Source organism: Streptomyces physcomitrii (assembly GCF_012273655.1).
GTDB lineage: Bacteria > Actinomycetota > Actinomycetes > Streptomycetales > Streptomycetaceae > Streptomyces > Streptomyces physcomitrii.
Genome location: NZ_JAAWWP010000015.1, coordinates 1 through 56,918 on the forward strand (window position 1 = coordinate 1; position 56,918 = coordinate 56,918).

46 protein-coding genes (1 of these 46 running past the window's edge) are annotated in these 56,918 nt (G+C 74.5%); 20 read left to right on the plus strand and 26 right to left on the minus strand.

Translation table 11 applies throughout. The annotated features are described in order from the left end of the window. Positions 1 to 386: 386 nt before the first annotated feature. Together HFV08_RS22110 and ptsP are read left to right on the plus strand one after the other, a co-directional pair. Entirely contained in the window at positions 387 to 836 is a 450-nt protein-coding gene (locus HFV08_RS22110; protein ID WP_168541709.1) for a PTS sugar transporter subunit IIA, read from the plus strand. Between the two features lie 95 nt (positions 837 to 931). After that, the gene (ptsP, locus tag HFV08_RS22115) at positions 932 to 2,602 is read left to right on the plus strand and encodes a phosphoenolpyruvate--protein phosphotransferase (RefSeq protein WP_168541711.1); all 1,671 of its coding nucleotides are present in this window, start codon (positions 932 to 934) and stop codon (positions 2,600 to 2,602) included. Between the two features lie 103 nt (positions 2,603 to 2,705). On the opposite strand, the gene HFV08_RS22120 is transcribed toward ptsP, so the two are convergent. After that, complete coding sequence (locus HFV08_RS22120; RefSeq protein ID WP_168541713.1) at positions 2,706 to 3,596, minus strand: DUF8829 domain-containing protein; 891 nt, start codon at positions 3,594 to 3,596, stop codon at positions 2,706 to 2,708. A 96-nt stretch (positions 3,597 to 3,692) separates the two neighbouring features. Then, positions 3,693 to 5,666, minus strand: coding sequence for an acetoacetate--CoA ligase (locus HFV08_RS22125; protein WP_168541715.1), 1,974 nt, complete (start codon positions 5,664 to 5,666; stop codon positions 3,693 to 3,695). Positions 5,667 to 5,963: 297 nt separating this feature from the next. On the opposite strand from HFV08_RS22125, the gene HFV08_RS22130 reads away from it, so the two are divergent. Further along, positions 5,964 to 8,312 (plus strand): glycoside hydrolase family 31 protein, encoded by a 2,349-nt coding sequence (locus tag HFV08_RS22130; RefSeq protein ID WP_168541717.1) that lies wholly within the window; start codon positions 5,964 to 5,966, stop codon positions 8,310 to 8,312. A 38-nt stretch (positions 8,313 to 8,350) separates the two neighbouring features. Here the strand turns inward: HFV08_RS22130 and HFV08_RS22135 are convergent, their stop codons facing one another. Further along, positions 8,351 to 8,887, minus strand: a complete 537-nt coding sequence (locus HFV08_RS22135; RefSeq protein WP_168541719.1) for an NUDIX domain-containing protein — start codon at positions 8,885 to 8,887, stop codon at positions 8,351 to 8,353. Positions 8,888 to 8,956: 69 nt separating this feature from the next. Between HFV08_RS22135 and HFV08_RS22140 the strand changes: the two genes are divergently transcribed. Next, complete coding sequence (locus HFV08_RS22140; protein WP_168541721.1) at positions 8,957 to 9,784, plus strand: M15 family metallopeptidase; 828 nt, start codon at positions 8,957 to 8,959, stop codon at positions 9,782 to 9,784. 9 nt (positions 9,785 to 9,793) lie between these two features. On the opposite strand, the gene HFV08_RS22145 is transcribed toward HFV08_RS22140, so the two are convergent. The 5 genes from HFV08_RS22145 to HFV08_RS22165 are packed head-to-tail and all read right to left on the minus strand — an operon-like array spanning position 9,794 to position 17,625. After that, positions 9,794 to 10,399, minus strand: a complete 606-nt coding sequence (locus HFV08_RS22145; RefSeq protein WP_040255162.1) for a GTP-binding protein — start codon at positions 10,397 to 10,399, stop codon at positions 9,794 to 9,796. Further along, positions 10,396 to 14,037, minus strand: a complete 3,642-nt coding sequence (locus HFV08_RS22150; protein WP_168541723.1) for a hydantoinase B/oxoprolinase family protein — start codon at positions 14,035 to 14,037, stop codon at positions 10,396 to 10,398. Before HFV08_RS22150 ends, HFV08_RS22145 begins: the two co-directional genes overlap by 4 nt. 24 nt (positions 14,038 to 14,061) lie before the next feature. After that, on the minus strand, positions 14,062 to 14,457 hold the full coding sequence (locus HFV08_RS22155) for a DUF742 domain-containing protein (RefSeq protein ID WP_040255161.1): 396 nt from the start codon (positions 14,455 to 14,457) through the stop codon (positions 14,062 to 14,064). 10 nt (positions 14,458 to 14,467) lie between these two features. Beyond that, on the minus strand, positions 14,468 to 14,896 hold the full coding sequence (locus tag HFV08_RS22160; protein WP_040255159.1) for a roadblock/LC7 domain-containing protein: 429 nt from the start codon (positions 14,894 to 14,896) through the stop codon (positions 14,468 to 14,470). Beyond that, positions 14,893 to 17,625 (minus strand): nitrate- and nitrite sensing domain-containing protein, encoded by a 2,733-nt coding sequence (locus HFV08_RS22165; protein WP_168541725.1) that lies wholly within the window; start codon positions 17,623 to 17,625, stop codon positions 14,893 to 14,895. The genes HFV08_RS22160 and HFV08_RS22165 overlap by 4 nt, the downstream gene beginning before the upstream one ends. 420 nt (positions 17,626 to 18,045) lie before the next feature. On the opposite strand from HFV08_RS22165, the gene HFV08_RS22170 reads away from it, so the two are divergent. Further along, positions 18,046 to 18,534 (plus strand): hypothetical protein, encoded by a 489-nt coding sequence (locus HFV08_RS22170; protein ID WP_168541727.1) that lies wholly within the window; start codon positions 18,046 to 18,048, stop codon positions 18,532 to 18,534. Positions 18,535 to 18,799: 265 nt separating this feature from the next. On the opposite strand, the gene HFV08_RS22175 is transcribed toward HFV08_RS22170, so the two are convergent. From HFV08_RS22175 to HFV08_RS22190, 4 genes are all read right to left on the minus strand, one after another. Continuing rightward, complete coding sequence (locus tag HFV08_RS22175; protein ID WP_168541729.1) at positions 18,800 to 23,440, minus strand: hypothetical protein; 4,641 nt, start codon at positions 23,438 to 23,440, stop codon at positions 18,800 to 18,802. A gap of 106 nt (positions 23,441 to 23,546) precedes the next feature. Further along, on the minus strand, positions 23,547 to 24,428 hold the full coding sequence (locus HFV08_RS22180; protein ID WP_168541731.1) for a hypothetical protein: 882 nt from the start codon (positions 24,426 to 24,428) through the stop codon (positions 23,547 to 23,549). Between the two features lie 160 nt (positions 24,429 to 24,588). Beyond that, positions 24,589 to 26,106 carry a hypothetical protein gene (locus HFV08_RS22185; protein ID WP_040255152.1) on the minus strand — a complete coding sequence of 506 codons (1,518 nt, stop codon included), beginning with the start codon at positions 26,104 to 26,106 and terminating at the stop codon, positions 24,589 to 24,591. Between the two features lie 146 nt (positions 26,107 to 26,252). Further along, on the minus strand, positions 26,253 to 26,975 hold the full coding sequence (locus tag HFV08_RS22190) for a GntR family transcriptional regulator (protein ID WP_312885782.1): 723 nt from the start codon (positions 26,973 to 26,975) through the stop codon (positions 26,253 to 26,255). A 235-nt stretch (positions 26,976 to 27,210) separates the two neighbouring features. Between HFV08_RS22190 and HFV08_RS22195 the strand changes: the two genes are divergently transcribed. Genes HFV08_RS22195 through HFV08_RS22215 form a run of 5 tightly spaced genes read left to right on the plus strand, consistent with a single transcriptional unit; the run spans position 27,211 to position 31,612 of the window. Further along, the gene (locus HFV08_RS22195; protein WP_168541732.1) at positions 27,211 to 28,530 is read left to right on the plus strand and encodes an MFS transporter; all 1,320 of its coding nucleotides are present in this window, start codon (positions 27,211 to 27,213) and stop codon (positions 28,528 to 28,530) included. Next, entirely contained in the window at positions 28,527 to 29,336 is an 810-nt protein-coding gene (locus tag HFV08_RS22200) for a putative hydro-lyase (protein WP_168541734.1), read from the plus strand. Before HFV08_RS22195 ends, HFV08_RS22200 begins: the two co-directional genes overlap by 4 nt. A 22-nt stretch (positions 29,337 to 29,358) precedes the next feature. Continuing rightward, entirely contained in the window at positions 29,359 to 30,117 is a 759-nt protein-coding gene (locus tag HFV08_RS22205) for a LamB/YcsF family protein (RefSeq protein WP_168541931.1), read from the plus strand. After that, entirely contained in the window at positions 30,114 to 30,746 is a 633-nt protein-coding gene (locus HFV08_RS22210) for a 5-oxoprolinase subunit B family protein (protein WP_168541736.1), read from the plus strand. The genes HFV08_RS22205 and HFV08_RS22210 overlap by 4 nt, the downstream gene beginning before the upstream one ends. Beyond that, positions 30,743 to 31,612, plus strand: a complete 870-nt coding sequence (locus HFV08_RS22215; protein WP_168541738.1) for a 5-oxoprolinase subunit C family protein — start codon at positions 30,743 to 30,745, stop codon at positions 31,610 to 31,612. The genes HFV08_RS22210 and HFV08_RS22215 overlap by 4 nt, the downstream gene beginning before the upstream one ends. Positions 31,613 to 32,097: 485 nt before the next feature. Here the strand turns inward: HFV08_RS22215 and HFV08_RS22220 are convergent, their stop codons facing one another. The 4 genes from HFV08_RS22220 to HFV08_RS22235 all read right to left on the minus strand — a co-directional run bounded on the left by HFV08_RS22220 (position 32,098) and on the right by HFV08_RS22235 (position 36,930). Continuing rightward, positions 32,098 to 33,381: a glycosyltransferase gene (locus tag HFV08_RS22220; RefSeq protein WP_168541740.1), complete on the minus strand. Its 1,284-nt coding sequence runs from the start codon at positions 33,379 to 33,381 to the stop codon at positions 32,098 to 32,100. Beyond that, on the minus strand, positions 33,378 to 34,502 hold the full coding sequence (locus HFV08_RS22225) for a glycosyltransferase family 4 protein (RefSeq protein ID WP_168541742.1): 1,125 nt from the start codon (positions 34,500 to 34,502) through the stop codon (positions 33,378 to 33,380). The genes HFV08_RS22220 and HFV08_RS22225 overlap by 4 nt, the downstream gene beginning before the upstream one ends. A 370-nt stretch (positions 34,503 to 34,872) precedes the next feature. After that, positions 34,873 to 36,291: a HEAT repeat domain-containing protein gene (locus tag HFV08_RS22230; RefSeq protein WP_168541744.1), complete on the minus strand. Its 1,419-nt coding sequence runs from the start codon at positions 36,289 to 36,291 to the stop codon at positions 34,873 to 34,875. A gap of 300 nt (positions 36,292 to 36,591) precedes the next feature. Then, a complete protein-coding gene (locus tag HFV08_RS22235; RefSeq protein WP_246341952.1) occupies positions 36,592 to 36,930 on the minus strand; it encodes an ankyrin repeat domain-containing protein in 339 nt (112 codons plus the stop codon). 452 nt (positions 36,931 to 37,382) lie between these two features. Between HFV08_RS22235 and HFV08_RS22240 the strand changes: the two genes are divergently transcribed. Beyond that, positions 37,383 to 37,577 carry a hypothetical protein gene (locus tag HFV08_RS22240; protein WP_168541748.1) on the plus strand — a complete coding sequence of 65 codons (195 nt, stop codon included), beginning with the start codon at positions 37,383 to 37,385 and terminating at the stop codon, positions 37,575 to 37,577. A gap of 73 nt (positions 37,578 to 37,650) precedes the next feature. Next, positions 37,651 to 39,489 carry a hypothetical protein gene (locus HFV08_RS22245; protein ID WP_312885783.1) on the plus strand — a complete coding sequence of 613 codons (1,839 nt, stop codon included), beginning with the start codon at positions 37,651 to 37,653 and terminating at the stop codon, positions 39,487 to 39,489. Positions 39,490 to 39,580: 91 nt separating this feature from the next. On the opposite strand, the gene HFV08_RS22250 is transcribed toward HFV08_RS22245, so the two are convergent. Next, positions 39,581 to 41,080 (minus strand): SCO1417 family PLP biosynthesis transcription factor, encoded by a 1,500-nt coding sequence (locus HFV08_RS22250; RefSeq protein ID WP_168541750.1) that lies wholly within the window; start codon positions 41,078 to 41,080, stop codon positions 39,581 to 39,583. 113 nt (positions 41,081 to 41,193) lie between these two features. On the opposite strand from HFV08_RS22250, the gene yczE reads away from it, so the two are divergent. From yczE to HFV08_RS22265, 3 genes are all read left to right on the plus strand, one after another. Beyond that, complete coding sequence (yczE, locus tag HFV08_RS22255; RefSeq protein ID WP_446696846.1) at positions 41,194 to 41,949, plus strand: membrane protein YczE; 756 nt, start codon at positions 41,194 to 41,196, stop codon at positions 41,947 to 41,949. Next, positions 41,946 to 42,713 (plus strand): glycerophosphodiester phosphodiesterase family protein, encoded by a 768-nt coding sequence (locus HFV08_RS22260; RefSeq protein WP_168541752.1) that lies wholly within the window; start codon positions 41,946 to 41,948, stop codon positions 42,711 to 42,713. Before yczE ends, HFV08_RS22260 begins: the two co-directional genes overlap by 4 nt. A 383-nt stretch (positions 42,714 to 43,096) precedes the next feature. Beyond that, a complete protein-coding gene (locus HFV08_RS22265) occupies positions 43,097 to 43,471 on the plus strand; it encodes an RNA polymerase-binding protein RbpA (RefSeq protein ID WP_030677841.1) in 375 nt (124 codons plus the stop codon). A gap of 244 nt (positions 43,472 to 43,715) precedes the next feature. Here HFV08_RS22265 and fxsA read toward each other — a convergent pair whose 3' ends face one another. From fxsA to HFV08_RS22285, 4 genes are all read right to left on the minus strand, one after another. Continuing rightward, positions 43,716 to 44,288 (minus strand): FxsA family membrane protein, encoded by a 573-nt coding sequence (fxsA, locus tag HFV08_RS22270; RefSeq protein ID WP_168541754.1) that lies wholly within the window; start codon positions 44,286 to 44,288, stop codon positions 43,716 to 43,718. Positions 44,289 to 44,460: 172 nt separating this feature from the next. Continuing rightward, positions 44,461 to 45,285, minus strand: a complete 825-nt coding sequence (locus HFV08_RS22275; RefSeq protein WP_168541756.1) for a polyprenol monophosphomannose synthase — start codon at positions 45,283 to 45,285, stop codon at positions 44,461 to 44,463. A gap of 539 nt (positions 45,286 to 45,824) precedes the next feature. Further along, a complete protein-coding gene (locus tag HFV08_RS22280; RefSeq protein ID WP_168541758.1) occupies positions 45,825 to 47,465 on the minus strand; it encodes an amidohydrolase in 1,641 nt (546 codons plus the stop codon). Between the two features lie 66 nt (positions 47,466 to 47,531). Further along, on the minus strand, positions 47,532 to 47,972 hold the full coding sequence (locus HFV08_RS22285) for an Lrp/AsnC family transcriptional regulator (RefSeq protein ID WP_168541759.1): 441 nt from the start codon (positions 47,970 to 47,972) through the stop codon (positions 47,532 to 47,534). A 321-nt stretch (positions 47,973 to 48,293) separates the two neighbouring features. On the opposite strand from HFV08_RS22285, the gene HFV08_RS22290 reads away from it, so the two are divergent. Beyond that, positions 48,294 to 48,719, plus strand: coding sequence for a hypothetical protein (locus HFV08_RS22290; protein WP_168541760.1), 426 nt, complete (start codon positions 48,294 to 48,296; stop codon positions 48,717 to 48,719). A 368-nt stretch (positions 48,720 to 49,087) separates the two neighbouring features. Next, positions 49,088 to 49,330: a hypothetical protein gene (locus tag HFV08_RS31840; RefSeq protein ID WP_168541761.1), complete on the plus strand. Its 243-nt coding sequence runs from the start codon at positions 49,088 to 49,090 to the stop codon at positions 49,328 to 49,330. Here HFV08_RS31840 and HFV08_RS22300 read toward each other — a convergent pair. The 4 genes from HFV08_RS22300 to HFV08_RS22315 all read right to left on the minus strand — a co-directional run bounded on the left by HFV08_RS22300 (position 49,293) and on the right by HFV08_RS22315 (position 53,013). Next, on the minus strand, positions 49,293 to 50,465 hold the full coding sequence (locus tag HFV08_RS22300; protein ID WP_168541763.1) for an acyl-CoA dehydrogenase family protein: 1,173 nt from the start codon (positions 50,463 to 50,465) through the stop codon (positions 49,293 to 49,295). The two genes, HFV08_RS31840 and HFV08_RS22300, sit on opposite strands and share 38 nt — an antisense overlap. 203 nt (positions 50,466 to 50,668) lie before the next feature. Then, on the minus strand, positions 50,669 to 51,367 hold the full coding sequence (locus HFV08_RS22305) for a TetR/AcrR family transcriptional regulator (protein WP_168541765.1): 699 nt from the start codon (positions 51,365 to 51,367) through the stop codon (positions 50,669 to 50,671). A gap of 134 nt (positions 51,368 to 51,501) precedes the next feature. Beyond that, complete coding sequence (locus HFV08_RS22310) at positions 51,502 to 51,648, minus strand: SCO1431 family membrane protein (protein ID WP_168541767.1); 147 nt, start codon at positions 51,646 to 51,648, stop codon at positions 51,502 to 51,504. Between the two features lie 120 nt (positions 51,649 to 51,768). Further along, positions 51,769 to 53,013, minus strand: coding sequence for an ROK family protein (locus tag HFV08_RS22315; protein ID WP_168541769.1), 1,245 nt, complete (start codon positions 53,011 to 53,013; stop codon positions 51,769 to 51,771). 217 nt (positions 53,014 to 53,230) lie between these two features. Here HFV08_RS22315 and HFV08_RS22320 point away from each other — a divergent pair, with 217 nt between their 5' ends. Then, a complete protein-coding gene (locus tag HFV08_RS22320; protein WP_168541771.1) occupies positions 53,231 to 53,788 on the plus strand; it encodes an ATP-binding protein in 558 nt (185 codons plus the stop codon). A gap of 157 nt (positions 53,789 to 53,945) precedes the next feature. On the opposite strand, the gene HFV08_RS22325 is transcribed toward HFV08_RS22320, so the two are convergent. Further along, the gene (locus tag HFV08_RS22325) at positions 53,946 to 55,295 is read right to left on the minus strand and encodes a C39 family peptidase (protein ID WP_168541773.1); all 1,350 of its coding nucleotides are present in this window, start codon (positions 55,293 to 55,295) and stop codon (positions 53,946 to 53,948) included. Positions 55,296 to 55,556: 261 nt separating this feature from the next. On the opposite strand from HFV08_RS22325, the gene HFV08_RS22330 reads away from it, so the two are divergent. Beyond that, entirely contained in the window at positions 55,557 to 56,183 is a 627-nt protein-coding gene (locus tag HFV08_RS22330) for a uridine kinase family protein (RefSeq protein ID WP_168541774.1), read from the plus strand. Between the two features lie 445 nt (positions 56,184 to 56,628). Beyond that, positions 56,629 to 56,918: the 5' end (the start) of an AAA family ATPase gene (locus HFV08_RS22335; protein WP_168541776.1), read on the plus strand. The gene runs 1,588 nt beyond the window's last position; only the first 290 of its 1,878 coding nucleotides appear in the window; its start codon is at positions 56,629 to 56,631; its stop codon lies beyond the right edge, outside the window.

The window sequence follows — 56,918 nt, forward strand, 5'->3', positions numbered from 1 at the left end:
GGTATCAACATATCTGGCGTTGACTTTTGGCACGCTGTTGAGTTCTCAAGGAACGGACACTTCCTTCGTACTCACCCCGACCATTCAGCCGAGGCTTTCCTCCGGGCGTTTCCCTTCGGTGTTTCCAGACTCTATCAGTGTTTTTTCTGCTCTCTGACCAGAGGTTCTGCGGGCATGCAGATACTCAAATCGGAGACGAAGTCTGACGAGTTGGGACTGCCGAGAAGTGGTGGAGATCGACTTGATTGCCGCTCTGTTCCGCTCTCAGGCAGGAGTAAGACTCTACAGGCCTGCGTTCAGGGCGTGCAAATCGCCGGCCTGATGCGGGCGGACGACCGGCGGGTAAGTATGGGTCCGAACCGTCTTCTTCCGGAAGGCTCTGTCCCATGATCGACGTGACATCACCGGTGACCGGGAAGGCGATCGGGCTGGCCGCGGTGCCGGACCCGGTGTTCTCCGGGTCCATGGTCGGCCCGGGCACGGCGATCGATCCCGGCCGGGGCGCGACCGAGGCGGTGTCCCCGGTCGAGGGCATCGTCGTCTCGCTGCACCCGCACGCCTTCGTCGTGGTGGACGAGGGCGGCCACGGGGTTCTGACGCATCTGGGCATCGACACGGTCCAGTTGAAGGGGCAGGGTTTCGAGCTGCTGGTCTCCAAGGGGGACACGGTGCGGCGGGGGCAGCCCCTGGTCCGCTGGGACCCGGCGGCGGTGGAGGCCGGCGGCAAGTCGCCGATCTGCCCCGTCGTGGCCCTGGACGCGATGCCCGAGGCGCTGTCGGATCTGGTGGAGTCCGGCGACGTACGTGTGGGTGACAGTCTTTTCGGCTGGGTCTGAGAGATTGCGACAGCAGCCCAGGTGCCCGGGCAGGGGTCGCCGCGTGCACAGTGCGGGGCCCCGGCCCGGGCCGGCAGACAACCGGGACAGGTGAGATGGAAGCAACGCTGCAGGGAGTCGGGGTCAGTCACGGAGTCGCGATCGGCGAGATCCGGCACATGGGCACCGCCGTGCTCGAACCCCCTGCCAGACAGATCCGTCCCGAGGACGCCGGGCGCGAGCAGGGACGCGCGCGCAAGGCGGTACAGGCGGTGTCGGCGGATCTGCTCGCGCGGGGCAATCTGGCGGGCGGCGAGGCACAGGCCGTACTGGAGGCCCAGGCCCTGATGGCCGACGACCCGGAGCTGAAGGCCGATGTGGAGCGGCGTATCGCGGTCGGCAGTACGGCCGAGCGTGCCGTGTACGACGCCTTCGCCTCGTACCGCGCGCTGCTCGCCGGGGCCGGTGAGTACCTGGCCGGGCGGGTGGCCGATCTCGACGATGTGCGCAACCGCATCGTGGCCCGGCTGCTCGGGGTGCCCATGCCGGGGGTGCCGGACAGCGACCAGCCCTATGTGCTGATTGCCCGGGACCTCGCCCCGGCCGACACCGCGCTCCTCGACCCGGCGCTCGTGCTCGGTTTCGTGACCGAGGAGGGCGGGCCCACCAGCCACAGCGCGATCCTCGCCCGTTCGCTGGGCGTGCCCGCGGTGGTGGCGCTGCCCGGGGCGGTGGAGCTGGCCGAGGGGACGGTGGTCGCGGTGGACGGCAGTACGGGTGAGGTGTTCGTCGAGCCGACCGGGCAGGAGCGGGCGGAGATGACGCGGGCCGCCGCCGAACGCCGTGCCGCGCTCGCCGCCTCGACCGGTCCCGGTGCCACCTCGGACGGGCACAAGGTGCCGCTGCTCGCGAACATCGGCGGCCCCGGTGAGGTGGCCGCGGCGCTGGAGGCGGGTGCCGAGGGCGTCGGGCTGTTCCGTACGGAGTTCCTCTTCCTGGAGGAGGGGAGCAGGGCGCCCTCGGAGGAGCGGCAGTTCGCGGTGTACCGGGAGGTTCTGGAGGCCTTTCCCGAGGGGCGGGTGGTGGTGCGGGTGCTGGACGCGGGCGCCGACAAGCCGCTTGCCTTCCTCTCCCCCGCCGACGAGCCGAACCCGGCGCTCGGGGTGCGCGGGCTGCGGGCGCTGCTCGACCACCCGGAGGTGCTCCGGACGCAGTTGGGCGCGCTGGCCCGGGCCGCGGAGGGGCTGCCGGTGTATCTGGAGGTGATGGCGCCCATGGTGGCGGACCGGCGGGACGCGCGGGAGTTCGCCGCGGCCTGCCGGGAGGCGGGGCTGCACGCCAAGTTCGGGGCGATGGTGGAGATTCCGGCCGCCGCGGTGCGGGCGCGGTCGATCCTCCAGGAAGTCGAGTTCCTCTCCCTGGGCACCAACGACCTCGCGCAGTACACCTTCGCCGCGGACCGGCAGCTGGGTGCGGTCTCCCGGTTGCAGGACCCCTGGGGGCCCGCGCTGCTCGACCTGGTCGCGATGGCCGCCGAGGCGGCCCGGGCCGAGGGCAAGAGCTGCGGTGTCTGCGGGGAGGCGGCGGCGGATCCACTGCTCGCCTGTGTGCTGACCGGTCTGGGTGTCACCTCCTTGTCGATGGCGCCGTCCGCGCTGCCCTTCGTGCGCACGGCGCTGGCCAGGTTCACGCTGGCCCAGTGCGAGCGCGCGGCCTCCGCGGCCCGGGCCGCCGACAGCGCCGAGGAGGCGCGGCAGGCGGCGCGCGGGGTTCTTTCCGGGGAGTAGCGGAATCTCTTCCGGGGAGAAGTCGCCCGTCTTCTACGGGAGTTGGCGGCCGGGGATGCGGGCGTACACGCGCGGGGCGGCCCCGGGGGCCGCCCCGCCGGATTCAGTTCAGATGGCCGCCCGGCGGTCGCTGGGGGCCGAGGTCCGGGGGTGTGCCGTACTCGACGCCGGATTCCGGGGCGATGAGTTCGCCGGTCTCGGCGTCGGTGCAGTAGGCGTCGAAGACCTCCGCGGCGGTGAGCGGCCGGAGCTGCTCCTCGCGCAGCCGCCAGCCGTGCACGCGGTCCGGTTCGCCGTCCTCGGTGGTGCGGACGACGAGGCCGCCGGGGCAGGAGTGGGCGAGGGCGGCGGCCAGCACCGTGGTGAACTCCAGGGCCTCGCCGGGGTCGACGGCGCGCGGCCCGCCCGGTGGCGCCGCGGCGTGCAGGGGCGCCGTGAGGCTGCCGTGCGGGGTCAGGGCGCTGCACACCAGGTGGTGGCTGCCCGGGCCCAGGGCGTCGAGCACCTGGCCGAGCAGGGCGTGGGCGCGGTCGAAGGCGCTCCGCCCGATGTCCTCGCCGCAGGCGGCGCAGTCCCCGGCGGTGGTGAGCAGGGCCGCCGCGTACTCCCAGGTGGCCTGGCGCAGGGCCTCGTCGAGGAGGTCCTCGGCGATCTCGCGCAGGGGCTGGCCCTCGTACCGTACGGCGGGGGCGCTGGTGGCGAGTTCGGCGGTGAAGCGGGCGCGGCTGCCCGGGGTGTCGGGTTCCAGGCCGGAGGCGGCGCAGAACTCGGCGTACTCGCCGGGGTCGAAGAGGGCGAGGGTGGTCTGGCGGCCCCGCGCCCTGCGGTCGGTGAGCAGGGTCTGGAGGTGCTGGAGATAGCGCTCGTGGTCGTCGAAGGTGAAGCTGCGGTAGCGGCGCATGGCGGCGAAGTCCCGCGCGTCGGTGAGCAGTCCGACGGTGCCGGCGATCTCGCGGCGCAGGACGTGGTGGGTCCCGCTGGTGGCGCTGGTCATGTGTCCCCCTGTGTGCACGGTTGATCGGTACTCACTCACCGTAGGCAGGGGCACTGACAGCGGGTCCGGACACCGGTCCCGCGCCGCGGTCGACGGTCAGTCCTGGGCGCGCTCGCGGGCCAGGTCCTCGTAGAAGGCGAGGAGTTCGACGTTGTCCACCGAGCCGGGGTTGACCGCCTTGGTGAGCGGGGTGCCCTGGAGGAGGCGCTTGACCGGGACTTCGAGGCGCTTGCCGGTCAGGGTGTGCGGGACGGCGGCGACCTCGATGACCTCGTCGGGGACGTGCCGCGGGGAGAGCTGTTCGCGGATGACCTGCTTGATGCGGCCGAGCAGGGCCTCGTCGAGCCGGGCGCCGGGGGCGAGGTGGACGAAGAGCGGCATCCAGTAGCCGCCGTCGGGCTGTTCGATGCCGAGGACGAGGGATTCGCGGATCTCGGGGAGGCGTTCGACGGCCTCGTAGATGTCGGCGGAGCCCATTCGTACGCCCTGGCGGTTGAGGGTGGAGTCGGAGCGGCCGTGGATGACGACGGAGCCGCGGGAGGTGACGGTGATCCAGTCGCCGTGGCGCCAGACGCCGGGGTAGGTGTCGAAGTAGCTGTCGTGGTAGCGGGTGCCGTCCGGGTCGTTCCAGAAGTGCAGCGGCATGGAGGGCATCGGGTTGGTGACCACGAGTTCGCCGACCTCGTCGGTGAGCGGCTTGCCCTCGGGGTCCCAGGACTGGAGGTCGGTGCCGAGGCCGGGGGCCTGGAGTTCGCCGATGTGCACGGGCAGGGTGGGCACGCCGCCCGCGAAGCAGGAGCAGACGTCGGTGCCGCCGCTGACCGAGGCGGTCCACAGGTCCTCGCGGACCTCCTCGTGCAGCCAGCGGAAGCCGTCGGGCGGCAGCGGGGAGCCGGTGGTGGCGACGCAGCGGACCCGGGAGAGGTCGAAGTCGCGGCCGGGGTGGACCTCGGCCTTGCGGCAGGCCATCACATAGGCGGCGGAGGTGCCGAAGAGGGTGGCCTCGGTGCGCTCGGCGATGCGCCACTGGGCGCCGGTGTCGGGGTACCCGGGGCTGCCGTCGTACAGCACGAGGGTGGTGCCCGCGAGGAGGCCGGAGACGAGGAAGTTCCACATCATCCAGCCGGTGGAGGTGTACCAGAAGAAGCGGTCGCCGGGGCCGAGGTCGCAGTGCAGGCCGAGCTGCTTGAGGTGCTCGATCAGGATGCCGCCCTGGGACTGCACGATGGCCTTGGGCAGGCCGGTGGTGCCGGAGGAGTACAGCACCCACAGCGGGTGGTCGAAGGGCACCGGCTCGAAGACGGGTTCGGTGTCGGCGGCGGTGAGGCCGGCCCAGTCGAGGGTGCCCTCGGGGGCCTCGGTGCCGAGCAGCGGGATGTGCACCACGGCGCGCAGGGTGGGGAGTTCGGCGCGCAGTTCGGCGACGGTCTCCCGGCGGTCGTGCTCCTTGCCGCCGTAGCGGTAGCCGTCGACGGCGAACAGGACCACGGGCTCGACCTGCTGGAAGCGGTCCAGGACGCTGCGGGCGCCGAAGTCGGGGGCGCAGGAGGTCCACACCGCGCCGACGGCCGCGGTGGCGAGGAAGGCGACCACGGCCTGCGGGATGTTCGGGAGGTAGCCGCTGACCCGGTCCCCGGGGCGGACGCCGAGGGCGCGGAGCTCGGCGCCGAGCGAGCCGACCTGGCGGCGCAGCTCGGACCAGCTGACGGGCACCGGCTGCTGCGACTCGTCCACCGCGAGCAGCGCGGGCTCCTCGCCGCGCGAGTCGGCGGCGCGCAGGGCGTGTTCGGCGTAGTTCAGGCGGCCGCCGGTGAACCACTGGGCGCCGGGCATCGCGCGCTCGCCGAGGACCTGGGTGTACGGGGTGGTGAACCGGACGTCGAACCACTCGACGACCGCCCCCCAGAAGGTGTCCAGGTGCTCGACGGACCAGCGGTGCAGGGCCGGGTAGCCGCCGTCGGCGGGCGCGCCGTGGTGCTCGGCGGCCCAGGCCTGGAACCGGGTGATCTGGGCGCTGTCGATGAATTCCTGGCTCGGGTTCCAGAGCGGCGCGGGCTGCGCTGCGGACATGGTGCGGCTCCCGTTGTCTACGCGTCGTGGGCGTCCGCGCGCGGGCGCGGTGTGCGCGCGACGCGGCGGCGGGCCGCTTCCCGGGTTCCGGCCGGGGGTGCGCCGGGCACGCCGGACGCGGCACCCGGCCCGATCCGCGGGGAGAGGCCCACGTGGACGATGCCATGTGCGCGGGCCGGGCACCAGAGCAGCTCGCGGGCGGCCGGTGGGCTCCGGCGGCAGCGGGTGGCGGTACGCATGGTGAACGGCGATTGAACAGCTCACGCCCGGGGCCGTGTCGATGGCAGGGTGATCACCATGAACGGTCGCGACCTGGTGCGTTCGGCGAAGGCGGTGGGTGCCCTGGGGGCTGCCCAGGGGATGCGTGCCGTGCGTGCCGCATGGCGCAACCGGCGGGCGGACGCGGCCGCGCTGCCCTCCCGCGCGGGTGAGCGGGCCCGGGTGCCGGGACTGCTCACCGGGGCCGAGCCGGGGCCCGGCGGGGGTGTGCTGCGCTTCGAGCGGGCCGAGCTGCGGATCACGGTGACCACCGGCGGTGCCGTCTTCTGGGGCTGGGACGGCGCGGGCCCCGAGCCCTCGTACGCGCTGGCCGGTGCGCCGCCCCCGCCGGATCCGCGGGCCCGCCTGGAGCCGGACAAGGAGGGCGGCTGGCGGGTGGTCTCGGAGCGGGCCACGGTCGCCGTCTCGCGGCACGGGGCCGTGCAGGTGCGGACGCCCGGCGGGGTGGTGCTGCGGCACGATCTGCCGCCGCGGTGGTGGGAGGTGGCCCCGGGTGAGCCGGCGCGGTGGGTGCAGCGCACCGAACTGCCCGCGGACGCGCGGTTCTTCGGGCTCGGCGGGCGGTCCTCGGGGCCCCGGCTGCGGGCCGGTGCGTACCGGCTGTGGAACACCGATCCCGGGGGCTCCTTCGGCACCGGCGACGATCCGCTCTCGCTGACCATGCCGGTGCTGATGGTGGTGGCGGACGCCGGTACCCACCTGGTCTTCCACGACTCCTCCTGGGACGGCTCGGTGAGCCTGCGGGAGGGCGAGGAGGGGGCGGGTTCGGGCCACGACAGGGCGGCGGGCAGCGAGCTGCGGATGGACGGCGGCCCGCTGCGCTGCTGGGTGCTGGTCGGGGCCCCGGCGCGGATCCTCGGCACCTGGACCGCGCTGACCGGGAAGCCCGCCGTACCGCCGTCCTGGGCGCTCGGCCACCACCACGCGCGCTGGGGCTTCGGCAGCGAGGAGGAGGTGCGGCGGGTGGCCGAGGGGTACCGGGAGCACGGTCTCGCCCTCGACGCGCTGCATCTGGACATCGACCACCTCGACGCCCACCGGGTGTTCACGGTGGACACCGAGCGCTTCCCCAAGCTGCCCCAGCTCGCCGCCGAACTGCTCGGCGAGGGGGTGCGCCTGGTCTCGATCGTCGATCCCGGGGTACGGGCGGATCCGGCCGAGGAGGTCTACGCGAGCGGCTCGGCGGCCGGGGTCTTCGTCCGCGACGCCCGGGGTCGGGAGGTGCGCGGAGTCGTCTGGCCGGGCGAGACGCGGTACCCGGACTTCACCGACCCGCGGGTGCGCGAGTGGTGGGGCGCGCGCTACGAGGAGCGCCTCGGCCGCGGCTTCGCCGGTTTCTGGCACGACATGAACGAGCCGGTCTCCTTCGCCGCCTTCGGCGAGGCGACGCTGCCGCGCTCGGCCCGGCACGCGCTCGACGGCCGGGGCGGGGACCACCGCGAGGCCCACAACCTCTACGCGCTGTGCATGGCCCGCGCCGCCTACGAGGGCCTTCGCGCCCTGCGCCCCGGGGAGCGGCCCTTCCTCTTCTCCCGCTCCGGCTGGGCGGGCCTGCAGCGCTACGGGGGCACCTGGTCCGGCGATGTGGCCACCGGCTGGGAGGGGCTGCGGGCCTCGCTCTCGCTGGTCCTCGGGCTCGGCCTGTGCGGGGTGCCGTACTCCGGTCCCGATGTGGGCGGCTTCGACGGGCACCCCTCGCCCGAGCTGTATCTGCGGTGGTTCCAGCTGGGGGCGTATCTGCCGCTGTTCCGCACCCACTCGGCGCTGACGGCCGGGCGCCGGGAGCCCTGGGAGTTCGGCGCGGAGGTGCTCGGGCACGCGCGCGAGCTGCTGGCCGAACGCCGCAGGCTGCGGCCGTACTTCATGACCCTCGCCCAGCTCGCCCACCGGGCCGGGGCGCCCTATGTGCGTCCGCTGTGGTGGTCCGCCCCCGAGGACCGGGCGCTGCGCGACTGCGAGGACGCCTTCCTGCTCGGCGACGCGCTCGTGGTCGCGCCGGTGCTCCAGGAGGGCGCCCGGCGGCTGCGGGTGCGGCTGCCGCGCGGGCGCTGGTACGACACGGCGACCGGCCGCTGCCATCGGGGCCCCGCGGGAATCGAGGTCGAGGCGCCGCTGTCGCGGATCCCGGTGTTCGCGCGGGCCGGGGCGGTGATACCCGTGCTCGGCCCCGACGGCGGGACGGCGCTGGAGGTCTGGGCGCCGGGCGAGGGGCGTTCGGGCAGCGGCCTGCTCGTGCCGGACACCGGGGACGGCTGGGCGGAGCCGCCGGTGGAGCGCTTCACCTCGCGGCAGCGGGACGGGCGGGTGACGGTGACCCGGGACAGCGGCGAGGACCCCGGGTATCCGGTGCTGGTACGGGGGCTCTGAGGCCCGGCGCCCCGGTCCGTCCGGGGCGGGCGCCGGGCTCAGCCGTAGCGGCCCTCGAACCAGGCGCGGGCGGCCAGCGTGTGCAGCGGGAAGCCGAGTTCCTGCGGGCGCCGCAGCAGCCCGCGGCCCTCGGTCTCCTCGGTGGCGTCGAAGTGGGTGAGCGCTCCGGCGGGCCGCGGCGGGAGGAGGCCGAAGAGGAGCAGGTGCCCGTCGGCCGCGCTCATCACGTCGGCGAGGCGCACATCGCGGGCCGCGGCGTCGATGCCCGTCTCCTCGCGCAGTTCGCGCACCACGGCGAGCCGCCAGTCCTCGCGGTGGTCGACATAGCCGCCGGGCAGCGCGGTGGTGCCGCGGGCGGGCGCGATGGCGCGGGTGATGACGACCAGTCCGGTGCCCCGGGTGTCGTAGGCGGGCTGGAGGGCCACGGCCACCGGCAGCGGATTGCCGTAGACGGTGGTGCGGCAGGCGGCGCAGGTGCGGGGCCAGCCGGATGTCCCGTGCGGGTAGGGCGTCCCGCAGCCGGAGCAGTGCGAGTACGGCACGGGGGTGATGGTTCGGTCCTCGGATACGGGCACGCGCGGACTGTATCCGATCACCCGTCGGGCGTCTTCCGCCGAGGTCCGCGGCGGGTGGAGGCTGGGGCCATGACCTCAACTTCCGCTGCCGGCCGCCCTGTTCGGCGTCCCGGCGCAGCCGCCCCGCACCGGCTGCTCATCCTGCTCGCGGCCCTGCTCCTGCTCCTCGGGCTGGGGGTCCCGGCCGCCACCGCGCGCCCCGGCCCCTCCGCTCCGCGCGGCTTCGTGGAGCTGTCCGCGGTCGACCCGACGATCCGCCAGGAGATCCGCTATCCGAGCCGGCACAACTTCCTCGGGGTGCCCGTGGACGGCTACCGCAGGCCGGTGTGCCTGCTCACCCGGCCCGCCGCCACGGCCCTGCACCGGGCCCAGCGCGCCCTGCTGCGGCACGGCTACTCGCTCAAGGTCTACGACTGCTACCGGCCGCAGCGCGCCGTCGACCACTTCGTGCGCTGGGCGAAGGATCTGACGGACGAGCGGATGAAGGCCGAGTTCTATCCGCGGGTGGACAAGTCCCACCTGTTCGCGGACGGTTACATCGCGGAGAAGTCCGGGCACAGCCGGGGCTCCACGCTGGACGTGACCCTGGTGCGGCTGCCCGCGCCGCCGACCCGCCCCTATGTGCCGGGCGAGCCGCTGACCCCCTGCTACGGGCCGAAGGAGCAGCGGTTCCCGGACAACTCCGTCGACATGGGCACCGGCTTCGACTGCTTCGACACCCTCGCGCACACCGACGACCCGCGCGTCACGGGCAGGCAGCGTACGAACCGGGACCTGCTGCGCGGCGCGCTGGAGGCGCAGGGCTTCACCAACCTCCCCGAGGAGTGGTGGCACTTCACGCTCGCCGGGGAGCCCTTCCCCGACACCTACTTCGACTTCCCGGTGGACCGCCTCTGAGGGGCGGGCTCAGGTCGAGGCGGGCACCCGCCCGGCGGCGGCCACCGCCATGGCGTGCTCCACCACGTCGATGAGGACGTGCTTGACGGTCTCGCGCTCCCGGGCGTCGCAGAGCACCACCGGGACCGAGGCGTCCAGGTCCAGGGCCTGGCGCACGGTCTCGGCGGGGTAGCGGTCGGCGCCGTCGAAGCAGTTGACGCCGACCACGAAGGGGATCGCGCGCCGCTCGAAGTAGTCGACGGCGGCGAAGCAGTCCTCCAGGCGGCGGGTGTCGGCGAGGACGACCGCGCCGAGGGCGCCGGTGGCCAGCTCGTCCCAGAGGAACCAGAAGCGGTCCTGGCCGGGCGTGCCGAAGAGGTAGAGGACCAGGTCCTCGCGGAGCGTGATGCGGCCGAAGTCCATCGCCACGGTGGTGGTGTTCTTGGTCTCGACCCCGCGGGTGTCGTCCACCGGCCGCCCGGCCTCGCTGAGCAACTCCTCGGTCCGCAGCGGCTTTATCTCGCTCACCGCTCCGACCAGGGTCGTCTTGCCCACGCCGAAGCCGCCCGCGACCAGGATCTTGAGCGTGACGGGCTCAACCGGGGTCGTGCCTCGCTCAGGGCGCCCGAAGATCATCGGTTTTCTTCTCCTGATTCGGTTGATTCGGTGTCGTCTGATTCGGTGTCGTCCGGCGGCGGGCCGTATCCGCCGCCGCCGGGGGTCTCGATGACGAGGACGTCGCCGGGGCGGACGTCCGCGCTGTCGCTGCCCGCGAGGGCGAGGACGCTGCCGTCCGCGCGCTCGATCCGGTTGGAGCCGAGCGCGCCCGGACGGCCGCCCGCCATTCCGTACGGGGGCACCCGCCGGTGCTGGGACAGGGTGGAGACGGTCATCTCCTCCTCGAAGCGCAGCCGCCGGACGGTGCCGTCGCCGCCGCGCCAGCGGCCCGCTCCCCCGCTGCCCCCGCGCACCGCGAACTCCTCCAGGGTCACGGGCAGCCGCCACTCCAGGATCTCCGGGTCGGTGAGCCGGGAGTTGGTCATATGGGTCTGCACGGCGGGTGCGCCGTCGAAGCCCTCGCCCGCGCCGGAGCCGGAGGCCAGGGTCTCGTAGTACTGGTGGCGGGCGTTGCCGAAGGTGACGTTGTTCATCGTCCCCGAGCCCTCGGCCTGCACCCCGAGGGCGGCGTAGAGCGCGCCGGTGACCGACTGCGAGGTCTCGACGTTCCCGGCGACCACGGCCGCCGGAGGCTCCGGGGAGAGCATCGAGGCGGGGGGTACGACGAGGGTCAGCGGGCGCAGGCAGCCGTCGTTGAGCGGGATGTCGTCGTCGACCAGGGTGCGGAAGACGTAGAGGACGGCGGCGTTGACCACCGCGTACGGGGCGTTGAAGTTGCTGCCGAGCTGGGCGGTGGTGCCGGTGAAGTCGAGGGTGGCGGTGCGGGCGGCGCGGTCGGTCGTGACGCGGACCCGGATGACGGCGCCGGAGTCGGTCTCGTAGGCGCAGGAGCCGTCGCTCAGGGTGTCGACGACCCGGCGCACCGCCTCCTCCGCGTTGTCCTGGACGTGCCGCATATAGGCCTGCACCACGTCGAGTCCGAAGGTGCCGATCATGCGGGCGACCTCGTCGGCACCCTTCTGGTTGGCGGCGATCTGGGCGCGCAGGTCGGCGATGTTGGTGTCCGGGTTGCGCGAGGGGTGGCGGGCCGAGGTGAGCAGCTCCCGGGTCTCCCGTTCGCGGAAGCGGCCCGCCTCGACGAGCAGCCAGTTGTCGAAGAGGACGCCCTCCTCCTCGATGGTACGGCTGTCCGCGGGCATCGAGCCCGGGGCGATGCCGCCGATCTCGGCGTGGTGCCCGCGGGAGGCGACATGGAAGAGGATCTCCTCGCCCGCGGCGTCGAAGACCGGGGAGACCACGGTGACATCGGGCAGGTGGGTGCCGCCGTGGAAGGGGTCGTTGACGGCGTAGGCGTCGCCCTTGCGCATCTTCGTGCCGCGGCGGCGGATGCACTCGGTGACGCTGGTGCCCATGGAGCCGAGGTGGACGGGAATGTGCGGGGCGTTGGCGACGAGGTTGCCCTCGGGGTCGAAGAGGGCGCAGGAGAAGTCGAGGCGCTCCTTGATGTTGACGGACTGCGCGGTGGACTCCAGCCGGGCGCCCATCTGCTCGGCGATCGACATGAAGAGGTTGTTGAAGACCTCCAGGAGCACCGGGTCGGCCGCGGCGGAGGCCCCGGGCGGGGCGGCCTCGCCCTCGCGTTCCATGAGCAGGCGCCCCTCCGCGCCGAGCACCGCCCGCCAGCCCTCGTCGACCACGGTGGTCGAGCCGCTCTCGGCGAGCAGCGCGGGCCCCTCGACCGGCTCCCCCTCGGCCAGCGCCTCCCGCCGGTACAGCGGCACCCGGCGCCACCGACCGCCGGTGTACATCCGTACCTCGCCGGTGCGCGCGGGGCCCTCGGCGGGCTCGGTGAGGCGGCCGAGGTCGGGGGGTTCGCTGAGTCCGGTGGCCTCCACGGACAGCGCCTCGACCACCAGGGGACGGTCCAGGGTGAAGGAGTAGGTGGCGCGGTGCCGGTCGGCGAAGTCCCGTGCCATCGCGGCCGGTTCGCCGAGCGGGACGCCGAGGGCGGTGTCGGTGCCGTCGTAGCGCAGGTGGGCGGTGCACTCGGTGCGGATGCGGTCCTCGAGGACCTGTTCGGCGCGGAGTTCGGCGCGGGCGGCCCCGGTGAGTTCGCAGGCGGTGGCGCGTACCGCCGCCATGCCCGCCTCGTCGAGGGCCGCCTCCACCGAGCGCTCGCGCATCGCGGTGGTGTCCGCGAGGCCGATGCCGAGGGCGGAGAGCACCCCGGCCATCGGCGGGACGAGGACGGTGCGGATGCCGAGCGCGTCGGCGACCTTGCAGGCGTGCTGGCCGCCCGCCCCGCCGAAGGTGGTGAGGGCGTAGCGGGTGACGTCGTGGCCCTTCTGCACCGAGATCCGCTTGACGGCGCCCGCGATATTCTCGACCGCGATCCGCAGGAAGCCCTCGGCGACCTCCTCGGGGCCCCGGTCGTCGCCGGTCCGCTCCCGGATCTCGGCGGCCAGCGCCGCGAACCGCTCGCGTACCCGCGCCTCGTCCAGCGGCAGGTCGCCTTCGGGGCCGAAGACGGCCGGGAAGTGCGCGGCCTGGATGCGGCCGAGCAGCAGATTGGCGTCGGTGACGGTGAGCGGTCCGCCGCCCCGGTACGAGGCGGGGCCCGGGTCGGCGCCCGCGGAGCCGGGGCCCACCCGGTAGCGGCTGCCGTCGAAGTGCAGGACGGAGCCGCCGCCCGCGGCGACCGTGTGGATGTCCAGCATCGGGGCGCGCAATCGGACCCCGGCGATCTGCGTGGTGAAGACCCGCTCGTAGGCGCCCGCGAAGTGCGAGACATCGGTGGAGGTGCCGCCCATGTCGAAGCCGATGACCTTGTCGAAGCCCGCGCGCTGGGACATCCGGGCCATGCCGACGATGCCGCCCGCGGGCCCGGACAGGATGGCGTCCTTGCCGCGGAACTGCCCCGCCTCGGTCAGCCCGCCGTTGGACTGCATGAACATCAGCCGTACGCCCGGGAGTTCGGCGGCGACCTGGTCCACGTAGCGGCGCAGCACCGGGGAGAGGTAGGCGTCGACCACCGCGGTGTCGCCGCGCGGGATCAGCTTCATCAGCGGGCTGACCTCGCTGGAGAGCGAGATCTGCGGGAAGCCGATACGGGCGGCCAGCTCGCCCACGGCCTGTTCGTGCGCGGGGTGCTGGTGGCTGTGCAGGCAGACCACGGCGAGGGCGCGGATACCGTCCGCGTAGGCCTCGCGGAGCGGGCCTTCGAGGGCGTCGAGGTCGGGGGGCCTGAGCACGGTGCCGTCGGCGGCGAGGCGCTCGTCGACCTCGACGACCCGGGAGTGCAGCAGCTCGGGCAGGACGATCTCGCGGGCGAAGATGCGGGGGCGGTTCTGGTAGGCGATGCGCAGGGCGTCGCGGAAGCCGCGGGTGATCACCAGGAGGGTGGGGGCGCCGGCGCGTTCCAGGAGCGCGTTGGTGGCGACCGTGGTGCCCATCCGCACGGCGTCGATCCGGGCCCCGGCGATGCTCTTCTCCCCTGCCCGGCGCAGGAGTTCGCCGATGCCTTCGACGGCCGCGTCGGCGTAGCGGGAGGGGTTGTCGGAGAGGAGCTTGTGGGTCAGCAGCGCGCCGTCGGGGCGGCGCGCCACGATGTCCGTGAAGGTGCCTCCCCGGTCAACCCAGAACTGCCAGCCCGCCACGTCGTACTCCCGCTTCCACGCTGCTCACAGCGCCCTCAGGCCGTCGATCACGTCGCGCAGAATACTCTCGTCGGGCAGCTCGGCCGGGGGCACCGGGCGCGTCACATGGACCAGTTCCGCGGTCACCAGATCGCCGATGAGTACGCGCACGACGCCGATCGGCAGATCCAGCTCGGCGGCGAGTTCGGCGACCGACTGCGGCGTGTCGCGGCACAGCGCCACGATGTCGACGTGCTCCGGCGACAGCGTCTGGTCGGCCCCCGGGTCGTGGGCGCGGGACTCCGCGACCACCACGGCGATCAGATCCAGGCGGTGCTGGGCCGGACTGGTGGTGCGGCCCCGCGTCATGGCGTAGGGACGCACCACCGGTCCGGCGTCGGCGTCGAAGAAGTGGGCACTTTCCTGACCGTCAGCGCTCATGCCGTTCCGCTTACCCGCCCGAGCGGGGCGCGGTACCCAGGTGTACGCCCACTCTCTTGACCAGGAGGGTCATCTCGTAGGCCACCTGGCCGACATCCGAGCTCGCGTCGGAGAGCACGGCGAGGCAGCTGCCGTCGCCCGCCGCCGTCACGAAGAGGAAGGCGTCGTCGAGTTCGACCACGGTCTGGCGGACGCTGCCCGCCTCGAAGTGGCGGCCGACGCCCTTGGCGAGGCTGTGGAAACCGGAGGCGACGGCGGCGAGGTGCTCGCTGTCCTCCCGGGTCAGGTCCTGGGAGACGCCGGTGGGCAGGCCGTCACCGGACAGCACGAGCGCCTTGCGGATGCTGGCCACCCGCTGCACCAGGTCGTCGAGCAGCCAGTTCAGCTCCCCGGAGCCTCCCGGTGCCGGCAGGTGCCCGGCGGCGTTCGGTGTGGTCATCGACCGTCCCCCTCAGGTGTCGTTCGCGGTCCAGTGTCCTCGGTGGCGCCCTGGTCGGCGGTGTTCTCGTCGCGGCCGCGCTGCCAGCCCCGCTGGAGGGAGGCCATCCGGCTGCGTACTTCGTCGGCGTCCCGGTCGGTGCCGTCCTGCTGCGGCGCGGGCGGGGCGCCCTGCCGGTCGGTGCGGCGGGCGGGGCCGTCCTTCAGCTGCGGCGCCAGATTGGCCTGGCGCACCCGCTTCGGCAGTCCGCCGGGCCCGGCCAGCGGCGCGGCGGGCGGTACGGGGCCCTCGGCCGCGGGCGGTCCGGAGCGGTAGGCCTCCCCGGCCTGCCGGATGCTGCTCTCCCGCGGTGCCGCCGGGTGCTGGGGTGCGCCGCCGCCCGGCCCTGCGGGGCCGCGCTGCTCCGGGGCCCTGCCGCGGGCGGGCGGCTGCTCGCCCGGGGGCTCCTCGACGGGGCGGCCGTGCGAGCTGACCAGCTTGGGCGCGGTGCGCTTGGGCAGCGGGCGCAGTGCCTCGGGCTGTTCCTGGCCGGTCGGCCGGGTCTCCTCGCGGGCGTCGCGGGCCTGCTGGTGCTGCTCGGGCGGCAGCGGGGCGACCGGGCGCCGGGGGCGGAAGAGACTGCCGCGCTCGCTGTCCTCGTCGAGGAGCGCGCCCGGGAACTCGGCGAGGTCGTCGGTGCCCACGGGCGCCTCCAACTCGGTCGGCCCCTCCAGGACGACGGGCCTGCCGCCGCCGGTGCCGCCGGGGAACGTGAGTGCGTTGTCGCGTGCGGACGGCCCGGCGGACTGCGCGGGGACGCGGACGCCGCCGGTGTCCTCCTCGCGGCCCTCGGGGTCCTGGGCCTCGGTGAGCAGCGCGTCCGGGATGAAGACGACCGCGGTGGTGCCGCCGTACGGCGAGGGCTGCAGGGAGACGCGGACGTTCTGGCGCTGGGCGAGGCGGCTGACCACGAACAGGCCGAGCCGGTCGGTGTCGGACAGCTCGAACTCGGGGGTCTCCGCCAGCCGCAGGTTGGCGTCCAGCAGGGCGTCGGCGGCCATGCCGAGTCCCCGGTCGTGGATCTCCAGGGTGAAGCCGTTGGCCACCCGGTCGCCGTGCACCTGCACCGTGGTGTGCGGGGGCGAGAACACCGTGGCGTTCTCCAGGAGTTCGGCGACGAGGTGGGTGATGTCGGCGACGGCCGGGCCGGTGACGGCCATCCGGGGCAGCCGCCGGACCTCGATGCGCTCGTAGTCCTCGACCTCGGCGACCGCGGCGCGGACCACGTCCATCAGCCGCACCGGCTTGCGCCACTGCCGGGAGGGCGCCGCGCCGGAGAGGATGACCAGGCCCTCCGCGTGCCGGCGCATGCGGGTGGTGAGGTGGTCGAGGCGGAAGAGGTCGGCGAGTTCGTCGGTGTCCTCGGTCCTGCGCTCCATGGTGTCCAGCAGGGTGAGCTGCCGGTGCAGCAGCACCTGGCTGCGGCGGGCGAGGTTGACGAAGACCTCGGAGACGCCCTGGCGCAGCTCGGCCTGCTTGACCGCGGCCTCCACGGCCGCCCGCTGCAGGGAGTTGAGCGCCTGGCCGACCTGTCCGATCTCGTCCTTCGGGTAGTCCAGCTGCGGCGCCTCGGTCTCCACGTCCACGCGTTCACCGGCGGCGAGCCGGCGCATCACGGCGGGCAGCCGGACGCCCGAGGACTCGTGCGCGTCCTGCCGCAGCCGGCGCAGGTCGCGGACCAGGGCGCGGCCGATGCGTACCGACATGAAGAGCGAGAAGACGACCGCGAGCAGTCCGAGCACACCGGCGATCACCGCCTGGGTGATGACCCGGGAGGTGGCCGGGCCCAGGCTGTCGTCGAAGTGGTAGTAGGTCCCGATGCCCTCTTCGAGCATCCGGTCCAGGGCCTTGTCGGCGGTGGCGTCCCAGCGGTCGCTGGTGATCGCGCTCGGGGTGCCGGGCGAGGAGTCGCTGACCGCCTGCTCCGCGCTGCGCAGCGCCGAGGTCTCGCCGCCGCGCCAGAACTGCTCGTACGGGGCGGCCTGGGCGTCGGGCAGCAGCGGGAGGTTGACCTGGTAGAGGAGTTCGCGCTGCGCGACCAGGTCGGAGACCTTGCGGATCTCCTGGCGGTCCAGGTGGCGGGCGACGAGCGCCGAGCCGAGCAGGGCGTCCTCCTGGGCGAAGAGCTCGCGGGCCACCGAGACGCCGACCAGGGCGCGCCCCTTCTTGTCCACCTCGGCGTTGTCGAGGTGGGCGAGGCTGTCGAGGAGTTCGTGGCAGGAGGTGATCAGTTCGCTGTACTGGTCGAGCACGGTGGAGCGGGTGGCGGAGCCGTCGGCGACGGTGGCGCGCAGCGAGGGGATCTCCTGGAAGGAGTCCAGGACCTCGTCGAGGCTGCGGCGGGACTCGGTGCTGATGTCGTCCCGGACGTCGGAGCCGTCCACGGCGCGCTGCAGGGCGTCGATGGTCCGGTCGGTGGCGGCGCGGGTGGCCTTCAGCTTCTTCTGGGCGCCGGAGGCTCGCGGGTCGGCCAGGTAGACCATGGTCTGGCGGCGCTCCTGCTGGAGCACCACGACGTTGTTCTGGACCGGGAGGCCCACCTTGTTCAGGACGTCGTTGATACCGACGAGCTGCCGGGCCTCCTGCCAGGTGATGACGGTGGCGAAGGCCCAGATCGCGGTGAGGAAGAGCAGGGGCACAAGGAGCAACGCCACGATCTTCCGGCGGATCGACTTCCCGCGAAAGCCCATGGCCTCCCCTTGAAAGGCGCCCGCCGCGAGGGGGGCGCTTTGTGGTCAACGCGTGTGGTCAGGAAACGGCGCGAGCCTACTACTGACGGGGGAACATCTCGAAGGGATGTCCGGAGGCCTTCACTCCGCCTGCACGCCGCCTCGTCCGCAGTTGTCCGCTCATTGGGGGAGATCACCTACCGCACCGTGGCGGATCAACTCCCAAACCATCCGGCCGGGCGCAACGGTGAATTGACCTGAATCTTGCGCTCGGCGGGAATCTTCTGCGCGTCTGGATCGTCCTTGGTTACGGCGACACGGTGCGAAAATGACTCACTTGGGCAGAGTGGTGGACGTCCGGCTTGAGACAGCGCGAACCGGGCAGCCACTTGGTAACCGGAATGACAGCATCCGGAACAGCCGGTGGGGAGTGACGGGTTGATGAGCACAGCAGAGCGGCACCGGGAAGCGGCCTCACCGGCGGCCTTCGACGGGCGGTACGCACGGGCCGGGGAGTACGCGGGGGATGCCGCGGAAGCGGGCCGCCCGCTGTGGGCCGACGACCCGGTGGGGCGCCGCCGGATGCCCGACGCGGTCCGCAACGCCGCGGTGCGGGCGGTGCTGATCGTGGCCCTGACCCTGGTCCAGGCCGTGATCGCCTTCTTCTGCACCCTCGCCGGATCCTGGCTCGCCTTCCCGATGGTGCTCAGCAGCGTCGGCAGTACGGTCGTCGCCACCTGGGGCGTCCTGGACGTCTGGGTCACCCGGCAGGTGTGGAACCAGCGCAACGGCGTGGTCTCCGCCCCGAACAGCACGGCCCGCCAGCGGCGCCGGGAGCGCCGCAGAGCGCGCCGGGAGGCACGGGCGGCCGAGCGCTCGGCGGGCGGCTCACCACGGCGCGGCGCCGCCGGGCAGCTCTCGCACCCCTGAGCGGCGGTTCCCCGCGCCCGCCGTCGGGATCCGGACGAATGACGGCGACCGGCCCCGGCACGCCTCCCGGCGCACTTCGGCCATCACCGGACGCGCCGGAGCCGCCCTCCCCGTTCGCACCGCGGGCGCGGCTGTACGCGGGCGCGGTTGTACCCGGGCGCGGTTGTGCGCAGGCGGGCGGTTGTACGTGGGGGCGATCGACCGCGGGCCGGCCGTCTGTGCGTCAACCGCCCGTGCGTGAACCACTTTTGGGTGGCCCGCGGCGTCAACCGCCCGCGGGCCGCCGGTACATGCGTGTCGCGGTGATCTCCCCGTGCACGGTCTCCCCCGCCGACTGCTGCGGCAGCCCGGGCCGCAGATGCTCCTCGACCCGGATGTACTTCAGCCCCGCGCGCAGGTCCGCGTCGTTGCGCAGCCGGATCACCAGCGGGAACTCGGCCAGTGCCGTGGTGTCGAACAGGCCCGTGGTGTAGAGGAGTTGCACCCCGAGCGCGTCCGCGACCGCCCGCTGCAGCTCCAGGAGGTACGTGGCATTGGCCCGCCCGATCGGGTTGTCCAGGAAGAGGGTGCCCGCGTGCCGGTGCCGGTCGCGGCCCCGGTCGTTGGAGCGCAGCGCGGCCATCGTGCAGTAGAGGGCGATGGCGGCGGTGAGCAGCTGGCCGCCGGAGAAGACGTCGCCCATCTGCCCGACCGGCACGCGTTCGGCGCGCAGCACCGCGTCCGGCTTGAGGATCTCCACGGAGACCCCGCGCGGTTCCAGCGCGGCGCGCACCCCGCGCAGCAGCAGCGACATCCCGTCCCGGCGCAGATCGGAGTTCTTGCGCACGGCGGCCCTGGTCGCCTCGTCGATGACCTCGCCGAGGCGTTCGGTCAGGGTGGCCTGGTCGGGCTCCTCGAAGCGGATGCGCAGGAACTCCTGGCCGGACCACTCGCCGAGGCCCTCGGGCAGCCGGGAGAGCCGCTGCGCCGAACGGAGCGTGGCGAGCGCCGACTCGACCAGTCCGCGCAGCCGGTCCACGATGCTGTCCCGATTGCGCTCCAGCTGCTCCAGTTCGTCGGTGAGCACCCGCAGCCGGGGCGCGAAGGCCTCGGCCCACTTGGCGGCGTGCTCCGGCAGCGCGGCGGCGGGCAGTTCGCGGATCTGCTGCCGGGCCGGGGTGCGCACCTGCTCGTAGCGGGTGGAGTTGGCGTGCCGGACCAGGATGTCGGAGGCCTCGCGGACGGCGGACTCGGCGGCGGAGAGGTCGGTGGCGCAGCCGCGCAGTGAACGCCGGGCCTCGGCCGCGGCGTGCCGGGCCTCCTCCAGACCGCCGCCGAAGGCCTCGGGCGTGCTCTCGCCCTCAGCCTCCTGGCTCTCCCCCGGGTCCCGCAGCAGGTCGCGCAGGAGGGCCCCGGTCTCCTCGAAGCCGCCGACCGCCTCCTGGGCGCCGCGGTGCTCGTGCAGCAGGGCGGTGTGCGCCTCCCGGGCCAGCTCCCACGCCTCGGTGTCCGCGGCGAGTTCGGCGGTGGCGGCCCGCAGCAGGGACTGCGCCTGCTCGGTGTCGGCGGGGACCCGGTCCTCGGGGAGTTCGGTGTGCGCGTCCCCGGCCTCGGGGGCCTGCCGCTCGGCCTCCCCGCGCAGCCTGCCGAGCTGCTCGCTCGCGGCGGAGGCCCGGGTCTCCAGGAGCTGGACGTGTTCCTCGGCGCGGGCGGCGGCCGCCTGCCGGGAGGGCCCGTCGGCGCCGTCCGGCGACTGGAGCAACTGCCCGGCCCGGGTACGGACCTTGTTGCTGAGGCGTTCCAGCTCCGCGAGGGCGGCGCTGTCGTCGCTCTCGGCGCGGGCCTGCTCGGCGCGGAGATCGGCGCCGACGCCGACCTTCTCGTAGAGCTGGGAGGCGGCGCGGTGGGCCTCGCGCAGCGCGGGCAGGGCGACGGCCGGGCGGTCGGTGTCCGGGGCGGCGGGCTCGGGCAGCTCGTCGGGGACACCGGCGATCTCGGCGCGCTCGGCGCGCAGGGTGCGGGCCGTGCGGCGGGAGTCGTCGGCGGCCCGCTGCGCGGCGCGGCGGTCCTCGTCGGCGGCCCTGGCCCGCTCCAGGAGCCGCTGGGCCCGCTCCTGGGACTCGGCGGCCTCGTCGGCGAGTTCGCGCAGCCGCACCTGCCAGCCTGCGCGCTCGCGGAGCCGGAAGGCGAGTCCGGCCAGCGCGTCGGCGGCGCGGCGGGCGCGCTGGGCCGCCTCCTGGCGCACCTCGCGCTCGCGGGCGGCCTCGGCCGCGGTCTCCTCGGTCTCGGCGCGCACCGGCCGGGTCTCGTCCAGGGCGCTCTGGCTCTCCTCGGCGAACTCCCGGGCGCGCTCGGCCGCTTCGGCGAGTTCGGCGAGCCGGCCCTCGGGGCAGCCCGCACGCCAGGAGGCGAGGCGGGCGGCGAGGTCGCGGTCGAGGGCGAGGCGTCCGGCCAGCGCCCGGATCTCCTCGTCGCGGCGGGTGGCGCGCTCGCGCAGGGCCTGCCGTTCCTCGTCGGCGGCGCTCTCGTCGTGCATGGCCGGGTTCGGCGCGACGAGGAAGACCTCCGGGGACTCCCCGGGCCGGGCGGGGGCGAGCAGGGCCGCGGCGGTGCCGACCGCGACCGTGGAGCGGGGCAGCAGGGCCGCCTCGGCGAGTGCCTCGCGGGCCCGGGCGTGGGTGGCCGGGTCGGTGATGACGACGCCGTCGACGAGTTCGGGCCGGGCGGCGAGCACCCGCCCGTGGTCGGCGGGGTCGACGGACTGGGCGAGGTAGCGCCAGCCGGGCAGCGCCGGGATGCCGTGCTCGCCGAGGAACTCGACGGTGGCGAGGACGTCCGGACCCGGCGGCAGCAGCCCGCCGTCGCCGAGCGCGGCGAGGATGCGGGCGTCGTCGGCCGCGGCGGTGCGCAGGTCGAAGAGCTGGCGTTCGGCCGCGGCGATCCCGACGGCGAAGAGGGCGCGCAGCTCCTCGGCGCAGCGGTCCAGGGCCTCGGCGTCGAGCCCCTGCGGGGCGGGTCCCTGCGCGGGTTCCGCGGTCTCGTCCCCGGTACGCGGTCCGGGCACGGCGGCGCGGGCGGGCGCCCCCGGCAGTCCGAGGAGTTCGGCGAGCCGCTCCTCGCCCGCGAGGGACTCGGCGGTACGCAGCTGGGTCTCGTACGCGGCCCGGGCGGCGCGGTCGGCGTCGGCGGCGCGGGCGGCGGTCAGCTCGGCGCGGCTCTCCTCGGCGGCGGCCTCCTTGGCGCGCTCCGCGGACTGCCGGGCGGCCTCGCGTGCGGTGTCCCAGGCGGCGACGGCGTCCTTCTCGGCGTCGCTGGCGGCGAGCGCGGCGCGCGCCGGGTCGGCGTCCGGGGCGAGCCCGTCCAGCCAGCCGGCCCGTACCGCCTCGGCGGTCTCCTGCTCGACCTCGTCCAGGCGCTGGCGCAGATGCCCGGACTCGCTGCGGGCGCGCTGGGCCTCGGTGGCGGCGGCGGTCGCCTCCCGGTGGGCGCTCTCCCCCTCGGCCTGGAGCGCCGCCGAGCGCTCCTCGCCCTCGGCGGCGAGCTGTTCGGCCTCCTCGGCGGCGGCGTGCAGGGCGCGTACCAGCTCGGCGGCGGCAGCGGCGCGGGCGGCGAGGGCGGGTGCCGCGTCGCGTTCGGCCTCCTGGATCGCGGCGGCGACCCGGGCGGAGCGGTCGGCGGCGGCGCGGTGCCGGAGCACGACCTCGGCGGCCTGCCAGGCGGCGTGCAGGGTACGGGCCTCGGCCAGCTCCCGCTTCTGGGCGGCGGCCTTCTTCTCGGCACCGGCGAGGGCCAGACTGGCGTGCCGGTAGGCGAGTTCGGCGGCGATCAGCGCGCTGCGGCCGCGGGCCCGCTCGGCCTCGGTGACCTGCTGGGCGGCGTCGGTGACCTGCCCGGCGAGGGCGGCGGTGCGGGCGCGTTCCCGGGCGGCGCGGGCGCCGAGGCGCCGGGCCAGCTGGCGGGTGCGGCGCTCGGCGCCCGCGTGGATCTCGCGGGTACGGGCCCGGGTCCCGGCGGCCTCGACGATCCGGCCGAGGAGTTCCACCGAGCCCGCGGTGAAGTCGCGTTCGGCGATCAGCTCGGCGCGGCGGCCGAGCTTGTGCGCGAAGCCGCCGACCAGGTCGGCGAGTCCGTCGGTGTCCCGGGTGTCGGTGACCGCGCGCAGCAGCAGGTCGGTGAAGTCGGAGTCCTTCTTCACCGCGAAGAGCCCGGCGGCCTCGCCCTCGTCGGCGTTCATCTCGCGCTGGTAGCGGAAGAGTTCGGGGTCGAGCCCGAGGTCGGAGAGGTGCTCGGTCCAGCGCTCATGGATCTCCTCCCAGTGGATCTCCAGATGCGGGTAGGCCTTGCCCGCGTCGGTGAGCGCGTCCCGGAAGCCCTTCATGGTGCGCCGTCTGCCGCGCGCGCCGGAGGCGCCCTCGGCCGGGGCGGGCACGGTGGTGGCCTCGGCGACCGGCAGGCTGTCCAGGCTCAGCCCGGGTCCGGGCCGGAAGGAGTACCAGGCCTCGGCGAATTTGCGGGGGTCGCCGGAGACCTGGCGGCCGCGCCACTCGCTGGTCTTGCCGACCACCACGCACTCGCCGGTCAGGGTGTGCTGCCACTCCAGGGCGACATGCCCGCAGTCCTCGGCGAGCAGGAACTTGCGCAGCACCCCGGAGCTGGCACCGCCGAGGGTGTTGCGGTGGCCGGGCAGCATCACCGAGAAGATCAGCTTGAGCAGGACGGACTTGCCGCCGCCGTTCTCCAGGAAGAGCACCCCGGCGGGGGCGGGCCTGCGCGGCGGCCCGGTGGGCTCCTCCTCGAAGAACTCGGCCTGGGTGGGCGCGGGTTCGGGGACCGGCTCGCCGACCGAGCGCAGGTCGAGCACGGTGTCGGCGTAGCGGGCGCCTGCCGGTCCGATCGAGTAGAGGCGGATCCGGGACAGCTCGTACATGGCGGCGGACTCTCGTGGTGAAGGGGCCGGTCCCAGGTGGCCGGGGCCCGGCTGGTCGGAGGGGCAGGAGGGCGGCGGGGCGGGTGCGGATCGGCGGGGCGGACGGTCAGGAGTGGAAGGGCAGTCCGGCGTCGGCGGCGAGTTCCTGGTCCTCCTGTGCCGCGGGCAGCAGGCTGGCGGTGCCGTCGGTGACGGGCACCACGCCGAGTTCGAGGAGTTCGGCCATGGCCGCGCTGCCCGCCATGTCCCGGACCTGGAGCTGGTAGCGGGCCGTGGTGCGGAAGGTGCCGCCCGACTCGTCCCCGGTGCGCTGGAGGAACCCGGACTCGGTGAGGAAGGCGACCGCCTTGGCGATGATGCCGGTGGTCGAACCGGCCGGCCGCCGCGCGTCCTTGGTGGCCCCGGTGGCGCTGCGCCGCGACCAGACCCGCCAGGCGGCCTCGAGACCGGGGGCGTCGGAGGCCGGGTCGGTGTTCTCGCCCTGCTCCTCGGCGCGTTCCTGGAGGCGCAGGCAGGCCTGGCGTACGAAGGCGTCCACGCCGTTGACGCTGACCCGGCCGATGTAGCCGTCGTCGGCGAGGTCCTCGGGCCGCGGGAAGGACATCGCGGCGACCGCGAGATGGGCGAGTCCGTGCAGGAAGCGGTCGGTGGCGTCGGCGGCGGTGCGCCGGGAGTAGTCGCCCATGCGGACCGCGAAGACGGAGTCCTCGGCGGCGGTCACGGCCATTCCGGCGCGCGGGGAGACCTCCAGGACCACCAGGCCGAGGCCGGTGGCGACCGCGTCGGCGAGGCGGGCGAAGGGCGGGTCCTCGCGGTAGCGCCGGAGCAGGTCGGTGTACTCCCGCTCGCGGGCGGGCTGGAGCCGCGGCTGGAGACCGAAGGAGACGAGCCGGGCCGCGTCGGCGGCGTCGGCGGGGGTGAGCGCCGCCGGGGTCCCCGGCGGCGCCGCGCTCTCGCTCCACGCGGGCTGCTCTGCGTGGTCGCTCACCACTGCTCCTCCTTGCTGCGGCGGACCGCGGTGACACGGGGGCCGGGGGCACGGCCGGTGGTACGGGGGCGGGTGGTGGGCGCGGGGGCGGAGCACGGGTGCCCGCCCGGGCCGGGCCGGGCGGGCGTACGTCCCGAAGTGCGGTGCGGCGGGCGGGTGTTCACGCGGCCTCCGTGCGGTCGGCGGCCATCCCGGCGGCGTCCAGGAGCGCGGTGCCGACGATCAGGTCGGCGCCGCCGAACTCCTCGTCCTCCAGCGGGGTCCCGTCGTCCACGGCGAAGAGCAGCTTCTGCTCGCCCTGCCGGTAGGCGGTGCCGACGGCGGGGCTTGCGGCGTGCACCGCGAGCAGGGCGACCAGATAGGGCAGTTCGGTGTCGCCGCCGGAGCGGCGCCGGGCCTCGGCGAGCAGTCCGCTCAGCCGCCGCGGGGCGTCGGCGGGCAGGTCGAGCAGTTCGGCGGCCTCGGCGAGCTGCTCCTCGCTGAAGCGGCTGTCGTCCGGGGTGGCGATCAGATCGGGCTCGGGCATCTCGGCGCCGAGGTGCTCGCGCTCCTGGGGCGGGGTGAGCAGGGTCTCGACGAGGTCGCCGATCCGTACGCTGTGCGGGCTCCGCAGTCCGGTGCCGCGGGCGAAGAAGACATCGCTCACCCGGCTCGCCCGCTCCACCGGCAGTGGAAGCAGCGGGGCGAGCAGCTGCCCGTACAGATCGAGTCCGGAGCGGGCGGCGGGGGCGGCGAAGGCCTGCCGGTCCTGCTCGGCGCGGAAGAGCGGTCCGGCCTCCAGGAGCCGGGACTGGAGCTGGGTGTGGCGGCGGATGCAGTCCTTGACGATGTCGACCAGCTCGGCGGCGCGGCGCTTCTGGTCGGGTTCCTCGGACTCGTCGCGGGCCTTGCGGATGTTGGTGAGGATCGCGTTCTCGTGGCGGTACCGGTCGGCGACGTGGTCGAGGGCCTCGGCGATCATGTCGGGCACGGTGGTGAGCCAGTCGACCGCGCGGACGTTGCGCCGGGTGGCCTCAAGTGCGCGGCGCAGGGTCTCCGCGTACTGCACGGTGCGGTACCTGGCCTGCTCGGCGGCGAGTTGGGCGTCCGCGAGCCTGCCCCTGCTGATCAGCACCTCCAGCTTGACCTCGGCGGCGATCTGGGCGCTGGTGACATCCGTGTCCAGGGCGCCGACCAGGACGTTGACGGCCTCGTCGGTGGTGCGCAGATAGACGCTGCCGCCGGTACCGGGGACCTCCTCGACGAGTTTGAAGTCGTAGTCGCGGCGGACGTAGGAGCCGTCGGGGGCGAAGGTGCCGTAGACGGCCCGGAAGCCGCGGTCCACGCTGCCGACGTTGATCAGGTTCTCCAGGACCCACTGGGCCACCCGCTGGTGCTCGGCGGCGGGGCGGCCCGGGGCCTGGGCGGCGACCCGGGGCAGCAGTCTGGCCACTATCTGGTCGTGGTCGGCACCGGTGTCGAAGTCCATGTTGAGGGTGACCAGGTCGATGGCGGCGAGCGCCACCTCGGCCATCGCGTACCCCGAGTACTCCCCGGCGAGATTCGCCTTGCGGGCGTCCAGGTCGTGCAGCGGGGCGGTGCAGGCGAGCGCGCGCAGCCGCCGGGCGAGCCCCTCGTCGGCGGCGGGGCCGGGAGCGGGCCGTGCGGCGGCGGAGTCCGTGCGGGCGGGCGAAGTCACGGTGGACAGCGTAGGTCCTCGGTCCGACAACGGCCGAAACGGCGCAGCTGGGAGGGGGCGCGGGGCGGTTGGGGCTGCGGGGTGCGGTTCTCGCGGTACGGGCGCGGGGAGGCGTCGCGTACGGGCGCGGGCGCGGGCTGCGGGGTTCAGGACCCGCCCGGCTCGGTGTCCGCCATCCGCTGCCCGTAGACGTCCAGCAGTTCGCGCAGCGAGTCGTCGAGGTAGCCGACGAGCAGCTCCTCGGCCTGCCGGATCTCCCCGGCCTCGAGGACCTTGAGGAGGTGGGCGTTGCGGGCGAGATAGGGCTCGTGCAGGCGCCGGGGGTCGGCCACCACATGGAAGGCCAGGCGCAGTTCGGCCAGGACCCCGCGCATCAGTTCGTCGGTGCGCTCGCTGCCCGCGAGGGCGACGAGTTCGCGGTGGAAGTGGATGTTCGCGGTGGAGACCGCGCTCCAGCGGCCGGCGTGCGCGGCCCGCCGACCCTCGATGACGGTCTGGGCCACCGTGTGCAGCGGGCGGGGGCGCTCGCCGAGGGAGCGGACGACCGCGCACTCGACCAGCTGCCGGGTGCGGTAGATGTCCTCGACGTCGGCGGTGCTGAGCATCCGGACGAACACCCCGCGGTTCAGCCGGTGTTCGAGCAGCCGCTCATGGGTGAGCAGCCGGAAGGCCTCGCGCAGGGTGTTGCGGGAGACGCCGAGGGCGCCGCCGATGCTCTCCTCGGAGAGCCGGGTGCCGGGTGTGAAGTAGCCCTCGCTGATGCGGGACTTGAGGATGTCGGCGACCCGCTCCGCGGTGCTGGTGCGGCCGAGCAGGGCGCGGTCGCCCGCCAGTTCCGGCAGCCCGGCCGGGCCGTCCGTCGCCCTCACGGTTCCTCGCTCTCCGGTGGCCGCCCGCGTCCGCTCGCCCTCGTACGGCGGCCGCTCGCCACGCACCGGAATTCTGCACCGGGACGAGAGAACAAGACAACAGGGGTATTGAGGGATCGTTCAACGATCCTCTAACTTGTCGGCGGGGGAACGGAGCAACCGGCACGGGGCAGCGGGCCCACCGCCCGCGAGTCCGGCTGCTCGCACCACACCCGTCCGACACCACGAGGTGCCCATGAGCACAACCCCGCCACCCGGCCCGACGACCACGAAGAACGCCGCAGGGCAGCAGACCCCGGCGGAGGAGGGCGGCGCCCTCGGCTGGTTCCGCGACCTCGGACCCCGCGGGCAGCGCGCCTTCGGCGGCGCTTTCGGCGGCTATGCCCTGGATTCCTACGACTACTTCACGCTGCCGCTGAGCATGGTCGCGCTCTCCGCCTACTTCAGCCTGGACAGCGGGCAGACCGGGCTGTTCACCACGGTCACCCTGGTCGTCTCCGCGGTGGGCGGCGCCGTCGCGGGCGTACTGGCCGACCGCATCGGCCGGGTGCGGGCCCTGCTGCTCACCGTCATCACCTACGCCGTCTTCACGGTGGCCTGCGGTTTCGCCCCCAACTACGAGACGCTCCTGGTCTTCCGCGCGCTCCAGGGCCTCGGCTTCGGCGGCGAGTGGGCGGTCGGCGCCATCCTGGTCGCCGAGTACTCCTCGCCCCGGCACCGGGGCCGCGCGCTCGGCGCCGTGCAGAGCGCCTGGGCGGTCGGCTGGGCACTGGCCGCGCTCGTCTACACCCTGGTCTTCGCCTTCCTCGACGGCGATCTGGCCTGGCGGGTGATGTTCTGGACCGGGGCCCTGCCCGCGCTGCTCGTCCTCTGGGTGCGGCGCAGCGTGCACGACGCCCCCGAGGCGGAGGCCCGGCGCAAGGAGAACGTCCGCCCCGGCTCCTTCCTGGCGATCTTCCGACCCGGTGCGGCGGGGCGGCCGGGGCTGCTGCGCACCACCCTCTTCGCGGTGCTCCTGTCGACCGGTGTGCAGGGCGGCTACTACACCCTGGCCACCTGGCTGCCGACCTACCTCAAGAACGAGCGGGAGCTGTCGGTGGTGGGCACCGGCGGCTATCTGACCTTCCTGATCTCCGGCGCCTTCCTCGGCTATCTGACCGGCGGCTACCTCACCGACGTCCTCGGCCGCAAACGCAATATCGCCCTCTTCGCCTTCCTCTCCGCGGTCAGCGTGCTGGCGTACACCAACGTCCCCGAGGGCGCCGACACCCTGCTCCTGTTCCTCGGATTCCCGCTCGGCTTCTGCATGTCGGCCATCTTCAGCGGCTTCGGCTCCTTCCTCAGCGAGCTGTACCCGACCGAGGTACGGGGCGCGGGCCAGGGCTTCACCTACAACTCGGGCCGGGCGGTGGGCGCCGTCTTCCCGACCCTGGTCGGCTTCCTCGCCGACAGCTGGGGCGTGGGCGGCGCGCTCGTCTTCGGCGCGGTGGGCTACGGACTCGCCGCCCTCGCCCTGCTCGGACTGCCCGAGACCCGCGGAAGGGAACTGCTGTGAGCCACGCGCCCGTTCACCCCACCGGGCCGCCGGCCGCGCTCGGTCCCGCCGAGGCGCGGCGGCGCTTCCGCGCCGGCCTCGGCGGACCGACCGCGGGCTGGGCCCCGGGCCACACCCAGGCCAATCTGATCGCGGTGCCCGCCGACTGGGCCTACGAGATGCTGCTCTTCTGCCAGCGCAATCCGGGCCCCTGCCCGCTGCTCGACGTCACCGACGAGGGCTCCTGGACCACCCCCCTCGCGCCGGACGCCGATCTGCGGACCGACCTGCCCGGCTACCGGGTCTGGGAGCACGGCGAACTCGTCGGCGAACCGGACCAGGTGCGCGAGCTGTGGCGCGAGGACCTGGTCGCCTTCCTCATCGGCTGCAGTTTCACCTTCGAGTCCGCGCTGACCGCCGCCGGGGTGCCGCTGCGCCACCTCGAACAGGGCCGCAACGTACCGATGTACGTGACCGACCGCCCCTGCCGCCCGGCGGGGAGGCTGCACGGGCCGATGGTGGTCTCGATGCGGCCGATACCGCCGCGGCATCTGTCGGCGGCGATCAGTGAGACGGCCGTGATGCCCGCGGTGCACGGGGCCCCGGTGCACTGCGGCGACCCCTCCGTGCTCGGCATCGACGACCTCGGGGCCCCGGACTTCGGGGAGGCGGTGGACCCGCACCCCGGCGACATCCCCGTCTTCTGGGCCTGCGGAGTCACCCCGCAGGCCGTACTCACCGCCTCCCGGCCGCCGTTCGCGCTCACCCACGCGCCGGGGCAGATGTTCCTCACCGATGTCCGCGACGAGCAGTACCGCGTCGCCTGAGAAGGAGGCCGCCGCCATGCCCCTGACCGCCATCGACCTCAACGCCGACCTCGGCGAGGGCTTCGGCCGCTGGCACCTGACCGAGGACGAGGCGCTGCTCACCGTGGTGACCAGCGCCAACATCGCCTGCGGCTTCCACGCGGGCGACGCCGCCACCATGCGGCGGGTCTGCGCGCTCGCCGCCGAGCGGGGCGTACGCATCGGCGCCCAGGTCTCCTACCGCGATCTGGCGGGCTTCGGGCGCCGCGCCATGGACGTCCCCGGGCCCGAGCTGACCGCCGAAGTCGCCTACCAGATAGGCGCCTTGGAGGTCTTCGCCCGGGCCGCGGGCAGCCGGGTCGCCTATGTGAAGCCGCACGGCGCGCTCTACAACCGGGCGGTGCACGACGAGGAGCAGGCCGCCGCGGTGGTCGACGGGATCCTCCTGGCGGGCGGCGCGCTGCCGGTCCTCGGGCTGCCGGGCTCACGGCTCCTGGAGTACGCGGCGAAGGCGGGCCTGCGCGCGGTGCCGGAGGCCTTCGCCGACCGGGCGTACACCGAGCGGGGCACCCTCGTCCCGCGCGGCACCGAGGGCGCCGTGGTCACCGCCGCCGAGGAGGTGCTCGCCCGCTCCCTCGGGCTCGCGCGGGACGGCCGGGTCACCGCGCTCGGGGGCCGCGAGATGACGGTGGCGGCACGGTCCCTGTGCCTGCACGGGGACACCGCGGGCGCCGTGGAGCTGGCCCGGCGGGTGCGGCGGGGCCTGGAGTCGGCGGGCCTGCGGGTGAAGGCCTTCGTATGAGATGCCTCCCGGCCGGTGCGCACGCCCTCCTGGTCGAGCTGGACGACGGGGAGCAGGCGGCCGCCCTGCACGCCGAACTCCTGCGCCGCCGCGGCGCGGGCGAGCTGCGCGCCACCGAGATCGTGCCCGCCGCCCGCACCGTCCTGCTCGACGGCCTCGACGACCCGGCCGCGCTCGCCGCCCGGCTGCCCGGGTGGCAACCGCCCCCGGTGGCGGCCGCGGACGGCGCGCTCACCGAGATCCCGGTGCGCTACGACGGACCCGACCTGCCCGAGGTCGCCGCGCACTGGGGCCTCACCCCGCGGGCCGCGGCACTGCTGCACGCGAAGACCGTCTTCCGCGTCGCCTTCTGCGGCTTCGCCCCCGGCTTCGGGTATCTCACCGGCCTGCCCGAGCGGTACGCGGTGCCGCGCCGCGCCGATCCGCGCACCGCGGTCCCGGCCGGGGCGGTGGGCCTCGCGGGCCCGTACACCGGTGTCTACCCGCGCTCCTCCCCCGGCGGCTGGCAGTTGATCGGTACGGCGGAGTGCGTGCTGTGGGACGCGCAGCGCTCCCCGGCCGCGCTGCTCGCCCCGGGCATGCGGGTCCGCTTCGTCCCCCGGTACCTGCCGCCCGGGGAGGAGCGATGAGCGACCGCGCGCTCTCGGTGGTCCGGGCGGGCGCGCTCACCACCGTGCAGGACCGCGGCCGCGCCGGGCACGCCCACCTCGGGGTGCCGCGCTCCGGCGCCCTGGACGCCCCGGCCGCCGCGCTGGCCAACCGCCTGGTCGGCAACCCGGCCGGGGCCGCCGTCCTGGAGACCACCCTCGACGGCTGCGCGCTGCGGCCGCGCGGGACGGTGCTCGCCGCGGTCACCGGCGCGCCCTGCCCGGTACGGGTGGACGGCAGACCGGTGGCCTGGGGCGCCCCGGTGCGGGTGCCCGCGGGCGCGCTGCTCGACCTCGGCCGGGTGACGGCGGGGGTGCGCAGCTATGTCTCCTTCGCGGGCGGCGTCGCGGTGGACCCGGTGCTTGCCAGCCGCTCCACCGATCTGCTCTCCGGGCTCGGCCCGGCGCCACTGACCGACGGCGCCGTACTGCCCCTCGGCCCGGCCGGGACCGCGCCCCCGCCGCGCGGATTCGCGGCGCAGCCCGCGCCGCCCGCCGAACTCCTCCTGCGGGCGAGGCCGGGACCGCGCGCCGACTGGTTCACCCCGGCCGCGCTCGCCCTCCTCGGACGCGCCCGCTACCGAGTCTCGGCGGCGAGCAACCGCATCGGCCTGCGCACCGAGGGACCCCCGCTCCGGCGCGCCCTGACCGGTGAACTCCCCAGCGAGGGGCTGGTCCTGGGCGCGGTGCAGGTGCCGCCGGACGGCAGACCCGTGGTCTTCCTGGCCGACCACCCCACCACCGGCGGCTACCCGGTGGCCGCCGTCGTCGACACCGCGGACCTGGCCGCGGCGGCCCAGGCGGTGCCGGGGACTCCGGTGCGCTTCCTGATGGCTCAGGGTGCTTGAACTCCCGCTGTCCAGCGGGGACTTCACGCGGCTCCGGCGGGCCCGGGGACTCGCTCGCCCATGGAGCGGGCGGGTCCTCGGGGGCCCGGTCACTCATGAACCTGGCGGGTCCCCGGGTCCCCGGGTCCCCGTCGCCCACGAACCGGCCGAGCCCGGCGGCCCGTTGGCCCGTCGGCCCGTCGGCCCGTGGGCCTGCGGTTCCGGGGCCCGCTCACCGATGAACCGGGCGGCCCTGTCACACTTTCGCGCCGCCATCCGTCAGTGCAGTGCAGGACCGCGGTTCCGCCGCCCAATCCCCCGGGGCGGCGGGGCCGCATCTGTGCGTCCCGGGCGCCACCGGGGTACGCACGGCCGGGCGAGGCGGGCGACGGAGAAGGCCCTCCTCGCTCCGCGCCGCTCCCGTTGCTCGCGGGCTGCCCGGACCACCCGTCTCGGACGTCGCCGCCCACCGCCCTGGACGTCGCTGCACCGGGACCTGAACTGCCTCATCCGGCAGCGGAGTCGGGCACGGACAGCGCCGAGTCCGCCGCAGACCCAGCGGATTCCGGCACCCGCGCAGCCGAGTCGGCCGCAGACCGGGCGGAGTCGGCCGCAGACTTAGGGGAGCCGGCCGCCCCCGCGGTGGCCACCGTCCCCACCCGGACCGCCGCCTCATGGGCGCGCAGGAAGCCCTCGACCGCCGCCGGCCAGCCGAAGCGGGCGGCACGGGCCCGCGCCGCCTGCCTGCGCGCGGGCTCCGGGCGGCCGAGGAGTTCCCGTACCGCCGCGGCGAAGGCCTCGCCGTGGTCGGCGGCGGTGGTGCCCGCCGGGCCGAGGACCTCGCCGAGCGCGGAGGAGGCGCTGGCCACCACCGGGGTGCCGCAGGCCAGCGCCTCCAGGGCGGCGAGGCCGAAGGTCTCGGCGGGCCCGGGCGCCAGGCAGAGGTCCGCGGTGGCCTGGAGGGCGCCGAGCCGGGCGCGGTCCTCGACGTGTCCGAGGAAGGTGACCGGCAGCCGCTGCTCGGCCGCGCGCTGGGCCAGCCGCCCGCGCAGCGGACCGTCCCCGGCGACCGCCAGGACCACCCGCTCCCCGCGGGCCCGCAGGGCGGCCACGGTCTCCAGGGCGGTCCAGGGCCGCTTCTCCACCGAGAGGCGCGCGCACATGGCGAGCAGGAGTTCCCCGTCCGGGGCGAGGCGGGCGCGCAGGGCGGGGTCCGCGAGACCGGGGTGCCGGTCGGCGAGGTCGACACCGAGCGGCGCCCGTACGACATTGCGCGCGCCGATCCGCAGGAACTCCCGCTCGGCCCACTCGGTCGTACAGACCACCCGTGAATAGGCCCTGGCGGTACGGAGGTTGAGGAAGTCCGCGGTACGGCGGGCGCCCTCTTCGCCGAGGCCCCAGGTGCGCAGCACGCCGTGCGCGGTCTCGTGGGAGACCATCATGGCCGGGACGCGGGCGCGGCGGGCCCACTCCCCGGTCCAGCGCAGGGTGGTGCGGTCGGACACCTCCAGGCGGTCGGGGGCCAGTTCGGCGAGCAGTTGCCGCAGCCGGGGCCGGTCGAGCAGCACCCGGTAGCCACCGGTGCCCGGGAGCACCGGTCCCGGCAGGGTGATCAGGCGGCCCTGGCCGGTGTGCCGGTCCGAGGCGCGCTCGCCGGGCACGATCAGGACCGGTTCGTGGCCCGCGGCCAGGTAGCCCGCGCCGAGTTCACGCAGGGCGGTGCGCAGTCCGCCGGAGGCGGGGGCGACGAAGTTCGCGATCCGGACGATGCGCAGAGGGCCGCCGCTCATGCCGCCACCGCCGTGCGCTCGCGCAGGACCTCGCCGTAGTGGCCGAGGAGTTCGTCGCCGACGGCGGCCCAGGTGCGGCCCTCGACGGCGGCCCGGCCCGCGGCGCCCTGCCGGGCCCGCAGCGTCGGGTCGGCGGCGAGCAGGGCCACCGCCTCCTTGAGCGCTCCGGGATCTCTCGGCGGGACGAGGAATCCGGTACGGCCGTGGTCGACCAGGTCGAGCGGGCCGCCCGCGGCGGGGGCCACCACCGGGAGGCCGCTGGCCATCGCCTCCTGCACGGTCTGGCAGAAGGTCTCGAAGGGGCCGGTGTGCGCGAAGACGTCCAGGGAGGCGAAGATCCGGGCCAGTTCGGTGCCGGTGCGGCGGCCGAGGAAGAGCGCGCCCGGCAGTGCGGAGCGCAGCCCCGGCCCGCTCGGCCCGTCGCCGACCACGACGACCCTCACCCCGGGCAGTGCGGAGACCCCGCCGAGGAGTTCGACGTGCTTCTCGGCGGCGAGGCGGCCCACGTACCCGACGAGGAGTTCGCCGCCCGGGGCGAGTGTCCGGCGCAGGGACTCCTCACGGCGCCCGGGAGTGAAGCGCTCGGTGTCCACCCCGCGGGCCCAGAGCCGGACCCGGGGGACGCCGTGCGCCTCCAGGTCGCGCAGCGAGACCGTGGAGGGGGCCAGGGTGCGGTCGGCGGCGGCGTGGACATTGCGGATCCGCCGCCAGGCGGCGGCCTCCCCGGTGCTGAGGTAGGTACGGGCGTAGCCCGCGAGGTCGGTCTGGTAGACGGCCACGGCGGGGATCCGCAGCCGCCGGGCGGCGGCCATCCCGCGTACCCCGAGGACGAAGGGGCTGGCGAGGTGGACCAGGTCGGCGCGGTGCGCGGTCAGGGTCGCGGCGAGACGGCGGCTGGGGAGCGCCACCCGGACCTGCGGATAGCCGGGCAGCGGGAGGGAGGGGACACGGACGACGGGGCAAGGGGCGTCCGCGTCGGCCCCCGCACCGGCGGCGGTGGCCGGGGCGAGGACGAGGGGGTCATGACCGCGCGCGAGGAGGTGCCGGGCGGTCTGCAGGGCGCAGTGGGCAACGCCGTTCACATCGGGGGGAAAGGATTCGGTCACGATGACGACACGCATACCGGTGTTGTCCTCGTACCGGACGTGGCCCCGACGACGCGGGCCTTTCGCCCCGGAGAACGTCCCGTGAGCGTTCGGCCTCGCGGCGGTCGGGCTGCGGTCGGGCGGGGCGTCCGGTGGGGGGCGCGGCAGGGTGGGGGCCCGGTGCCGGGGGCTCGGTGCCGGAGGCCGCCGGTCAGCGGTCAGCGGTCAGCGGTCAGCGGTCAGCGGTCAGCGGTCAGCGGTCAGCGGTCAGCGGTCAGCGGTCAGGGCCGAATTCCCCTGGCGGGGCCGACGTCCCGTGGCAGGGTCGACGCCCCGTAGCAGAGCGAAGTCCCGTAGCAGGGACGGGAGTTCGGCGTCCGGCACCCGGGCCTGTCCCCGTGGCCGGTCAGCCCGTCGCCACGTCCGGCCCGATGCGGCTGCGTACCGCCGTCTGCACCTCGGCCTCTTCCGCGGGATCGGCCGCGAGGCGCCGGAGCTGGTCGACGACGCGGGCGTCCGCGGTCTCCGCGTGCCGGGCCGCGACCTCGCGGGTGGACTCCTCGCAGTCCCACAGGCACTCCACCGCGAAGGAGGCGGGGAAGCCCGGGTCGGTCACCGCGAGCGCGCGGGCCGCGCCGCCGCGCAGATGGGAGGAGGCCGTCTCCCGGTAGATGTGCCGCAGTACGGGGGCGGCGCAGGCGATGCCCAGCCGTCCCACCCCGTCGACCAGCGGCCAGAGCGCGGGGGCGTCCGGCCCCTCGGTGCGGACGGCCTCCCGCAGGGCGCCGAGGACGAGGGGTCCGTCGGCGGCCGTGCCGCGGCAGGCGAGCAACCGGCCCGCGGCGGCGCCGAGTTCGTCGGTGCGCGGGGCCCAGCGCCTGGCCTGGGCGAGGGCGGCCGGGTTCCGCATGCGTTCGAAGGCGTCGACGGCGGCCTCGGTGACGGGGTGCGGGCCGGTCGCCGCGGCGGCCTCGACCAGGGCGAAGACCTGCGGGTCCTGGCTGTCGGCGAGATAGCGCAGCGCGGCGCAGCGGGCGCCCTCCTCGCCCTCGCGGGCGGCGGCGACGATCCGCGGCCGGTCCTCGGCGGCGGCGACGGCCGCCAGGCAGCGCGCGGCCGGCACCTGCCGGGCGGCGCCGAGGGCCACCCCCTCCTGGGCCCAGTCCAGTACGGCCTGGACGCTCCAGTCGGGGCGCGGGCCCGCGGGCCGCAGCTGGCGTTGCCAGCGGTCGAAGGAGCCCTGCTCCTGGGCCGCGCGCACCCGGGCGCCGACCTCGGGGCGCGGATCCTCGGCCCACAGCCGCCACGGCCGGGGTTCGAAGGACTCGCGTACGGCGGTGGCGAGTTCGCGCTCTCCTTCGGCCGAGGCCGGGAACCTGGCGAGGATGCGCGGGGCGAGGGCGGCGAGCGCCGCGTCGTCGTCGCGCAGCGCGAGCTCGTCCAGGGCCCAGGCCCAGTTGCTGCCGTGGGCGGCGTAACGGCGCAGCAGCAGCAGCGCGTCCCGCCGCTCGTAGGAGGCGAGATGGCCGAGCACGGAGAGTGCGAGGCCGGTGCGGCTGTCCTCGGTGTCGAGGGTGTCCTCGACGTCGAAGAGGTGCCGCTCGATCTGGTCGAGTCCGCCGTTCAGGTCGAGGTAGAGCCGCGCGTAGTACAGCGAGCGGTTCTCCAGCTGCCAGTCGTGGCGGGGGTCGCGCAGCACACACTGGTCGAGCGCCGCGAGAGCTTCGGGGCGGGGGGCGGTGAGCGCGTGCAGCGTGCCGTCGCCGCGGCCCCGCTGGAGCAGGCCGAGCAGCGTGCCGCTGGGCGCTATGACCGTTTCGAACATGGGAACAGCCTCACATCGAGAGTCGACGCAACCGGGGACCGTGCACTACCTGGCTGCGTGACAACACGTCGGGGTGCCCGTCGTCTCGTGCTTGCTGAAGACCATGTTCCTCTGCCTCTCGTCGATGGCCCGCGGGGGGCCGCTCACGGGCCGCGCGGTGCGGGACCACCTGCCCCGCTGTCACGTCCGTGAATCACGACGTCATGATGGCCCAGGGCTTCTCGCCACCGCGACCAGATTTCCCACGCCTTGGCGACATCTCCTCGCCATCGGCCGTTTCCCCAGGTCAGGGCGGATGTGTCAGGCGGCGCCGAAAAGGGTGAGCAGCTCCTGCTTGCCGAACATCCGGGCCGTGTCGACCGCGGACGGAACCCCGGACTCCGGATTCGCCCCGCCGTCGAGGAGGGCTTCGATCACCTCGTACTCGCCCTTGAACACGGCCCCGGCGAGCGGGGTCTGCCCCCGGTCGTTGGCGCGGTCCGCGTCGGCGCCGCGCTGGAGCAGGGCGCGCACCGCGGGGGCGTGGCCGTGGTAGGCGGCGAGCATCAGGAGGGAGTCACCGCGGTCGTTGGTGAGATCCACCGGAACCCCCGCGTCCACATAGGCGCCGAGGGTCTCCGCGTCACCGCCGCGCGCCATGTCGAAGACCCGCCCGGCCAGCTCCACCACCTCCGGATCGGGACCCGCGGCGGCCTCCGGAGCCACAGCCTCGGGACCGGACGCTCCGGACCCCGGAATCTCGGGACCCGGGACCTCGGGATCGGGCGCTTGACCCATGGGGACACTCCGCCTCTCTGCCGCCCTGGACGGCTCTCGCACTTCGGACCGGACGCGCCGCACCGGACGTGATCCGGCCCCGTACGGGTGAATCGACAGCGTACTGCGCGGGAGCCCCGCGCCCTGGCGAACCGCGGGTCCGCGCACCGTCCGCACACGGGAATCCGCGTGTGGCGCCCGGACGACCGAGTGGATACCGGACGACCAGCGACCTTCATCCGCTTTCCACCCATTTGCAGCTTTAATCATATAGGCACATTCTGTGACCCTAGAAGCACTCATGGTGACCGTCCCCGCCGACCAGGAGAACTCTCATGATTCTGTCCATTTCCGGTGTGGTGCTCCTCGGAGTCATCGTCTTCGTCCTCTTCCGCAAGGACGGGCTCAAGGCCTCGCACGCCATGGTCTGCGCGCTCTTCGGCTTCTACATCGCCGGTACCGCGCTCGCCCCCAGCATCGAGGCGGGCGGCGCGAGCCTCGCCAACATCCTCGGCGGCATCAAGTTCTGACCCTCCCGCACCGCTCGCTCCCCCACCCCGCCCGCTCCTTCCGCTCCTTCCCCGGACCTTTCAGGAGACAGCCGTGGCCCGGCGCCCCCTCCCCCGCATCCTCAGCAACCCCCGCGCTCAGGTGGCCCGCAGCCGGGAGCTGGCGCGGACGGCCGCCGACGGTGCCACCGATGTCCTCCACCCGCTCCTGACGATCAGCCGCGGACTGCGCCGACTGGCCGCGGCGGCCCGTACGAAATGGGCCGAGACTCCCAAGGACCGGCGCGGACCGCTGCTCTTCTTCGTCGCCGCCCTCGTCCTGACCGTCGCCCTCGTGCCGTACGGCCCGCTGCTCGCCCTCGTCACCCTGATGGCCGCGGCGGGCTGGGCGGGCCGCGCACCGGGGGCCGCCGCCGACGAGCCCGAGGTCCCGCAGGAGGACCGCACCGTGCGGCTGCAGTCCCTCTACGACGCGCTCGTCCCCCACTTCTCGGTCCCCGAGGACCCGGATCCGCTCTACGCGCACGGCGGCGAGTGGTCGCGGGCCCTCGGCGACCACGACTTCGACGAGAACGGCCGGGTCAGCAGCCTGACCCTGCGCTATCCCGCCTACTTCCCGGACGGCGACCCGGAGGCGCGCGCCCGCGTCGAGCAACTCCTGCACGCCAAGGCGGGGCGGGGCCGCGAGTACCACTTCGACTGGGCGCAGGAGGCCAACATCCTCACGCTCACGGTGCTCGCGCCGCTGCCCACCGACATCGCCGCCCAGCACTTCGTCACCGCGGCGGAGGAGGCGGTCCTCGGCTTCACCGACCCCGGCGCCGTCCGGCGCACCCTGCCCGTCACCCGGGACGGCTGCACCGAGGACGTCCCGCCGGTGGTCTGGCGCACCGGCGCCCGCTCCACCGAGCCGCATCTGCTCGCCGTGGGCCAGCCGGGCAGCGGCACCACGACCCTGCTGCGCTCGCTCGCCCTCCAGGCGCTCGAACAAGGCGAGGTCCTGGTCGTCGAGGGCAGCGGCAGCGGGGAGTACGCCTGCCTGAACGGTCGGCCCGGCGTCCTCGCCGTGGAGTGCGGGCTCACCGGTGCGCTCGCCGGGCTGGAATGGGCCGCCCGCGAGACCGAGCGCCGGCTGCTCGCCGCCAACCGCGCGCGCCAGGCGGGCCAGGCGCCGCCGCCCGACTGCACCCGCCCGCTGTGGATCCTGCTCGACCGGCCCAGCGTGCTCGGACATGTCGCCGCCGCGGACGGCAGGGGCGATCCCCAGTCGCTGCTCCAGGTCCCGCTGCGGCACGGCAGGGCGGCCCAGGTGACCGTGGTGGTCGCCGAGCAGTTCGACGGACTCGACGCGCTCGGCGAACCGGTGCTCCAGCACACCAGGGCCCGCGTCGTCCTCGGCCGCACCAACGAGGCCCAGACGCAGCTGGTCCTCGGCCTCCCGCCGCACACCACCCCCACCGAGGAGATGCCCCCGGGCCGCGGCTACGCCCGCCTCGGCACCGGCCCGGTCCTCCGCCTCCAGGTCCCGGCCACCCCCGACCCGTACGACGAGGCCACCAGCGAGACCCACCGAGCGGCGGTACGCGCCCTGCTGCCGGAGGCCGTCCCCGAGGCCGAGCCCGCCGCCGTTCCCGAGACCGCCGCCGTCCCCGAGACCGCCACCGAAACCGAGACCGCCGCCGAGGCCGGAGCCGAAGCCACGGAACACCTGCCGGAGGCTCCGCCCGGCGGCACGGACACCGCGGAGCCGGCACAGCCAGTGGAGCCAGCCCAGACGACACAGACGGCACAGACGGCACAGACGGCCCAGACGGCCCAGACGGCCCAGACGGCCCAGACGGCGGACCAAGCAGTAGCAGCAGTGCGGGACAAGGCTGCGGTCTCCCGAGCCCCCCGCGCATCCGTGCCCGTACTCGACGGCCCGGGGTCCTGAAGCATCTACTCGGCCTCGCCTGGCGGCAGTTGACCTCGGTAGACCGCTGCGGCGCACCCGGTCCGGATCCCCGCCGCCGGGCCCGCGCCCCTCAGGCCACGAAGGTCCGCGGCGACTCGCCGCCGGGCGCCGCGCCGCTCGCCACCAGGCGGGCCGCCGCCGCGAGCCGGGCCGCGGCCTCGTCGGCGACCGCGCCGCCGACCGTGAACGGCAGCCGTACGAAGCCCTCGAAGGCGCCGTCCACCCCGAAGCGCGGCCCGGAGGGCACCCGCACCCCGACCCGGTCCCCCACCTCGGCGATCCGGGAGCCGGACAGTCCCCCGGTGCGGACCCAGAGGGTGAGGCCGCCCGCGGGCACCGCGTAGTCCCAGTCGGGGAGTTCGCGGCGCAGGGCGGCGACCAGGGTGTCCCGGTTCTCCCTGGCCTGGGCCCGGCGCAGGTCGACGGCGGACTCCCAGCCCCCGGTGCTGAGAAGCCAGTTGACGGCGAGCTGTTCGAGGACCGGGGTGCCGAGGTCGGCGTAGGCGCGGGCCGAGACCAGGCTGCGGATGACGTCCGGGGCGGCCCGCACCCAGCCGATGCGCATCCCGGCCCAGAAGGCCTTGCTGGCCGAGCCGACCGTGATGACCGTCGAACCCGCGGGGTCGAAGCCGCAGACCGGCCGGGGCATCGGGACGTCCTCGTCGAGGTTCAGCTCGATCATGGTCTCGTCCACCACGAGCACCGTGCCCGCCGAGCGGGCGGCCTCCACCAGTGCGCGCCGCTGGTCCTCGTCGGCGAGGGCCCCGGTCGGATTGTGGAAGTCGGCGACGACATAGGCGAGTCGGGGCGCGGCGTCGCGCAGCACCTGCCGCCAGCGGTCCAGGTCCCAGCCGCCGAGCCCCTCGGCCATGGCGACCGGGACGAGGCGGGCGCCCGCCTCGCGCATCAGCTGGAGGATGTTGGCGTAGCTGGGCGATTCGACGGCGATGCGCTCGCCGCGTCCGGCGAAGAGGTGGCAGAGCGCGTCGGTGGCGCCCATGGCTCCGGTGGTGACCATGATCTGCTCGGGCATGGTCGGGATGCCGCGTGCCGTGTACCGCTCGGCGAGCATGGCCCGCAGGGCGGGCAGTCCGGCGGGGTAGTCGCCGTGGGTGTGCGCGTAGGGCGGCAGTTCCTCCAGGGCGCCCTGCACCGCGCGGGTGAGCCAGGGTTCGGGGGCGGGCAGCGCGGCGGTGCCGAGGTCGATCACCGAGCCGAGCGCCTCCGGCGGCAGCGGTTCGAGTCCGCGGGCCGGGAGCGGATTGCCCGCCGGTACCGCGGTCCAACTCCCCGCGCCCCGCCGGGACTCCAGGAAGCCCTCGGTGCGCAGCGCCTCGTAGGCGGCGGCGACGGTGGTACGGCTGACGCTGAGCGCGAGGGCGAGTTCGCGCTCGGCGGGCAGGCGGGCGGCGACCGGCACCCGGCCCTCCAGGACGAGCAGGCGGATCCCGTCGGCCAGCGAGCGGTAGGCCGGGGGGCGGCGCGAGCCCGGACCCGCGGGCCGGCTCTGCTGGGAGGTGAGCAGCCGGGCGAGCTGGGTCGAGCCGACCGCCGAGGTCCACTGCGCCATGGAAATCAGTCCACCTTCCCCGGATTGGCCATGGATGGCCCTGGATTCACCGCCACAGAGTGTCACGGGTCGGGCCACTTCCACCACCGCAGCCGTCACCCTGGGGGTTCCTCTTGTCCGCCGTACCCGGTCCTCGCGCCACCGCCGACCCCCCGGCCGCCGCCGCGGCGCCTGCCCCGGAACCCTCCCCGGAGGCCGCGCGCGCCCCGGGCCCCGACCTCCCCGGAGCCCGGCTGCCGCGCCGCCTCGTCCAGCTCTACGCGGGACTCGCGCTCTACGGGGCCAGCTCCGCCCTCCTGGTGGCCGCGGGACTGGGTCTGGAGCCCTGGGGCGTACTGCACCAGGGGCTGGCCGAGCGGAGCGGTCTGTCGATCGGGGTGGTCTCGATCCTCGTCGGGGCGGTGGTGCTGCTGCTCTGGGTCCCGCTCCGGCAGCGGCCCGGACTCGGCACCGTCTCCAATGTGTTCGTGGTCGGCCTCGCCATGGACGGCACCCTCGCGCTGCTCCCCTCGCCGGACGCGCTCGCCGTACGGATCCCGCTGCTCCTGGCCGGCATCGCCCTCAACGGACTGGCCACCGGCCTCTATATCGCCGCCGCCTTCGGCCCCGGCCCCCGCGACGGCCTGATGACCGGTCTGCACCGGCGCAGCGGGGTCTCGATCCGCCTGGCGCGCACCGGGGTCGAGGTCGCGGTGGTCGCCACCGGGTTCGTCCTCGGCGGCGCGGTCGGCGCCGGGACGGTGGCCTACGCCCTGGCCATCGGCCCGCTCGCCCAGTTCTTCCTGCGCCGTCTCGCCGCCCCCGGGTCCCCGGGGGTCGGCACGGTCGTCGCCGGGCGGACACCCCGCCGGTCCATACTGCGGCGGTGACCGCCGAGCCCCGCCACCCCTACCTGGACCACCCCGGGCCGATCCCCTTCGCCCACCGCGGCGGTACGGCCGAGGGGCTGGAGAACACGGCCGCCGCCTTCCGCCGCGCGCTGGCCCTGGGTTACCGCTATCTGGAGACGGACGTCCACCTCACCCGGGACGGCGAGCTGGTCGCCTTCCACGACGCCGCCCTGGACCGGCTCACCGACGCCTCGGGCCGGATCGCCGAACTGCCCTGGGCCGAGGTGCGGCGGGCCAGGGTGGCGGGCCGGGAGCCCATCCCGCTCTTCGCGGATCTGGTGGCGGAGTTCCCCGAGGCCCGCTGGAACGTGGACGTGAAGGCGGAGGCCGCCCTCACCCCCTTCCTCGACCTGGTCCGCGCGGCCGGGCTCTGGGACCGGATCTGCCTCGGCTCCTTCTCCGAGAGCCGCGTCGCCCGGGCCCAGCGGCTCTGCGGTCCCCGCCTGGCGACCTCGTACGGCACCGCGGGTGTCCTCGGGCTGCGGGCGCGCTCGTTCGGTCTGCCCTGGCCGGTGCGGGGGACGGCGGTCTGCGCGCAGGTGCCCGAGTCGCAGTACGGTGTCCCGGTGGTGGACCGGCGCTTCGTGCGCGGCGCCCATGCCCGGGGCCTCCAGGTCCACGTCTGGACGGTCAACGAGGCGGAGCGCATGCACCGGCTGCTGGATCTCGGGGTGGACGCCGTGATGACCGACCGGCTCGACGTGCTCAGAGCGGTCTTCGAGGAGCGCGGGATCTGGGTCTGAGTCCCCGGTCCGGCCGAGGCCCGAGGAAGTTTCACCAAGACTCCACGGAGGTCTTCCGTACGCCCGCCGAGCGGCGATTTCGCCTCACCGACGGCACGACGCGCGACCGGGACCCGGCGAAGGATTTAGCGTCCGACGCCAAAGGCCGGTAGTGTACGCCCTTGGCCTGCAAGCCGTACCGTTACTGCGTGTCAAAGACGAAGAAGCGCTGGGTGACATCTCCCGCTAGATGTGACAAACCGGGCGGCTGTGGGTAAAACAAGGGGCGGCTACGACGGCGACACATGACCCTGACGGGAATCTTTACCGCCGACCGGACGTTGACCGGATGACGACGACAGCGACACCTGTCCTGTGGGCGACAAGCCCGGGAGGCACGATTCATGAGTGAGCGAGCTCTTCGCGGCACGCGCCTCGTGGTGACCAGCTACGAGACCGACCGCGGCATCGACCTGGCCCCGCGCCAGGCCGTGGAGTACGCCTGCGAGAAGGGGCACCGTTTCGAGATGCCCTTCTCGGTGGAGGCGGAAATCCCGCCGGAGTGGGAGTGCAAGGTCTGTGGGGCCCAGGCACTCCTCGTCGACGGCGACGGTCCGGAGGAGAAGAAGGCGAAGCCCGCGCGTACACACTGGGACATGCTGATGGAACGGCGTACCCGTGAGGAGCTGGAAGAGGTGCTCGCCGAGCGTCTCGCGGTTCTGCGCTCCGGTGCGATGAACATCGCCGTACACCCGCGGGACAGCCGCAAGTCCGCCTGATCCTCGGCGGATCACCGGCGGGACACGACAGTCCCCGGAGATCGACAAGCGCACGACGAACAAGAGCACGACGAGAGAGCCGCGGGCCGCGCACACACCGTGTGACGGGGGCCGCGGCTCTCTCGTGTGCGTCCCACGGCTCCTCGTGTGCGTGAGCATGCGCGTATGCGTGCGCGTGAGTCGGCCCTCGTTCGCGTACGCGTCCGCCTCCCCGCCACCGCGCGGCCGCAGGCGGGGCGGTGGTTCAGGGGGCGAGCGGCGGCCGCGGGTCCTGCTCGGGGCCGGTGGGCTCCTCGTCCCTGATGACCTCGCCCTGGACGACCTTGCCGTCCGGCCGGTACATCCGGGCACGGCGGAGCGGGTCCCCGAGACCGCCCGCGGCGGCCCGGTCCACGCGCCGCTCCATGGCCTTCTCGGCGCTCCGGCCGAGCGAGCCGCGCACCGGCGGCAGGAGCAGCAGCAGTCCGGCGAGGTCGGAGAGGAAGCCGGGCAGGATGAGCAGCAGCCCGGCGAGCATCGCGAAGGCATTGCCCTCGCTGCGTCCGGCGACGGCCGGAGCGGCACCGGACTGCTGCTGCTGCACGATCTCGGAGAGCCTGCTCATGGCCCTGCGCCCGGCGCGCTTGACGACCATGGCGCCGAGGACGGCACCGGCGAGCAGCAGCAGGAACACGGTGACCCCGCCCGCGGCCTCCGCGACCAGGGTCAGCAGCCAGATCTCCAGGACCAGCCAGGCGGCGATGCCCAGCGGGACGAATCTGCGCGCCCGGGGGCGCCGCGGGCGCGGGGCGGAGGAAGCCGAGGTGCCTGTGGTCATGGTTCCAGTGTGCCTGGCTCCCGCTCTGTGCGGGATAAGGAGCGGTCGTCCCCGAGACCGCTCCTGAGACGGGTGGCCGCTCGCGTGACGCGAGTGGCCGCTCGCGGCCTGGCGGTCAGCCCTGGCCCGGGAGGCCGGTCGCAGGGCGCGGGCGCGGTCCCGGAACGGGCGGTCAGCCCTTGGCCGCCGTGCCGTCGCCGTCCGCCGTGGACTCGCCGCGGCCCGCGATCCGGCCGAGGCGCCCCTGCACGCCCCAGACGGTGACCCGCCACAGCGCCTCGACGACGATGTCGCGGCTCATCTTGGAGTCGCCGTGCACCCGCTCGACGAAGGTGATCGGGACCTCCACCACGTGGTAGCCCGCCTTGACCGCGCGCCGGGCCAGGTCGACCTGGAAGCAGTACCCCTGGGAGGCCACCTCGCCGAGCCCGAGGCCCTCCAGGGTCGCCCGGCGGAAGGCCCGGAACCCGCCGGTGACATCGCGGATCGGCACGTCCAGCATCAGCCGGGAGTAGGTGCTGCCGCCGCGGGAGATGAACTCGCGGTACTTCGGCCAGTTCACCGCGCGGCCGCCCGGCACCCAGCGCGAGCCGAGGACGAGGTCGGCGCCGCCGAGCGCGGTCAGCAGCCGGGGCAGTTCCTCGGGCTGGTGGGAGCCGTCGGCGTCCATCTCGATCAGTACGCCGTAGTCGCGCTCCAGGCCCCAGCGGAAGCCCGCGAGATAGGCGGCGCCGAGCCCTTCCTTGCCCTTGCGGTGCAGTACATGGACCTGCTCGTCGGAGGCGGCGAACTCGTCGGCGAGCTTGCCGGTGCCGTCGGGGCTGTTGTCGTCCGCGACCAGGACGTGCGCCTCGGGGACGGCCTCCCGTACCCGGCCGAGGATCGCGAGGATGTTCTCGGCCTCGTTGTAGGTCGGGATGATCACCAGGGCGGTGCCCAGCGGGCCGAACCTCTTGTCCCGGTCCTGTGCCGCCAAGGACTCGTCGCCGTCGCTCACTGCTGCCCCTTCGTCTCCGTACGCGGGGACCCACCTTAGTCGTCCCCGGTGGGAGCGCCGTGACGGCAGGTGCGGGGCCGAGGGCCCGCGGGGCGGCGGGCAGCGGATCGGGGCCCGGCGCTCTTCGGGCCGACCTGGGACCCGCTGGCTGCGGATCGACCGAAAGCCGTTGTCTACTGAGCGGCCGGGCCCCACCCGGGTCACACCCTCCCCCAAGCTCTCCGCGAGCTGGGAGGGACTCCCAGCCGGCCGGAACGCTCCCTCGCGGCGCAGCCGCGACGGCTGGGCCTGGCTCCCAGTGCTGGTGGGCCGGTGCGGCACACCACACTCGATGATCCAGCGGCACGCGAAGGCCGCGGGGGATGTTCTCCGGTCGGATGTCCTGTGGTGGACCTGGCCGAAACTACCCGCTCACCAAGCCTTCCTGTCAACAGCCGTGCAGCCTGCGGCGTTTCGCGATCAGAGCTGGTCAGCCCCGAGAAGGCGCTGATATCAAGAGCTGCGGCGCACAGGGGCGTTGCCCGTCCGGCCCGGCCGGATCACTCGTCCGGCCCTACGAAGACGGTGCGCCCACCGACCACCGTCCGCAGGGCTTCGGGCAGCCGGGTGCCCGGGGTCAGATCGGGCAGCCCCGGGGTCCCGGAGCGCGGGTCGGTGGACCAGCGCGCCACCCGGTCGTCGGGCGCCTGCACCAGCAGTTCCCCGGTGCGCCAGAGGACGTAGTCGGCGGGGGCGCCCGGCACCAGAACTCCCGCCTCGTCGCGGCCCCTTGCCCGCCAGCCGCCCCGGGTGTGGGCGGCGAAGGCGGCCCGTACCGAGATGCGGTGCTCGGGGGTGCGGTGGAAGGCGGCGGCGCGCACCGCGGCCCAGGGGCCGAGCGGGGTCACCGGCGAGTCGGAGCCGAGAGCGAGCGGGACGCCCGCGCGCAGCAGGGCGGCGAACGGGTTGAGCGCGCGGGCGCGTTCGGCACCGAGGCGCTCGGCGTACATGCCCTCCGCCCCGCCCCACAGGGCGTCGAAGACGGGCTGCACCGAGGCGGTCAGGCCGAGTTCGGCGAAGGCGGCGACGGACTCGGGGCTCAGCAGCTCGGCGTGCTCCACGCGGTGCCGGGCGGCCCGGACCCGGTCGGGGCCGAGCTTCTCGGCGGCGGCGCGCACCCCTTCGGTGACGGCGCCGACCGCGGCGTCGCCGATGGCGTGGAAGCCGGCCTGCAGTCCCGCCTCGGTGCAGGCGAGGACATGCGCCGCGATCCGGTCGGCGGGGAGGTAGGCGGCGCCGGTGTGCCCGGCGTCCGCGTAGGGCTCGTGCAGGCAGGCGGTGTGCGAGCCGAAGGCGCCGTCCACGAAGAGGTCGCCCGCCGCCCCGGCCGCGCCGAGCGCGCGCACCCGGTCGGCGCCCTCCGCGGAGTCGACGAGTTCGCCCCAGTAGCCGGTGACCCGGGGGCCCGGCTCCGCGCGGGCGAGCGCGAGGAGCCCGGTGAAGTCCTCCTCGCCGGAGATCACCGGCCCCCCGCACTCGTGCACCGAGCCGATCCCCAGCGAGGCCGCGCGGCGCAGGGCGGCCCGCTGCGCCTCGGTGCGCTGGGCGGCGGTGAGGGCGGCGAGGGCGGCCGTGCGCACCGCGTGGTGGGCGTCCTGGGTGAGGGGGGCGCCGGGGGTGTAGCCGGTGCGTGCGGTCACCCCGGGGACCAGGTCGAGCAGGGCGGTGGTGACCACCGCGGAGTGCACGTCGATACGGGAGAGGTAGAGCGGGCGGGAGCCGGTGGCCTCGTCCAGTTCCTCGCGGCTCGGCGGGCGGCCGTCGGGCCAGCGGGCGGCGTCCCAGCCGTGGCCGAGGAGCACGGAGTCCGCGGGCCGGGCGGTGGCGTGCGCGCGGACCAGGGCGAGGGCCTCGGCGCGGGAGGCGGCCCCGGTGAGGTCCAGGCCGGTCAGGGCAAGCCCGGTGGCGGTGGTGTGCACATGGGCGTCGGTGAACGCCGGGGTGACCAGGGCCCCTTGGAGGTCGACCACCTCGTCGGCGTCGTCCAGGAGGGCGTCCGCGGCACCCTCGGAGCCGACCCAGGCGATCCGGTCGCCGCGGACCGCCATGGCGGTGGCGAAGGGGTCGGCGGGGCTGTGGACCTCGCCGCCGCGCAGCAGCACGGTGCGCGGCTCGGTTTCGGGGGTGGTGCGCTCGCTCATGGCACCAGTCTCCCGCCTCGCGGAGGTGCCCCGGTCCGCCGGGGAGCCGAGGCGGGTCACGGGGGCTCAGACGCGGGGCGGGCGGGCCTCGTAGGGGGTGGAGAGGACGACCGTCGTACGGGTGGAGACCCCGGCGAGCGAGCGCAGCCGGGCCAGCAGGTTCTCCAGGTCGTGCGGGGTGGCCACCCGGACCTTGAGGATGTAGTTCTCGTCCCCGGCGACGCTGTGGCAGGCCTCGATCTGCGGTACACCGGCGAGGCGTTCGGCGATGTCGTCGGGGGCGCTCGGATCGAAGGGCTTCACGGAGATGAACGCGGTCATCGGCAGGCCCACCGCCTCCGGGTCGACCACGGCCGCGTACCCGCGGATCACTCCGCGCTGTTCGAGCCTGCGCACCCGCTGGTGCACGGCCGAGGTGGACAGGCCCGTGGCCTTGCCCAAATCCGTGTAGCTCATCCGCCCGTCCTCGACGAGCAGCTGCACGATCTGTCGATCCAGCTCCTCCATGCCGGAGAACCTACAGGTCCGCCGGTCCGAGGAGGTAGCCACACGTCGGGAGGTCCCAGAGTGCGGGCAGCGGGCGGGCCCGCCGCGGTGCGGTGCGGCGTCCGGTGGGCGCGAAAGGGGCGCGCCGAGGGGCGAGTTGTGCACGTCAGGGCGTATACGCCGGAGTGCGCGCCCCGAACGTACGCCCTGCGTGTGACGAACGCCACAAGCCGCCGACCCTCTACAGAGGATTGGCACGGTTATCACGCGAAGGTCACGGGAAAAGCTTGCTGTGGCCGAGGCCGCAGTGCCCGGCCGGCCCATCCCGAGGGGGAGAATCCCATGCAGACTGTGAAGCGCCCCGGCCGCCAGGCCCGTACCAAGCAGGCGGTCGTCGAGCCCGAGCCGGAGGGTGTCGAACCCGGCGACCAGCCGGACGGCGAGGAGAGTTTCGAGATCGTCCGGCTCGCCTGCCCCGACTGCGCGCAGCCCATCGCCGTCCTCGCCGAGGAGGACGTCCTCCCGGAGCACGCCCTGTGCCCCACCCCCTGGAACCCCTTCGGCCTCCAGGCCTGCCCCGGCACCGGACGACCGGTCGCCTCGGCCCGTCCGGCCGGTGACCCCTTCGCGGTCCAGGAGCCGGACACCGCCGTCCTCCTGACGCTGCCTCAGGGGCTCGACTGGCGGATGCAGCCCTTCTCGCACGCCGGCGGACCCGGCTCCCGGCCGGTGCGCACCCTCGCGCACTTCCCGAGCGCCGCGGCCTGACCTTCCGCTCTTCTCCCCCGCAGCGCCGAAGGCGGCGGTGCGGGTGGACCCCGTCCGGCACGGACACCCGAGGGGCACGTACGCCCGAAGGGCACGTACGCCCGAAGGGCACGGACACCCCAGAGGCACGGACACCCGAGGCCGAGCACCCGCAGGACCCACGCGCCCTGCGGGCCGCCACAGTCGGCTGCCGTACGTCCCGCGTGCCGTACGCCCAGACGTGCTCGCCCCGCGGTCGCCGTGGTCCCCGTCGGCCGGTGCCGTCCCCCGTGGTCGGCGCCCTCGCCCCGCACCGGCGGTCACGGCGCGAACCGATGCGCGAATCGAGGCGGCGGTGACCTCCCGGCCGCCGGGCGCGTTGGCCCGGCATGACCACCTCGCACTCGGCGACGGGCCGCCGTCGGCGCATCCAGGTGCCCACGTCGGCAGAATCGGTTCCGCAACCCGTGCCCGGGGATCCCCCCATCTACCGCGCGCTGCTCAGCCAGTGGGCCGACCGGGGCCGGACCCTGCCGGGACGCCACGACCCGGAGTGGACCCGGCTCGCGGCGTCCCCGGCGGGTGCCGCCCGGCTCAGCGCTCCTCGGGGCCCACGAGGTGGCGGCCGATGACCATGCGCTGGATCTGATTGGTGCCCTCGACGATCTGCAGCACCTTGGCCTCGCGCATCAGGCGCTCCACGGGGAAGTCGGCGGTGTAGCCGTAGCCGCCGAGGACCTGGACCGCGTCCACGGTGACCTTCATCGCGGTGTCGGTGCACATCAGCTTCGCCATCGCGGCCTGCTTGGCGAAGGGTCTGCCCGCGTCGCGCAGCCGGGCCGCCGCCAGGTACAGCGCGCGGCCCGCCTCGATCTGGGTGGCCATGTCGGCGAGCAGGAAGCGCAGCCCCTGGAAGTCGGCGATCCGGCGGGAGAACTGGCGCCGCTCCCCCGCGTAGGAGACCGCCGCGTCCAGGGCGGCCTGGGCGACACCGATCGCGCAGGCCGCGATGCCGAGCCGACCGGCGTCGAGGGCGGCGAGGGCGATCGCGAAGCCCTGGCCCTCCTCCCCGATCCGGCGGTCGTCGGCCACCCGGACCCCGTCGAAGTGCAGCTGGGCGGTGGGCGAGCCCTTCATGCCCATCTTCTTCTCCGGCGGCGCCGCGCTCAGCCCCGCGGCGTCACCGGGCACCAGATAGGCGCTGATGCCGCGCGCGCCCTCCCCGCCGGAGCGGGCAAGGACGGTGAGGAAGTCGGCGACGCCGCCGTGCGTGATCCATGCCTTGGTGCCGGTCAGGACCCAGTCCTCGCCCTCGCGGACCGCCTTGGTGCGCAGGGCGGCGGCGTCGGAGCCGGAGGTGGGTTCGGACAGGCAGTAGGCGCCGAGCAGTCCGCCGCCGAGCATCGCGGGCAGGTGGGTCGCCTGCTGCTCCTTGGTGCCGAAGTTCGCGAGCGCGTGGGAGGCGAGGGAGTGGACGCTGACACCGAGCCCGACGGTGAGCCGGGCCGCGGCCAGCTCCTCCAGGACCTGGAGGTAGACCTCGTAGGGCTGGTCGCCGCCGCCGAATTCGGAGCTGTAGGGAAGGCCGAGCAGACCCGCCTCGGAGAGCAGCCGGAAGACCTCGCGCGGGAAGCGTCCGGCCTCCTCTTCCTCGGCCGTGTGCGGCGCGATCTCCCGCTGGGCGATGTCTCGTACGAGCGAGATCAGATCCCTCGCCTCGTCCGTGGGCAGTTGACGCTCCACCGGCTGCGGCGCGCGGTCCGACATGACGACGCTCTCCTCCCTGTTGGGCTCGGCGGCGAGCACGGCAGGGGTAGCGCCGCGCCGCCGGAAACTCCCCAGTCGATGGTGCCGTTCCGGATCACGAATACGGCCGTGACCAGCGACTGTGGCGCGTCGAGTATGCCCGATCGGCCGCGGGCGGCACAGGGCGGATGGCCTGTTGTGGCCGGGTCGATACCCAGCGCTCCCTAGGTTTCGGAAGCGGGCGAGGAGTGCGGCCTGCCCTGGCTGGGGAGCAGATCGAGCCGATCCGGAGCCGGGCAGGACGGCTCGAATTCGGCGATGGTGCGCAGGGCGTCGCCGAGCGCGCGTACCAGGACGTCGCGGACCGTGGCCCGGCTGAGCCGCTGGTGGCCGATCCAGTCCAGCGCCATGCCCTCCACGCTGCACAGCCAGCCGTAGAGGGTGATCCGGGCCAGTTCGGGGATGTCGGTGCGGCCGTAGGCGCCCTGGGCGATGGTGGTGATGATCGCGTGGTGTACGCCGTCGCGCAGCGCCTGCACCTCGCTGTCGAAGCCGATGCCGCCGCGGGTGATGGTGCGGAAGGCCGCCTGGTGCAGCTCGGCGTAGCGCAGATAGCCCTCGATGGTGCGGGAGACCCGTTCCGCGTTGGGGAGTTGGGGGTCCATCGCGGCGCTGGTCACCAGGTCGGCGAAGGTGTCCTCGATGATGGCGAGGTAGTAGCCGCGCTTTGACTTGAAGTAGTAGTAGATCAGGCCCTTGGCGACACCCGCCTGCTGGGCGATGTCGTCCATCGACAGCACGTCGTAGGCGGTGTCGGCGAACAACTTCCGCCCGACCGCGATGAGTTCCGCCCTGCGGGTGAGGGAGCGCTCGGTGCCGCGCGCTTCCCTGCGTTCGGTCTCGCGCTGTGAACTCTTCTGCAATGCCTGGCCCTGGTCTCCGGCTCCCGGTGAACCACCGCAGTATGGCAGACCGGTTGCCCCCGGCCTACGGGCCGAACACCGGGTTCCGGCCGGTACGGCGGGCCGGCCGGCGCACCCCGGGACGGCCCGGCGGCTCAGAGCAGTCCGGCCTGGGTGACGAGCATCGCGAGGACGACCACCAGGGTCCAGCCGAGCACGTGCTCCAGGACCTTCGGCCCCTCGTCCTTCGGCCCGCCGGTACGGGCACGGACGCGGGCGGCAGTGGCGGAGGTCGAGGTCATGGCATCTCGCAGACGTCGTCGTGGTCGTGGCCCCCCTGGCCTCTCCAGGTTGCCATCCCCGCGGCCGGATGCGGGGATGAGCTTGACCACATGACCACGGCCCGGGCGGCGGGCCCCGGTTCAGCCGCGTACCGGCCGGGCCCCGCCCCGTCCCGCCCGCCCGGCGCCCGAGGCCAGGTCGGCGAGGAAGCCCTCCAGGGCGAAGGCGGCGGCGCCCATGCTCACCGGATTGTGCGGGAGCCGGCACAGCTGCATGCTCACCGCGTTGAAGGGCTGGGCGAGCGCATAGCGGGCCGCCGCGGCGCGGGTGGCGTCGAGGAGCGGTTCGCCGAGGCGCTGCGCGGTCCAGTCGCCGAGCACGAGCACCCGCGGATTGAGGGTGTTGATCAGGGTCGAGACGGCGGCCCCCAGGTGGTCACCGGTGTCCTCCAGGGCCTGTACGGCGGCGGGCTCCCCCCGGCGTACGGCCTCGGCCAGCCCCGCGATCGCGGCCCGCTGGTCCTCCAGGGCGGGCAGCGGACTGTGCGGGTCCGCCTCGCGCAGCGTCTGCAGGATCCCCGGCGCGCTGACATAGGCCTCCACGCAGCCGAGCCGCCCGCAGCGGCAGCCGCGCCCCTTGCGCACCAGGCCGGTGTGGCCCCACTCGCCCGCGCAGTTGGTCACCCCCCGGTAGAGGGCGCCGTCGAGGGCCATCCCCACGCCGACCCCGGTCCGCAGGGTGACCACCACCAGGTTGTCCACGCCGCGGCCCGCGCCGAACCACAGCTCGGCCACCGTGCTCGCCTTCAGCGGGTTGTCCAGGTAGAGGGGGAAGCCGAGGCGTTCGGCGAGCAGCGCCTTGAGCGGGACGTTCTCCCAGTGCCCGTAGACGGAGAGCAGGGAGACGCCGTGCTCCTTCTCCACCAGGCCGGGCACGCTCACGCCGATGCCGAGCACCCGCTCCCGGTCGGCGCCGGAGTCGCGCAGCACCTCGTCCACGCCGAGGGCGACCAGTTCCACGACGTCCAGGGGGCTGCTGCCGCCCGGGTCGAGGGGGCGCTCGAAGGTGCCCCGTACCCGCATGGCGAGGTCGAAGAGCGCGATATGGACGAAGTCCTCGGAGACATCGGTGCCGATCAGCAGTCCGCGCGCGCCGTTCACCGAGAGCCGGGCGCGGGGGCGTCCGCCCCGGGAGTCCTCCTGGCCGACCTCGTGCAGCACCCCGGCCGCGAGGAGTTCCCCGGTGAGGGTGGCGACGGTGGCCGTGGACAGCCCGGTCGCGGCGGCGATCTGCTGCCGGTTCACCGGGTGGCCCGCGGCGTAGGTGCACTGCAGTACGTCGGATCGGTTGCGTCTGCGGATGTCCCGCACGGTTCGCCGGATCATGGGGCCGTCTCCTCGGCTGCTCGCCGTCGGCCCATTCTAGACCTCAGAAAAAGGGAGAATCCGGCATTTACACCTGTTACGTCGGCCCTTAGTCTGAGGGGAAGAAAAACCGTCGGATGTCGCACAGGGCCCCCGGGCACCCCTCGACTCCACGGGCCCGGCACCGTCGCCGGACACCCGCCCCGACCCCCGCAGCCCGTTCAGGAGACCCACCGCCATGGGCCGACACCGCTCCGCTTCCCCCGCGCCCCGCGGGTGCGCCCTGGTCGAGCTGCCCGCCCGCTGTGACCGGGTCCGCGAGGCCCGCCGGTTCACCGCCGCCGTGCTGACCCGCTGGCGCCTGCCCGAGGAGACCCGGGAGTGCGCCGTCCTGGCCGTCGGCGAGCTGACCGCGAACGCGGCGCAGTACGGCCGCAGCGAGATGACCGTGCTGCTCAGCCTCGGCACCGGTGAGCTGCGGCTGGTGGTCGCCGACCACGGCGATCCGAGGGTGCCGCGGCAGCCCCGCGCCTGCGGGCCGGAGGAGCGCGGCCGCGGACTGGGCATCGTCGACTGCCTCGCCACCCGCGTCGAGATCTCCGACACCGTCGCGGGCCGCACCGTACGGGCCAGCCTGCCGGCCGCGCCCGCCCCGGCCGACACCGCCGCGGCTGCCCCTCCCGCTGCCGCGCAGCCCGCCGAGCAAGTCCTGCCCGGCGAGCCCGCCGCGCCCGCCGATCCCGCACAGCTCGCCCAGGCCGCCCTGGCGCCGGGCGACCCGACGGTGGCGGCCTGAGCCGACGGGCTCTCCGGGCGAGGGGCCTACGAACGAGGGGCTCCCCGGGCAGCGGACGCGCCGCATCCCGCGGACGCACCACCAGGGCCGGAGCCCCGCGGGAGAAGACCGGCGGCCGGAGCCCCGCTCCCGCAGGACCCCGGCCGCCGCAGGCGCCTCAGCGCACCCCGACCGCCTCCAGCGCGGCCTGCTGGGCCGCGGTGACCTTGGCCGGGAAGTACAGGTAGCACACCCCGCCCGTGCCGGAGACGACCTTGCCCTCGGCGTTGTAGCGCTTGGTGCGGAGCCAGATGTTCTCCCACTCGCGGCGCTTGTAGACGTGGCGGACGGCCGCGTTGTCCTTCGAGGCCGGGTCGTTGGCGATCACATCGCCCTCGGCGGTGAAGCCGATGACGGTCATCAGGTGCCCCGAGGTGCCGTACCCCGCGCCGGTCAGCTCCTTCTCCAGGAAGGACTGGGAGGTGATGACCGGGATCCCGGCGGAGACAAGCCGCTCCAGGTCGCCCAGCGAGCCGAGCCGGGTGACCAGGCCCTGCATGTCCTTGTAGGTGGCGGCGTAGGCGGCGTTGAACGGCCAGTTCCCGCAGCCGTCGTACTGGTAGTCGAAGGTGTACCGGGCCGCGTGGCAGACCTGCGGGTCGGCGTAGTCCGGATTGACCCAGGCCAGGTCCTCGGCGCTCGGCTTGCGGCCCCAGGACTCGATGATCATCTGCGAGGAGGTGGGGCTGCACCAGGCCTCGCCGCCGTTGTCGTACTCGGGGTACTGGCCCACGTGGACGTTCTGCGAGTAGGGCGGGACCTTCAGCTCCTTGGCCAGGCCCGGCTCGGAGGCGGGCACCTCGAAGCGGTCCGGGATGTCGGAGCCCATCGCGCCGGCCCGCCAGACCGTCGGGGTCAGCGTGCTGCCGGGCTTGCGGTAGAGGGTCAGCCGCAGCCGGTACGAGACCAGGCGCAGGCCCGAGGCGGGGTCGTCCAGGGAGAAGGTGTCGGTCCAGATGCTGCTCTTGCCGTCGCTCTGGTCGTCGACCGAGGTGCGCCGGATGTCACCGTCGCCCGAGGCCCAGCGGCCCATGACGTACCAGGGGGTGCCCTTGCCGTCGGAGTAGGTGCCCTGGAGTTCGATCTGGAGCCAGGTGCCCGCGGGGGTCTGCGCGTTCCAGGAGGCGATGGCCTCGGTGGCGGGCACCTTCAGCCGGTGCACCGGCGAGGTCCACACCGCGTACTCCCAGCTGGCGGTCTTCTGGGTGTGCGGGTCCTGGTACTCGACGGTCCCGGCCGGGCGCGCGAGGGCGAGGCCGGGCCGGGCGCCGCCGACCACGCGGGTGCCCTGGTGGCTGCCGGTGCGCCAGTCGGCGGCGGTGGTCCAGGCGCGGTAGTCGACTCCGGCCGGGCCGCGGTGGCGGCCCGCGGCGGCGGCGGGCAGGGCGGTGCCGGCGGTCGCCGCGAGGACGGCGGCGCCGGCGGCGGCCAGCATGGTCCTGCGTGAGGGGTGTTCTGCTCGGGTCATGGACTCACGTACCCCGTTTCGGTTCCGGTGGGCGGCAGCGGGCGGTTGGGGAAACTATGGCCGCCGGCGCCGCCTTCTGCCAGCGCTTCAGGGCCGGTGGACGCCACCAATATTGGCCTCGACCTCTGACATCGCGGCGGCGGTGGCGCGGGCGGGGGCCGCACGCCGGGTCGTTCGCCCGGCGCGTAGGGCCGTTCGCCCGGACCGGCCCCTGCTCGCGAGGACGGCCCGATCCGGGCGGCGGACCCTAGGCTGAACGCGATGACCTCCACCGATCCCCTCACCCGGCTGGCCGGGGAACTGCCGCTGCTCGCTCCCTCCTGCGGACCGGTGCGGCTGGTCGCCGTGGACGGGCACGCGGGCTCGGGCAAGTCCACCTTCGCCGCGCGCCTGGCCGGGGCCTGCGGCGGTGCGCCGGTACTGCACCTGGACGATCTCGCCAGTCATGCGGCGCTCTTCGGGTGGACGGAGCGGCTGCGCGAGGAGGTGCTCGGCCCGCTGGGGCGCGGGGAGAGCGCCTGGTACCGCCCGTACGACTGGGAGGCACGGCGCACCGCACCGGCGCGTGAACTCCCGCCCGCGCCGGTGGTGTTGGTGGAGGGAGTCGGCGCGGGGCGCCGGGCCGTGCGCCCCTTCCTCGCCCGGCTGCTGTGGATGGACCTCGGGCGCGAGGAGTCCTGGCGGCGGGGCAGGCTGCGGGACGGCCCCGGGCAGGCCGCGTTCTGGCGCGGCTGGACGGCCGCCGAGCGGCGCCACTTCGCCCGGGACCCGAGCCGCCCCCACGCGGACACCCTGGTCCGGCAGCGCGCCCAGGGGGACGCGGGAGGGTACGCGCTCGCGCCCGGACCCGGAAGACCGCATCGAGGGCCTGAAGATGACACAGCGTGACGTCGATGCGGCGGTGCGCTGCGCGGCCTTCCGGCTTGCGCAGCCAGTCGCCAACTGCGCTTGACCCCGGAGCCATACAGGTCTTACGTTCTGAATGTGCGCTCTTTTCGGGCGCCGAGAAGACGCGAAGCCCCCGGTTGTTCCCCCGTGATCGGGGGCTTCGTTCTGCCCCGGGAAGGGGCAAATCGGGCGCACCGCGCGCCGATTCACTCACCGAGGGTCACCGCCGCGGATGCGCCCCCTCGTGCTTCCAGCCCCCGATCCACGCCTGCCGCGCCCTACGGCCGACCGCTGGACCGCAGGTACGATGATTATCGGTGCGACCCACGGACGGCGGCTCAGCGCACCGAGTCAACTCCCGTCCACAGCACAGCGGTTCGACGCAGGAAGCCGACGGGTAGTCATCCGGCGGCACGCCACGGGGGAACGGTTTGTGGGGGACGTGATGGACAGCGGGAGGAAGCACCCGCCCGGGCCGGCGGACCTCGCCTGGCTCCGGGGTGTCGACGCCTACACGATGGGGGCGTACACGCAGGCCGAGGAGGAGTTCCGGGCCGCGGTGCGGATCGACCCCGCGATGGCCGACGGCTGGCTCGGCCTGCACGCCCTGCGCGTCGACACCACCACCGCCCTGCTGCGGATGTTCCGCCACCGCGAGCGCTTCGGCGAACAGCGCGCCCGGCACGGCCGCGCCCTCAACTCCTGGTACTGGCTGGGCTGGTGGGTCCAGCCCGT

Coding starts and splice junctions, on each gene's coding strand:
- HFV08_RS22170 (WP_168541727.1), top strand. CDS start 18,046: ATGAGCACAGCAGAGCGGCACCGGGAAGCGGCCTCACCGGCGGCCTTC.
- HFV08_RS22235 (WP_246341952.1), bottom strand. CDS start 36,930: ATGGCGCGCGGCGGTGACGCGGAGACCCTCGGCGCCTATGTGGACGCG.
- HFV08_RS22315 (WP_168541769.1), bottom strand. CDS start 53,013: ATGATCCGGCGAACCGTGCGGGACATCCGCAGACGCAACCGATCCGAC.
- HFV08_RS22285 (WP_168541759.1), bottom strand. CDS start 47,972: ATGGAGGAGCTGGATCGACAGATCGTGCAGCTGCTCGTCGAGGACGGG.
- HFV08_RS22300 (WP_168541763.1), bottom strand. CDS start 50,465: ATGTCGGACCGCGCGCCGCAGCCGGTGGAGCGTCAACTGCCCACGGAC.
- HFV08_RS22155 (WP_040255161.1), bottom strand. CDS start 14,457: ATGAGCGCTGACGGTCAGGAAAGTGCCCACTTCTTCGACGCCGACGCC.
- HFV08_RS22165 (WP_168541725.1), bottom strand. CDS start 17,625: ATGGGCTTTCGCGGGAAGTCGATCCGCCGGAAGATCGTGGCGTTGCTC.
- HFV08_RS22195 (WP_168541732.1), top strand. CDS start 27,211: ATGAGCACAACCCCGCCACCCGGCCCGACGACCACGAAGAACGCCGCA.
- HFV08_RS22210 (WP_168541736.1), top strand. CDS start 30,114: ATGAGATGCCTCCCGGCCGGTGCGCACGCCCTCCTGGTCGAGCTGGAC.
- HFV08_RS22280 (WP_168541758.1), bottom strand. CDS start 47,465: ATGAGCGAGCGCACCACCCCCGAAACCGAGCCGCGCACCGTGCTGCTG.
- HFV08_RS22225 (WP_168541742.1), bottom strand. CDS start 34,502: ATGCGTGTCGTCATCGTGACCGAATCCTTTCCCCCCGATGTGAACGGC.
- HFV08_RS22240 (WP_168541748.1), top strand. CDS start 37,383: ATGATTCTGTCCATTTCCGGTGTGGTGCTCCTCGGAGTCATCGTCTTC.
- HFV08_RS22130 (WP_168541717.1), top strand. CDS start 5,964: ATGAACGGTCGCGACCTGGTGCGTTCGGCGAAGGCGGTGGGTGCCCTG.
- ptsP (WP_168541711.1), top strand. CDS start 932: ATGGAAGCAACGCTGCAGGGAGTCGGGGTCAGTCACGGAGTCGCGATC.
- HFV08_RS31840 (WP_168541761.1), top strand. CDS start 49,088: ATGACCACCTCGCACTCGGCGACGGGCCGCCGTCGGCGCATCCAGGTG.
- HFV08_RS22230 (WP_168541744.1), bottom strand. CDS start 36,291: ATGTTCGAAACGGTCATAGCGCCCAGCGGCACGCTGCTCGGCCTGCTC.
- HFV08_RS22160 (WP_040255159.1), bottom strand. CDS start 14,896: ATGACCACACCGAACGCCGCCGGGCACCTGCCGGCACCGGGAGGCTCC.
- HFV08_RS22265 (WP_030677841.1), top strand. CDS start 43,097: ATGAGTGAGCGAGCTCTTCGCGGCACGCGCCTCGTGGTGACCAGCTAC.
- HFV08_RS22125 (WP_168541715.1), bottom strand. CDS start 5,666: ATGTCCGCAGCGCAGCCCGCGCCGCTCTGGAACCCGAGCCAGGAATTC.
- HFV08_RS22320 (WP_168541771.1), top strand. CDS start 53,231: ATGGGCCGACACCGCTCCGCTTCCCCCGCGCCCCGCGGGTGCGCCCTG.
- HFV08_RS22145 (WP_040255162.1), bottom strand. CDS start 10,399: ATGATCTTCGGGCGCCCTGAGCGAGGCACGACCCCGGTTGAGCCCGTC.
- HFV08_RS22310 (WP_168541767.1), bottom strand. CDS start 51,648: ATGACCTCGACCTCCGCCACTGCCGCCCGCGTCCGTGCCCGTACCGGC.
- HFV08_RS22290 (WP_168541760.1), top strand. CDS start 48,294: ATGCAGACTGTGAAGCGCCCCGGCCGCCAGGCCCGTACCAAGCAGGCG.
- HFV08_RS22175 (WP_168541729.1), bottom strand. CDS start 23,440: ATGTACGAGCTGTCCCGGATCCGCCTCTACTCGATCGGACCGGCAGGC.
- HFV08_RS22215 (WP_168541738.1), top strand. CDS start 30,743: ATGAGCGACCGCGCGCTCTCGGTGGTCCGGGCGGGCGCGCTCACCACC.
- HFV08_RS22325 (WP_168541773.1), bottom strand. CDS start 55,295: ATGACCCGAGCAGAACACCCCTCACGCAGGACCATGCTGGCCGCCGCC.
- HFV08_RS22330 (WP_168541774.1), top strand. CDS start 55,557: ATGACCTCCACCGATCCCCTCACCCGGCTGGCCGGGGAACTGCCGCTG.
- HFV08_RS22120 (WP_168541713.1), bottom strand. CDS start 3,596: ATGACCAGCGCCACCAGCGGGACCCACCACGTCCTGCGCCGCGAGATC.
- HFV08_RS22140 (WP_168541721.1), top strand. CDS start 8,957: ATGACCTCAACTTCCGCTGCCGGCCGCCCTGTTCGGCGTCCCGGCGCA.
- HFV08_RS22110 (WP_168541709.1), top strand. CDS start 387: ATGATCGACGTGACATCACCGGTGACCGGGAAGGCGATCGGGCTGGCC.
- HFV08_RS22250 (WP_168541750.1), bottom strand. CDS start 41,080: ATGGCGCAGTGGACCTCGGCGGTCGGCTCGACCCAGCTCGCCCGGCTG.
- HFV08_RS22220 (WP_168541740.1), bottom strand. CDS start 33,381: ATGAGCGGCGGCCCTCTGCGCATCGTCCGGATCGCGAACTTCGTCGCC.
- fxsA (WP_168541754.1), bottom strand. CDS start 44,288: ATGACCACAGGCACCTCGGCTTCCTCCGCCCCGCGCCCGCGGCGCCCC.